At 59.8% G+C, this 57671-nt stretch carries 42 protein-coding genes and 1 pseudogene (1 of these 43 running past the window's edge); 16 read left to right on the top strand and 27 right to left on the bottom strand.

The window, feature by feature from the left end:
- The 3 genes from CJU81_RS03950 to CJU81_RS03960 all read right to left on the bottom strand — a co-directional run.
- A partial coding sequence (locus CJU81_RS03950; protein WP_217902749.1) for a hypothetical protein occupies positions 1 to 527 on the bottom strand: 527 nt, incomplete at its 3' end.
- A 268-nt stretch (positions 528 to 795) separates the two neighbouring features.
- On the bottom strand, positions 796 to 1344 hold the full coding sequence (locus CJU81_RS03955; protein ID WP_095035574.1) for a cytochrome b: 549 nt from the start codon (positions 1342 to 1344) through the stop codon (positions 796 to 798).
- A gap of 95 nt (positions 1345 to 1439) precedes the next feature.
- Entirely contained in the window at positions 1440 to 2396 is a 957-nt protein-coding gene (locus tag CJU81_RS03960; protein WP_095035575.1) for a DUF1853 family protein, read from the bottom strand.
- Between the two features lie 101 nt (positions 2397 to 2497).
- Here CJU81_RS03960 and CJU81_RS03965 point away from each other — a divergent pair, with 101 nt between their 5' ends.
- The 6 genes from CJU81_RS03965 to pepN all read left to right on the top strand — a co-directional run bounded on the left by CJU81_RS03965 (position 2498) and on the right by pepN (position 9118).
- Positions 2498 to 3388 (top strand): NAD(+) kinase, encoded by an 891-nt coding sequence (locus tag CJU81_RS03965; RefSeq protein ID WP_095000386.1) that lies wholly within the window; start codon positions 2498 to 2500, stop codon positions 3386 to 3388.
- Positions 3388 to 4359, top strand: coding sequence for a metallophosphoesterase (locus tag CJU81_RS03970; protein WP_095035576.1), 972 nt, complete (start codon positions 3388 to 3390; stop codon positions 4357 to 4359). Before CJU81_RS03965 ends, CJU81_RS03970 begins: the two co-directional genes overlap by 1 nt.
- The gene (locus CJU81_RS03975) at positions 4356 to 5228 is read left to right on the top strand and encodes a rhomboid family intramembrane serine protease (protein ID WP_095035577.1); all 873 of its coding nucleotides are present in this window, start codon (positions 4356 to 4358) and stop codon (positions 5226 to 5228) included. Before CJU81_RS03970 ends, CJU81_RS03975 begins: the two co-directional genes overlap by 4 nt.
- Positions 5229 to 5360: 132 nt before the next feature.
- A complete protein-coding gene (locus CJU81_RS03980; RefSeq protein ID WP_095035578.1) occupies positions 5361 to 5621 on the top strand; it encodes a YeaC family protein in 261 nt (86 codons plus the stop codon).
- On the top strand, positions 5618 to 6448 hold the full coding sequence (locus tag CJU81_RS03985; RefSeq protein WP_095035579.1) for a DUF2797 domain-containing protein: 831 nt from the start codon (positions 5618 to 5620) through the stop codon (positions 6446 to 6448). The genes CJU81_RS03980 and CJU81_RS03985 overlap by 4 nt, the downstream gene beginning before the upstream one ends.
- 12 nt (positions 6449 to 6460) lie before the next feature.
- Positions 6461 to 9118 (top strand): aminopeptidase N, encoded by a 2658-nt coding sequence (gene pepN / locus CJU81_RS03990; RefSeq protein WP_095035580.1) that lies wholly within the window; start codon positions 6461 to 6463, stop codon positions 9116 to 9118.
- A gap of 48 nt (positions 9119 to 9166) precedes the next feature.
- On the opposite strand, the gene CJU81_RS03995 is transcribed toward pepN, so the two are convergent.
- A complete protein-coding gene (locus CJU81_RS03995; protein ID WP_095035581.1) occupies positions 9167 to 10384 on the bottom strand; it encodes an alkaline phosphatase family protein in 1218 nt (405 codons plus the stop codon).
- Between the two features lie 105 nt (positions 10385 to 10489).
- Positions 10490 to 12604: a TonB-dependent siderophore receptor gene (locus tag CJU81_RS04000; RefSeq protein WP_095035582.1), complete on the bottom strand. Its 2115-nt coding sequence runs from the start codon at positions 12602 to 12604 to the stop codon at positions 10490 to 10492.
- Positions 12605 to 12894: 290 nt separating this feature from the next.
- On the opposite strand from CJU81_RS04000, the gene CJU81_RS04005 reads away from it, so the two are divergent.
- Positions 12895 to 14079 carry a sugar transporter gene (locus tag CJU81_RS04005; protein WP_095035583.1) on the top strand — a complete coding sequence of 395 codons (1185 nt, stop codon included), beginning with the start codon at positions 12895 to 12897 and terminating at the stop codon, positions 14077 to 14079.
- A gap of 41 nt (positions 14080 to 14120) precedes the next feature.
- On the opposite strand, the gene mntP is transcribed toward CJU81_RS04005, so the two are convergent.
- A complete protein-coding gene (gene mntP / locus CJU81_RS04010) occupies positions 14121 to 14690 on the bottom strand; it encodes a manganese efflux pump MntP (RefSeq protein ID WP_095035584.1) in 570 nt (189 codons plus the stop codon).
- Between the two features lie 474 nt (positions 14691 to 15164).
- On the bottom strand, positions 15165 to 15602 hold the full coding sequence (locus tag CJU81_RS04015) for a hypothetical protein (RefSeq protein WP_095035585.1): 438 nt from the start codon (positions 15600 to 15602) through the stop codon (positions 15165 to 15167).
- Positions 15603 to 15868: 266 nt separating this feature from the next.
- Here CJU81_RS04015 and CJU81_RS04020 point away from each other — a divergent pair, with 266 nt between their 5' ends.
- From CJU81_RS04020 to CJU81_RS04035, 4 genes are read left to right on the top strand one after another with little or no spacing between them, the layout of a single operon-like run.
- Entirely contained in the window at positions 15869 to 16765 is an 897-nt protein-coding gene (locus CJU81_RS04020) for a TauD/TfdA dioxygenase family protein (protein WP_095035586.1), read from the top strand.
- 25 nt (positions 16766 to 16790) lie between these two features.
- Positions 16791 to 17810, top strand: a complete 1020-nt coding sequence (locus CJU81_RS04025; protein ID WP_095035587.1) for an ABC transporter substrate-binding protein — start codon at positions 16791 to 16793, stop codon at positions 17808 to 17810.
- Between the two features lie 5 nt (positions 17811 to 17815).
- Entirely contained in the window at positions 17816 to 18676 is an 861-nt protein-coding gene (locus CJU81_RS04030; protein ID WP_095035588.1) for an ABC transporter ATP-binding protein, read from the top strand.
- Between the two features lie 18 nt (positions 18677 to 18694).
- Complete coding sequence (locus tag CJU81_RS04035; protein ID WP_095035589.1) at positions 18695 to 19561, top strand: ABC transporter permease; 867 nt, start codon at positions 18695 to 18697, stop codon at positions 19559 to 19561.
- Between the two features lie 168 nt (positions 19562 to 19729).
- On the opposite strand, the gene CJU81_RS04040 is transcribed toward CJU81_RS04035, so the two are convergent.
- The 9 genes from CJU81_RS04040 to CJU81_RS04080 all read right to left on the bottom strand — a co-directional run bounded on the left by CJU81_RS04040 (position 19730) and on the right by CJU81_RS04080 (position 29199).
- On the bottom strand, positions 19730 to 20350 hold the full coding sequence (locus tag CJU81_RS04040) for a TetR/AcrR family transcriptional regulator (protein WP_095035590.1): 621 nt from the start codon (positions 20348 to 20350) through the stop codon (positions 19730 to 19732).
- A gap of 55 nt (positions 20351 to 20405) precedes the next feature.
- A complete protein-coding gene (locus CJU81_RS04045; protein WP_095035591.1) occupies positions 20406 to 21503 on the bottom strand; it encodes an endonuclease/exonuclease/phosphatase family protein in 1098 nt (365 codons plus the stop codon).
- 69 nt (positions 21504 to 21572) lie between these two features.
- Positions 21573 to 22826, bottom strand: a complete 1254-nt coding sequence (locus CJU81_RS04050; protein ID WP_095035592.1) for a NupC/NupG family nucleoside CNT transporter — start codon at positions 22824 to 22826, stop codon at positions 21573 to 21575.
- Positions 22827 to 22867: 41 nt separating this feature from the next.
- The gene (locus CJU81_RS04055) at positions 22868 to 23284 is read right to left on the bottom strand and encodes a cytidine deaminase (RefSeq protein WP_095035593.1); all 417 of its coding nucleotides are present in this window, start codon (positions 23282 to 23284) and stop codon (positions 22868 to 22870) included.
- Positions 23281 to 25014, bottom strand: a complete 1734-nt coding sequence (locus CJU81_RS04060) for a bifunctional metallophosphatase/5'-nucleotidase (RefSeq protein WP_095035594.1) — start codon at positions 25012 to 25014, stop codon at positions 23281 to 23283. Before CJU81_RS04060 ends, CJU81_RS04055 begins: the two co-directional genes overlap by 4 nt.
- A 19-nt stretch (positions 25015 to 25033) precedes the next feature.
- Positions 25034 to 25681, bottom strand: a complete 648-nt coding sequence (locus CJU81_RS04065) for a MotA/TolQ/ExbB proton channel family protein (protein WP_095035595.1) — start codon at positions 25679 to 25681, stop codon at positions 25034 to 25036.
- Between the two features lie 65 nt (positions 25682 to 25746).
- On the bottom strand, positions 25747 to 27987 hold the full coding sequence (locus CJU81_RS04070) for a TonB-dependent receptor family protein (protein WP_095035596.1): 2241 nt from the start codon (positions 27985 to 27987) through the stop codon (positions 25747 to 25749).
- 45 nt (positions 27988 to 28032) lie between these two features.
- Positions 28033 to 28788 carry an energy transducer TonB family protein gene (locus CJU81_RS04075; RefSeq protein ID WP_095035597.1) on the bottom strand — a complete coding sequence of 252 codons (756 nt, stop codon included), beginning with the start codon at positions 28786 to 28788 and terminating at the stop codon, positions 28033 to 28035.
- Between the two features lie 3 nt (positions 28789 to 28791).
- Positions 28792 to 29199, bottom strand: a complete 408-nt coding sequence (locus tag CJU81_RS04080) for an ExbD/TolR family protein (protein WP_095029440.1) — start codon at positions 29197 to 29199, stop codon at positions 28792 to 28794.
- Positions 29200 to 29677: 478 nt separating this feature from the next.
- On the opposite strand from CJU81_RS04080, the gene CJU81_RS04085 reads away from it, so the two are divergent.
- Entirely contained in the window at positions 29678 to 30664 is a 987-nt protein-coding gene (locus CJU81_RS04085) for a hypothetical protein (RefSeq protein ID WP_095029439.1), read from the top strand.
- Between the two features lie 19 nt (positions 30665 to 30683).
- On the opposite strand, the gene CJU81_RS04090 is transcribed toward CJU81_RS04085, so the two are convergent.
- The 5 genes and pseudogenes from CJU81_RS04090 to CJU81_RS04110 all read right to left on the bottom strand — a co-directional run bounded on the left by CJU81_RS04090 (position 30684) and on the right by CJU81_RS04110 (position 36649).
- Positions 30684 to 31121: a YqaA family protein gene (locus CJU81_RS04090; RefSeq protein WP_095035598.1), complete on the bottom strand. Its 438-nt coding sequence runs from the start codon at positions 31119 to 31121 to the stop codon at positions 30684 to 30686.
- 158 nt (positions 31122 to 31279) lie between these two features.
- Positions 31280 to 32170, bottom strand: coding sequence for an alpha/beta hydrolase (locus tag CJU81_RS04095; RefSeq protein ID WP_095035599.1), 891 nt, complete (start codon positions 32168 to 32170; stop codon positions 31280 to 31282).
- An 18-nt stretch (positions 32171 to 32188) separates the two neighbouring features.
- Positions 32189 to 34411, bottom strand: a complete 2223-nt coding sequence (locus CJU81_RS04100) for a TonB-dependent siderophore receptor (RefSeq protein WP_095035600.1) — start codon at positions 34409 to 34411, stop codon at positions 32189 to 32191.
- Between the two features lie 193 nt (positions 34412 to 34604).
- Positions 34605 to 35951, bottom strand: a pseudogene (locus CJU81_RS04105) (HAMP domain-containing sensor histidine kinase).
- Complete coding sequence (locus CJU81_RS04110) at positions 35951 to 36649, bottom strand: response regulator transcription factor (RefSeq protein ID WP_095035601.1); 699 nt, start codon at positions 36647 to 36649, stop codon at positions 35951 to 35953. The pseudogene CJU81_RS04105 and the gene CJU81_RS04110 overlap by 1 nt, the downstream one beginning before the upstream one ends.
- A 218-nt stretch (positions 36650 to 36867) precedes the next feature.
- Here CJU81_RS04110 and CJU81_RS04115 point away from each other — a divergent pair, with 218 nt between their 5' ends.
- Together CJU81_RS04115 and CJU81_RS04120 are read left to right on the top strand one after the other, a co-directional pair.
- On the top strand, positions 36868 to 38079 hold the full coding sequence (locus CJU81_RS04115; RefSeq protein WP_095035602.1) for a M24 family metallopeptidase: 1212 nt from the start codon (positions 36868 to 36870) through the stop codon (positions 38077 to 38079).
- Positions 38080 to 38380: 301 nt separating this feature from the next.
- On the top strand, positions 38381 to 39622 hold the full coding sequence (locus tag CJU81_RS04120) for an MFS transporter (protein ID WP_441007400.1): 1242 nt from the start codon (positions 38381 to 38383) through the stop codon (positions 39620 to 39622).
- Positions 39623 to 40132: 510 nt separating this feature from the next.
- Here CJU81_RS04120 and CJU81_RS04125 read toward each other — a convergent pair.
- Together CJU81_RS04125 and tauA are read right to left on the bottom strand one after the other, a co-directional pair.
- The gene (locus CJU81_RS04125; protein ID WP_095029430.1) at positions 40133 to 41128 is read right to left on the bottom strand and encodes a GlxA family transcriptional regulator; all 996 of its coding nucleotides are present in this window, start codon (positions 41126 to 41128) and stop codon (positions 40133 to 40135) included.
- A gap of 144 nt (positions 41129 to 41272) precedes the next feature.
- Entirely contained in the window at positions 41273 to 42247 is a 975-nt protein-coding gene (gene tauA, locus CJU81_RS04130) for a taurine ABC transporter substrate-binding protein (protein ID WP_095035604.1), read from the bottom strand.
- Positions 42248 to 42516: 269 nt separating this feature from the next.
- On the opposite strand from tauA, the gene CJU81_RS04135 reads away from it, so the two are divergent.
- Positions 42517 to 44559 (top strand): c-type cytochrome, encoded by a 2043-nt coding sequence (locus tag CJU81_RS04135; protein WP_095035605.1) that lies wholly within the window; start codon positions 42517 to 42519, stop codon positions 44557 to 44559.
- A gap of 133 nt (positions 44560 to 44692) precedes the next feature.
- On the opposite strand, the gene CJU81_RS04140 is transcribed toward CJU81_RS04135, so the two are convergent.
- Genes CJU81_RS04140 through mexE form a run of 3 tightly spaced genes read right to left on the bottom strand, consistent with a single transcriptional unit; the run spans position 44693 to position 50538 of the window.
- Positions 44693 to 46102, bottom strand: coding sequence for an efflux transporter outer membrane subunit (locus CJU81_RS04140; RefSeq protein ID WP_088377498.1), 1410 nt, complete (start codon positions 46100 to 46102; stop codon positions 44693 to 44695).
- Entirely contained in the window at positions 46099 to 49278 is a 3180-nt protein-coding gene (locus CJU81_RS04145; RefSeq protein ID WP_095035606.1) for an efflux RND transporter permease subunit, read from the bottom strand. Before CJU81_RS04145 ends, CJU81_RS04140 begins: the two co-directional genes overlap by 4 nt.
- Before the next feature lie 15 nt (positions 49279 to 49293).
- Positions 49294 to 50538: a multidrug efflux RND transporter periplasmic adaptor subunit MexE gene (gene mexE, locus CJU81_RS04150; RefSeq protein WP_095035607.1), complete on the bottom strand. Its 1245-nt coding sequence runs from the start codon at positions 50536 to 50538 to the stop codon at positions 49294 to 49296.
- Positions 50539 to 50818: 280 nt separating this feature from the next.
- On the opposite strand from mexE, the gene CJU81_RS04155 reads away from it, so the two are divergent.
- Positions 50819 to 53704 carry an RHS repeat domain-containing protein gene (locus tag CJU81_RS04155; RefSeq protein ID WP_176464794.1) on the top strand — a complete coding sequence of 962 codons (2886 nt, stop codon included), beginning with the start codon at positions 50819 to 50821 and terminating at the stop codon, positions 53702 to 53704.
- A 73-nt stretch (positions 53705 to 53777) separates the two neighbouring features.
- Here CJU81_RS04155 and CJU81_RS04160 read toward each other — a convergent pair whose 3' ends face one another.
- On the bottom strand, positions 53778 to 57671 hold the 3' portion of the coding sequence (locus tag CJU81_RS04160; protein WP_095035609.1) for a SpvB/TcaC N-terminal domain-containing protein. It continues 564 nt past the right edge of the window; only the last 3894 of its 4458 coding nucleotides appear in the window; its start codon lies off the right edge, out of view; it ends in the stop codon at positions 53778 to 53780.

Raw genomic sequence — 57671 nt, forward strand, 5'->3', positions numbered from 1 at the left:
GCACCCAGAAGCGCCCCCGCCAAGCCCAGACCCGCCAAGCCCAGCAGTGCAGGCCAGAACCAGCCTATACCGGAACCTGCGATCAAACCGTCGAAACCGCTCAGTTTGTCGGCACCCAGAACCTGAGGCGAAGATTCACCGTCCATCAAAAACGCGGCGGAGTGATCCTGATCAGCGTCTGAACAGATGTACTCGTGATAGGTGCCGTCTTCGGCAACGCCTACCAGTTGGCCTTGATTATCGAAGAAATCTTCGATAATCACTTGCGGCTGGTCGGGGTCTGTCCCTTCAAGGGCAATGTGCAGGTTTTTGCCAACACGTTTGATGGTGATGTTTTCCGGAGCAACACCGTTCTCACCCTCAGCCAGAATATATTTGCCGTTGGGTATGGCTTTGATAACTGCCGGTTTGCCTTGCGGGTTAGATCGGAGCTCAGTTGTTGAAGTGATGGTTTTACCTTCTACAACAGCTATATTCACGGCTTGTGTGTTCACAGTTACTACTCTTTCACGGGTGGGGAAGGCCAAAACAGCACCGCACTGCAGGGCATTCTGGATTTCTACTAGTGTCAGAGAACCGGGAAAGGCGGATAAATAGGACGTGTCCCAAAAATGAGTGTGCAGAACGAGGGTGAGCAGGGGGGAGAGGCTATAGGGGAGGCGAGACAAGGCAGTCAAAGGTTGTGTCGACAAGCCTCAAGATTTTGCGCGGTAGTGATTGGCATATTACTGTCAGTGGTAAAGCGGCGGCACGCTCTGCCGCCGGTGTGTTGAGGCTGGGTAATGGCCGGATGTGTCAGTTATGCCGGGGCAACATGCGCAGCAGGGTGTTGTCCTTGATCAAATAGTGGTGCCCCAGCCCTGCAACGGCATGCAGGCCGATCAGCCAGTAGCCGATGGTACCGCCCAGTTCATGCCAGCTCTTGATCTGCTTGGCGAAGTCCGGGTCTTTGGCGGTCAGCGGCAAAATGTCGAAGCCATAGAAGTACACCGGCTTGTCGTTGTAACTGAGCACCAGATAACCCAGCACCGGCATGGCGATCATGAACACGTACAGCGCCCAGTGCATCAAGGTGGCCAGGGCGGTTTGCCAGGCCGGCGGGGGCGGAGTGATTTTCGGTGCTGCACCCAGGGTGCGGGCCAGCAGCCGCAGCCAGACCAGCGCAAACACGGTCAAGCCAAGCATGAAGTGCGCATCCTTCATCAAGTTTCGACCGTCGCTGTCCTTGGGGAAGATGCCGCGAAATTCGATTGCTGCATAAATCAGTACAAACAGCAGAACCATTAGCCAGTGCAGGGCAATGGACATTCGGCTGTAGTGCAGGGCGGTACTTTTCCAGGTCATGGTGGTTCCTCAGAGTTCAGGTCTTTAGCCCCCGTTCTTGTATGACGGAGTACGTTTACTTTAAGCGTGTCGGCCAATTTTGCACTTGAGATGTGTCAGTTTTCAGGGTTGCCCGGCACATTTGGCCAAAGATCGGAGACCAGAAACAAGCGTTCGGCTTCGACCCAGTCGCCGTCAGCGCTTTCGGTCAGGCGCACCAGTAATTGCGCAGGGGCCTGCGGGTGCAGTTCAGTAAGCCAGATACCTAGCTGCTGCCTGGTCCACAGACCTTGCGGGGCATAGCGCGCCGGAGCCAGCCAGGCGTGCCGGGGCAGGGGTTGCCAGCACCCTGCGGCGCTCTGGCGGATAAACGCCGGCCAGTCGCGCTGATGCAGCCAGCGCCCGCGCAGGTGCTGCGGGTTGGCCCCGGTCGGTGGCAGGGCTTGCCCCGGCCACGGATACAACAGGTAGCCACCCAGCCACAGATGGGCGCTGAACGTTTGCACATCCAGGCTGGTCAGCACCTCGCGGCTTTCCGGGCGGCTGGACATGGGCAGTTGGTGCTGGCTGAAGTGCTTGAGCTTGCGGTCGAGGCGATCGTTGCTGCCCGGGCCGAGCCATTGCGCCGGGTCGCTGCCATCGCCGTCCTGAGGCCCGAGGTAGAGCTTGATTGCCAGCTCAAGGTGATGCACGCCGTCGCGGTCGCGCAGCAGCAAGTCCAGCTCTCCCAGGGTATGCCCGCCCAGGCGGATCGGCAGGTTGGCGGCAACCAGCTCGACGCCTGGCGCATGCTGTACGGCAAATTGCCAGAGCCGCTCGTAGTAACGCCCCAGGCGCCGGGTGGTGGCCTGCTCGAGCCAGTGCTGGAGGGGTTGGCTGTTGCGGTCCAGTTCGCGCAACCACCGCTCCAGCAGCTCCGGTGCCTGGACCCAGTCGCTGCCTGCCAGAGGGTGACGCTGTGGCCAGGGTGTGTGGGTCAGCATCGGCGGAGCGAGAATCACCCACGCCAGATCGCGCACCTCAGGGAGGTGCAATTGGTGGGGCAGGTTGAGCAAGTCGGGGAAGAGGGTCATTGTGCGAGCATAGCCGCTCACGGGGCTGAAAGGGTTTTGTCTATCGTCGTCTTTCACCCATAATCGTAGTTTTCGCACGCATAGAATCCCGCAGGAGCCCCATGGAGCAATTTCGTAATATCGGCATCATAGGTCGTCTGGGCAGCTCGCAAGTGCTCGATACGGTTCGCCGACTGAAAAAATTCCTGCTCGAGCGGCATATGCACGTGATCCTGGAAGACACGATTGCCGAGGTATTGCCCGGTCATGGCCTGCAAACTTCGTCACGCAAAATGCTCGGCGAAGTCTGTGACATGGTGATTGTGGTCGGCGGCGATGGCAGTTTGCTGGGCGCCGCCCGCGCCCTGGCCCGACACAATGTCCCGGTACTGGGTATCAACCGTGGCAGCCTGGGCTTTTTGACCGATATCCGCCCCGATGAGCTGGAAGTCAAAGTGGCCGAAGTGCTTGATGGCCATTACCTGGTTGAAAACCGTTTTCTGCTGCAGGCCGAAGTGCGCCGTCACGGTGAAGCCATCGGCCAGGGCGACGCCCTCAACGACGTGGTGCTGCACCCCGGCAAGTCCACGCGAATGATCGAGTTTGAACTGCATATCGACGGCCAATTCGTCTGCAGCCAGAAAGCCGACGGCCTGATCGTGGCCACGCCCACCGGTTCTACGGCCTACGCCATGTCAGCGGGTGGCCCGATCATGCATCCCAAGCTCGACGCTATCGTGATTGTGCCGATGTACCCGCATACCCTGAGCAGCCGCCCGATTGTGGTGGATGGCAACAGCGAACTTAAAATCGTGGTAGCCAAGGACATGCAGATCTACCCGCAAGTGTCGTGTGATGGTCAGAACCATTTCACCTGTGCGCCGGGCGATACCATTAATGTCAGCAAAAAAGCGCAAAAACTGCGCCTGATCCATCCTTTGGACCACAACTACTATGAAGTGTGTCGGACCAAGCTTGGCTGGGGTAGCCGACTGGGCGGCAGGGCTGACTGATGCTCGATCCTGCGCGCAGTTACGATCTGATCGGTGACGTGCATGGCTGTGCTCATACCCTTGAGCACCTGCTGGAGCGTCTGGGCTATCGCAAACTCGCCGGTATCTGGCGACACCCGCAACGGATAGCGGTGTTTCTGGGTGACATCATTGATCGCGGTCCGCGCATTCGTGAGTCGCTGCATATTGTTTACGACATGGTGCGCAGCGGTCAGGCCCTGTGCCTGATGGGCAACCATGAATTCAACGCGCTGGGCTGGTGTACACCCGCGCCTGCCGGCAGTGGCAAGCAGTTTGTGCGCGAGCACACGCCGCGCCATGCCCGGCTGATTCACGAAACTCTCGAGCAGTTCGACAACTATCCCGCCGAATGGCGCGAGTTCGTGCAGTGGTTTTACGATATGCCGCTGTTTGTCGATGCCGGGCGCTTTCGCGTGGTGCATGCCTGCTGGGACAGCGAGGTTATTGCAACCTTGCGCGCGCAATACCCCGACGGCTGTATCGACGAGGCTTTTTTGCAGGCTGCGGCGGTGCCCGACAGCTTTGCCAACCTGAGCTTCAATCGCCTGTTGCGCGGCACCGACATGCGCCTGCCCGGCGGCATGACCCTGACCGGCGGCGACGGCCTGACGCGGGCGTTCTTTCGCACCAAGTTCTGGGAAGACGACCCCAAGACCTACGGCGATATCGTTTTCCAGCCGGACGCACTGCCTGAACGGGTGGCACAGCAGCCACTGTCCTCCACCGAAAAAAGTGCCCTGTTACGCTACGGCATTGATGAACCGCTGTTGTTTGTCGGGCACTACTGGCGCAGCGGCCGGCCCGCGCCGATCCGTGCGAACCTGGCGTGCCTGGATTACAGCGCGGTGTTGTACGGCAAACTGGTGGCTTATCGTCTGGACCAGGAAACCCGGCTCGATCCGAACAAATTTGTATGGGTGAATGTAGATCGCCCTGAGGCCATTCAATGAGTGCTGTAGCTGTATTGCGTTTGCCGTTGTCCGTGGACCTGAGCGGTTTTGTTGCTTTGCTGCGGCGCATGCAGGTGCCCCATCGGGTCAGCGAAGAGGCGGGCGAGCAAGTATTGTGGGCACCCGAGTCGATTGCCGAGGATGTTCGCAGCCTCTACCAGCGCTTTCCGTTGGGCGACCCGGACCACGCGATACCCATTGTTGAGCGCCCGCCGGCCATGGCCCGCCCGGGTTTTGCGCAGCAGCTGCGCGATAGCCCGGCCACGGCCATCGTGTTGCTGCTGTGCGTGATCGTGGCCGCGGTGACGCAACTGGGTGACAATTTGTCGACCCTGCGGTTTTTCACGTTCCTGGACTTCAGCATTCACGGGCAATACATAGAATTCACACCTTTGTCCGACAGCCTGGCGTCGGGCCAATGGTGGCGACTGTTTACCCCGATGCTGATTCACTTCGGCTTCCTGCATATCGCCATGAACGGCATGTGGTACTGGGAGCTGGGGCGACGCATTGAAATGCGTCAGGGCAGCATCAACCTGATCGGCCTGAGCCTGTTGTTCAGTGTGGTGTCCAACTTTGCCCAGTACCTGTTTGGCGGTCCGAGTCTGTTTGGCGGCTTGTCGGGGGTGTTGTACGGCTTGCTGGGGCATGTCTGGATCTATCAGCTGATGGCCCCCAACCCCCTGTTTAACCTGCCGCGCGGGGTACTGGTGATGATGCTGGTGTGGCTGGCATTGTGCATGTCGGGGCTGGTGTCGATGATCGGCTTTGGCCAGATCGCCAATGCTGCCCACGTCGGCGGGCTGGCCATCGGTTGTCTGACCGGGTTGCTGGGCGGGCTTTGGGCGCGGCGCAAACAGGCAATATGAGATATGTGTAGTCGCTGCCGGAGGCTGCGATATGGGCGCAGGGGTTTCGAAAAAACGGGTTACTCCGCAACCCTTCGCAGCCTGCGGCAGCGACTACAGGGTTAATTACATTTTCAGAGCGGAAACAGAACCATGTCCTCTTTCAACGAAATGATTCAAAACATCACCCCCGAGATCTACCAGAGCCTGAAACTGGCCGTGGAAATCGGCAAATGGGCTGACGGCAACAAACTAACCGCCGAACAGCGCGAGCTGTCGTTGCAGGCGATGATTGCCTGGGAAGTGAAGAATCTGCCCGAAGACCAGCGCACCGGTTATATGGGCCCGCAGGAATGCAGCTCCAAATCGGCGCCGGTGCCCAACATCCTGTTCAAGTCGGATGCTATCCATTGATTGAGATTGGTCGCGGTGCAATCAGCAAGATGTCGGCAAGCCTGCAAACGCCGACCGTTCAGTATGCGTTTCGTCTGGGCGATACCGAGGTGCCGGTCAACCCCCTGATCGGCACCCGGTTGCGTCTGGAATACCTGGGAGAGATCAACTGCTCCCACTGCGGGCGTAAAACCAAAAAGAGCTTCAGCCAGGGCTACTGCTACCCGTGCATGACCAAACTGGCGCAATGCGATGTCTGCATCATGAGCCCGGAGCGCTGCCACTACGAGGCGGGCACCTGCCGTGATCCGTCGTGGGGCGAGCAGTTCTGCATGACGGATCACGTGGTCTACCTGGCCAACTCATCCGGGGTCAAGGTCGGTATCACCCGCGCCACCCAATTGCCGACCCGCTGGCTCGATCAGGGCGCCAGCCAGGCGCTGCCGATCGTGCGGGTTGCCACCCGTCAGCAATCGGGCTTTGTCGAAGACCTGTTCCGTTCGCAAGTGGCCGACCGTACCAACTGGCGCGCACTGCTCAAGGGCAATGCCGAGCCGGTAGACCTCAGCGCGGTGCGCGATCAACTGTTCGAGAGCTGTGGCGAGGGCATGCAAGCCCTGCAGGAGCGTTTTGGCCTGCAAGCGGTACAGCCTTTGCATAGCGTCGAGCCCATCGAGATTTGCTACCCGGTCGAGCAGTACCCGACCAAGATTGTCAGCTTCAATCTGGATAAAGATCCGATCGTCGAAGGCACGCTGATGGGGATCAAGGGTCAATACCTGATATTCGACACCGGCGTTATCAATATTCGCAAGTACACGGCCTACCAGCTGGCCGTGCATCAGTAAAAGGACTCCAGCATGCGCACCGAACAACCGCAAATGATCTACCTGAAGGACTACCAGGCGCCCGATTACCTGATCGACGAGACGCACCTGACCTTCGAGTTGTTCGAGGACCACACGCTGGTCCATGCGCAACTGGTGATGCGCCGCAACCCGGCCCGTGGCGCAGGCTTGCCGGCCCTGGCGCTGGACGGCCAGCAGCTTGAGCTGCTGTCGGTCAGCCTGGACGACATCGAACTGGCCGCCGAGGACTATCAGCTCAGCGACAGCCACTTGATCCTGCACCCGACCAGCGAACAGTTCGTGGTCGATACCAGCGTGCGCATCCACCCCGAATCCAATACCGCGCTGGAAGGGCTGTACAAGTCCGGGGGGATGTTCTGCACCCAGTGCGAGGCCGAAGGCTTTCGCAAGATCACCTATTACCTCGACCGCCCGGACGTGATGAGCAAGTTCACCACCACCGTTGTGGCCGAGCAGCACAGCTACCCGATTCTGCTGTCCAACGGCAACCCGATCGCCAGCGGCCCCGACGAAGACGGCCGGCACTGGGCAACCTGGGAAGACCCGTTCATGAAACCGGCGTACCTGTTTGCGCTGGTGGCCGGTGACCTGTGGTGCGTCGAAGACACCTTCACCACCATGAGCGAGCGCAGCGTGGCGCTGCGTATTTATGTCGAGCCGGAAAACATCGACAAATGCCAGCACGCCATGACCAGCCTGAAAAAATCCATGCGCTGGGACGAAGAAACCTACGGTCGTGAATATGACCTGGACATCTTTATGATCGTGGCCGTCAACGACTTCAACATGGGCGCGATGGAGAACAAGGGCCTCAATATCTTCAACTCCAGCGCCGTACTGGCCCGCGCCGAAACCGCTACCGATGCCGCGCACCAACGGGTCGAAGCGATCGTCGCCCACGAATACTTCCACAACTGGTCGGGCAACCGCGTGACCTGCCGCGACTGGTTCCAGCTGTCGCTCAAGGAAGGCTTCACAGTGTTCCGTGATTCCGAGTTCTCGGCCGACATGAACTCACGCACCGTCAAGCGCATCCAGGACGTGGCCTATCTGCGCACCCATCAGTTCGCCGAAGACGCCGGCCCCATGGCTCATGCCGTGCGCCCGGAGAGCTTTATCGAAATCTCCAACTTCTACACCCTGACCGTGTACGAGAAGGGTTCGGAAGTAGTGCGTATGATCCATACCTTGCTGGGTGCCGAGGGGTTTCGCAAAGGCAGTGACCTGTACTTCGAGCGTCATGATGGGCAGGCCGTGACCTGCGATGATTTTATCAAAGCCATGGAAGATGCCAACGGCGCCGACCTGAGCCAGTTCAAGCGCTGGTACAGCCAGGCAGGCACGCCGCGCCTGGCCGTTAGCGAGCACTACGACGCGCAACATCACACCTACAGCCTGAGCTTTGCGCAAAGCTGCCCGGAAACTCCGGACAAGGTCGAAAAACTGCCGTTCGTGATTCCGGTCGAACTGGGCCTGCTGGACGCCTCTGGCGGTGAAATTGCCCTGCAACTGGCAGGCGAAGCTGCTGCCTCGGGCACCAGCCGCGTGCTTTCGGTAACTGAAGCCGAACAGACCTTTATCTTTGTCGGCGTCAACGAAAAACCGCTGCCTTCGTTGCTGCGCGGTTTTTCGGCACCAGTAAAACTGAGTTTCGCCTACAGCCGTGACCAGTTGATGTTTCTTATGCAGCACGACAGTGACGGCTTCAACCGTTGGGATGCCGGCCAGCAACTGTCGGTGCAGGTGCTCCAGGAGTTGATCGGCCAGCATCAGCGTGGTGAAGCGCTGGTCATGGATCAGCGTCTGGTCGAGGCGTTGCGCACCGTGCTGGGCAATGACCAGCTGGATCAGGCAATGGTCGCTGAAATGCTGTCGTTGCCGGGTGAAGCCTACCTGACTGAAATCAGTGACGTGGCCGATGTCGAGGCGATCCATGCCGCCCGCGAATTTGCCCGTAAACAGTTGGCCGACAGCCTGTTTGATGCCCTGTGGGCGCGTTACCAGGCCAACCGCGAAGTGTCCAAAGCCACGCCTTATGTGGCTGAAGCCGAGCACTTTGCCCGTCGCGCACTGCAAAATATCGCACTGTCGTACCTGATCCTTAGTGGCAAGCCACAAGTGCTGGCAGCGGCGCTGGAGCAGTTCGAGCACAGCGACAACATGACCGAACGCCTGACGGCGCTGGCAGTGCTGGTCAACTCGCCCTACGAGACGGAAAAAGCAGCGGCGCTGGCCAGTTTCGCCGAGCAGTTCAAGGACAATCCGCTGGTCATGGACCAATGGTTCAGCGTGCAGGCGGGCAGCCCTTTGCCCGGCGGTTTGCAGCGCGTACGCGAGTTGATGGAGCACCCGGCGTTCACAATCAAGAACCCGAACAAGGTGCGGGCACTGGTGGGAGCGTTTGCCGGGCAAAACCTGATCAACTTCCATGCGGCGGACGGTTCGGGTTATCGCTTCCTGGCGGACCTGGTGATCGAACTGAATGGCTTCAACCCGCAGATTGCCTCGCGGCAACTGGCACCGTTGACCCGCTGGCGCAAATACGATGCCGCGCGACAAGCGCTGATGAAGGCAGAGCTTGAGCGCATCCGCAGCTCGGGCGAATTGTCCAGCGATGTGTTTGAAGTGGTCAGCAAAAGTCTGGCGTAACGCGGGAACAAAAGTCCCTCTCCCGCAGGGTGAGGGGCTTCGCCTTTTTTATGGTGTTTTGCCGCCCAGGGTGATCAAACGAGACACCGGTACTTGCTGCAGGACCACGGTGTAATTGACGACACCGTTCTGCCCCTGAACATCCTTGTCGATATAGCTGTGGTCATGGTCGGTTAGGCTGGCAATGAGCTGGCCGTCGCGATAAATCTGCACGGGCTTGCCGGACGGCTTTTCTGTGCGCCAACTCAGGCTGATCTGGCCGCCCTCGGGTTGTGGCTGCACAGTAAGCTGCCTGACACCCACGGGCCCGATCAGGGGCAGGCCATCCATCGCGTAACGGGTCAGGTCCGGTTTTACCCCGAGCCAGGCCAGTACGGTCGGGCTTATGTCTGCTTGGCTGGCAAAACCGTACAGGCCTTTGAAGTCGTGATTTGGCGGGTTGCCGACGGGGGCGCTCAATTGTGCGTTGCCGGTCTTGTTCATGGCGATAAAAGTGGTTTTTTCGCTCAGGGTTTGCTCGCCGTGGTCCTTGCCTTCGGGCAAGTGCCTGCCGTGGTCGGGTAACACGATAACCAGCCAGTCTTCTTCGGGATGCGCCTTTTCACGCTGTTGCAGGGCCTGGAGTATCTGCCCGACCTGGGCATCCACGGTATGGATCGCCTGCTGATACTGGGGGGTAAAGCCGAGCCGGTGGCCGGTGATGTCGGGTTCGTCGAAGTGGGCGAACAGCAGATCGGGCTGGCCGGACTCCAGTTCATGGCTGACCTTGTCTACCACGCACGGATCGACCCCCGAGCACTTGATGGCCAGGTCGATATAGCCCTGGGTAATGTCCTCGGCGAAGTTTTCGTTGATCACGTTCCAGCTGACGATGCTGGCAGTCTTGCGTTCAGGGAATGCCAGCTTGAGCTGTTTGAACAGGCTGGGCGCCTGGTTGCGCAGCGCCTCGTCATTGGCATTGACCTGATGGCGGTCAACCCAGCTGCCGGTGAGGATGGTTGTCCAGCCCGGGCCACTGACCGTGGGCTGCTGTGTAGAGGAGCCGAGCACGCCGCCGGTGTAGCTTTTATACAGGTGCAAACGGGCAATGTTGGGGGCCTTGCCCTGTTGAATAGCCTTTTGCAGCTTCTGGTACTGCATGCCGTCTACGCCAATCAGCAAGGCCTTGTGGGTTTTTAGACTGGAGGTGTCGGCAGGAGGGGATGCCAGTGCCGTGAATGAGAGGTTCAGGCAGGCCGTAATCAGGGCATATTTTAGTAAATTCATACTCACCTCCGTGACGTGGATGCTTGTCGTTCACATCAGCGTAGTCCTTCAGGTGAAGCGGGTTGCCTGCATCGCAGGCAAGCCAGCTGCCACAAAAGCACAGGGTTAGAACTTCCAGCTCACCGACGCCGTGACGTTACGCGGTGCGCCATAGTTGCTCTGGCCATAGCGCACGCTTTGCAGGTATTTCTCGTTGGTCAGGTTGTCGAGGTTGAGCTGGGTGCTCCAGTGCGGGTCGATATCGTAACTGGCCATCAGGCCCACCAACGCATAAGCCGCCTGGTTCGCCGCCGGGGTGTCGTCGTTCTCGACCTTGCTCTGCCACTTCAGGCTGCCACCCACCTTGATCTGCGGTGCCATCGGCAGTTTGTAGGTCATGGACGTGGACAGGGCATTGCGCGGTATAAACTTGCGTCCGCGGTTGTTGTCGGCATCGGTGATATAGACGTAAGTGTAGCCGCCGCTGATTTGCAGACCCGGCGCCAGTTCGCCCGAAGCTTCCAGTTCTACACCGCTGCTCTTGTACGACATGCCGTCATACAGGTAACCGCCCAGGGAAGGGTTGAAACCTGAGTAGGTGGCGACGTTGTCCTGCTGGGTATGAAACACCGCTGCCGAAACGTCGAGCTTCTTGTCCAGCAGATGCCCCTTGATCCCGGCCTCGTAACTTTTGCCCTCCAGCGGGTCAAGTACTTGCCCCTGGGTATTGAGGTAGTACTGCGGGTTGAAGATCTTGGTGTAGCTGGCATACAGCGAGTACTGCGGCGTCAGGTCGTAGACCACGCCTGCGTACGGCGTAACCTTGCCATGAATGCTCACGTCCCGGCCTGAACCGTAGTTTTCACCGTCGCTGTCGGCACTGAGCATGCGTGCACCCACGATCAGGTGCAGGTCGTCGGTGAGGCTCAAGCGTGTACCGGCGTACAGGCTCTTCTGGCGGTCGGTGTAATTGGACGTCGCGTCGGCATTGGCCATGTTGTAAGTGGGTTTGGCAATTACACCGTTGAGGGCATCTTCCAGTGACACTGGGGTGTAATAAGAGGAAGTACCGTACAGCGAAGTCTCTTGCGTGCGTGAGCGCGCCACGTTGGCGCCGAAGGTCAACTGGTGCTCACGCCCGCCCAGGCTGAAAGGGCCACTGAACGAAAGATCGCCATCCAGTTCGCGGGTCTTGCCCTTGTAGTTGGAGGCCAGCCCCGTGTAGCCGGTGCTTGAGGTGCTGTCGCCATAGATGTAGAACATGTCGGTGTCTTCACGGTGCTCCATGGCGGTCACGGTCAGCGTGGACTTCCAGTCATTGGCGAAGTTGTGCTGCCACTCGGCGAATGCGCGGCGGGTGCGTACGTCCCAGTACACCCACGGTTGGGCAATGTTGGCACTGGTACTGCTGTAATGCAGAGCGTTGCCGCTGCTGTCGGTCAACGGCAGGGCGCCCCAACTGGCGCCGTTGGCATCGCTTTTTTGCTCTTCATAGCCCACGGTCAGGGTGTCGTCGTCAGTCAGGTCGAAGGCCAGCATGCCACTGAAGATGTTCTTTTCGCGGGAGTAGCGATCCAGGTAAGAGTTGCCCACTTCATTGGCGTAGATGACTCGCCCGCGGACATTGCCCGAGTCGGTCAACGGCCCGGAAACATCCAGATCGACCCGGCGCTTGTCCCAGGAACCGGCGCTGACGCTGACCTTGGCTTCTGGTTCATAGGTGGGGCGCTTGCGGATAAAGTTGACCGTGGCTGACGGGTTGCCGGTGCCCGTCATCAGGCCGTTGGCGCCATGCAACACGTCAACCTGCTCGTAGGGGGCGGTGTCGATATCACCCACCAGCACGCCGCCGGTGAGCCCCATGCCCATGCCGTCATATTGAAAATTAGTGATGTCAAAACCGCGCGCAGTGAAGTACGTGCGGTCGGTTTCGACCTTCTGCACATTGACCCCCGGGGTACTGTCCAGCACATCGCGGATGCTGTTGAGCTTGAAGTCGTCCAGTTGCTCGCGCTTGATGCTGGTAATGCCCTGGGGGGTTTGCCCGGCAGTGAGGTTCAGTCGCGTGGTAGTGGCGCTGGGTCTGGCTTGATAGCCCGGCGGAGCATCTTCACTGTCGGCGCTGCCGGTGACACTGGTGGCGGGCAGGCTCAGGGTGTTTTCATCGGCTGATGCCGTATTGAACATACTCAGTGCGACAAGTGTAAGAGCAGACGTGGGGAGGGTGAACAGTGAGCGCATGATCTGCGAATACTCCGGGCAGGAACTTCGTAAACGAGAATTAGTTACAAATCATTGCATTCTTGTAAGTGATAATCAATGCTGTTTACGTGTCTTTACTTTTCGTCGCGAAATCGTAGTGGTGCGCTTTTGATCAGACGCCTCCACGCCGCGGAAAAATGCCGCCAGCCGAGTATCTGTAAAATCTCGGCAACGGTTCTGCGTGAAGGCTATAAACTGTCAGCCTGTGTGGTTCTGGCTTGAAGCGTCGGAGCCGGTTCATCATCGATAGCGAGTAGTGCATTCATTAAATGAGCAACCCCACCTCTACCTCCCAAGCCAACTGGCAGCCGGTCATCGCGCTGGCGCTGGCCGCTTTTGTGTTCAATACCACCGAGTTTGTGCCGGTGGGGCTGCTGAGCGCGATTGGTGCAAGTTTTGACATGGCCACGGCCAGCGTCGGGCTGATGCTCACCATCTATGCCTGGGTGGTGTCGCTGGCTTCCTTGCCGATCATGCTGGTGACACGCAACGTTGAGCGGCGCAAGTTGCTGCTGGTGTTGTTCGGGCTGTTTGTCGTCAGTCATGTGCTGTCGAGCCTGGCAACCAATTTCGGCATTCTGCTGCTTAGCCGGATCGGGGTGGCGCTGTCCCATGCGCTGTTCTGGTCGATAACGGCCTCACTGGCGGTGCGCCTGGCGCCCGAGGGCAAACAGGTGCAGGCGCTGGGGCTGCTGGCCACCGGTACCACGCTGGCCATGGTGATGGGGGTTCCCCTGGGGCGTTTGCTGGGCGAGGCCATGGGCTGGCGCACCACTTTCCTGGTGATCGCTGCGCTGGCAGTGTTACTGGTGCTGTGGCTGGCGCGCACTTTGCCGTTGCTGCCCAGCCAGAATTCCGGCTCGCTCAGAAGCCTGCCGGTGCTGTTCAAGCGACCTGCGCTGGTGGCGGTGTATCTGTTGACGGCAGTGGTGATCACTGCGCAGTTCACCGCCTACAGCTATATCGAACCCTTTGTACAAAACGTGGCGGGCATGAGCGGCGGTACTGTGACCTTGATCCTGTTGCTGTTCGGCGGTGCGGGGATTTTCGGTTCGCTGTGCTTCAGCTGGTTCCACAAATACAGCCCGCAAGGCTTCCTGTTGACGGCGGTGGGCTTGCTTGCGCTGTGCCTGTTGCTGCTGTTGCCGGCAAGCCACTGGATTGAGTCCCTGGGCGTGCTGAGTATTGTCTGGGGGATGGCGATCATGGGCTTTGGTCTGGCGTTGCAGTCCAAGGTGCTGACCCTGGCGCCGGATGCCACCGATGTGGCGATGGCGATGTTTTCCGGTATCTACAATATTGGCATTGGCGGCGGAGCATTGCTGGGCAGTTCGGTGGGCAGCCATTTCGGCTTTGCCTGGATCGGGCTGGCAGGTGGTACGCTGGCGGGGCTGGCCCTGGCGTTTTATGCCTTGAGCATGTACCGGCTCAGTCGCAGCCCGGCAGAGGGCTGATCGTCCGGGGCTCTGGCGCAAGGCCAGGGCCCCGGCAGGTTTTACACGGCGCTCAGGTGCTCGTACAAAATCGTGGCGCCCACGATGATCAGCACCACACCCCCTACAATTTCGGCGCGCTTGCCGACCAGGCTGCCCAGCGCCCGGCCCAGCATGGTGCCGATAATCACCATGGTCATGGTTGCCAGGCCGATGGCTGCTGCTGCCAGCCAGATATTGACGTCGACAAATGCCAGGCCTACGCCTACTGCCAGTGCATCGATGCTGGTCGCGAGGGCGGTGACCACCAGAATCCAGAAAGAGTGTTGCGAGGGTTTGTCTTCGGGTTCGTCTTCATCGGGTTTTACGCCGTTGTAGATCATGTACAGGCCCAGGCCCAGCAGCAGGGTGAAGGCGATCCAGTGGTCCCACTGGGTGACGTAGCTGCTGGCCGCCTGGCCGATGGCCCAGCCGATCACCGGGGTAATGGCTTCAATCACACCAAAGATCAGGCCGGTGCGCAGGGCTTCGCTGAAACGGGGTTTGTGCAGGCTTGAGCCTTTACCGATGGCAGCGGCAAAAGCGTCGGTGGACATGGCGAATGCCAGGAGAATCAGGGCAATTGGGTTCAATTCAGTCATCCAGCCGGGCTTGAGACAACGACATAGCACTGCGCGCCCGACTTCAGCACAGGTATGACGTTGGTCTCGCAAATCCGTATGGATGCCATGGCCACGGCAGGTTGCCGAGAATGTTGACCAGAGCGCCGCCACTTGCATGACAGCCAGCTACTCCCCAAAGAGGGGGCCGAGGTTAACAGAAAAAAGGGGGAATGGGGAAAAGGCTAAATTTTGTGTAGGGTTATTCGTATGTGAGATTGCGTAAAAACTGTCGCCGCTGACTCGCGGAGCGAGACTGCGATCGGCGACGCAGCGGCCAGCCTGTTTGAATGCAAGATTTGCGACCGACATATGTTCTCTGTGGGAGCCGGGCTTGCCCGCTCCCACAAGAGATTGGCGTTGCTTCAAATTGTTGCTTTTGCTGTAGCCGCTCGAGAGTCCAGGCGCCGCAAATGTCGGCTATGTACCGGGATTACCTGCCACCCTTCATGCCGACGTGCTGACCATCGACCCTGAACTGCCACTGCCCTGGGCCGTCAGTGCTTGCAGCAAGGCGGCCGTCGCCGCCTGCAACGCTGCAGCAGTCGCAGTCACCTGGGCCTGGGCACCGGCCACGGCGGCGGCTTTGCTGGCTTCGTTCTGGTCACTGGCCTGGATGCTCTGCAGCGCCTGCATCTGCTGCTGAAGCTGCTTTTGCAACTGCGCGATCTGCTTTTTAATCTGCTTGACCGTATCCGAGCTGTCGTCATCAGTGTCAGCCGGCGGTGCCGCATTGGCGTCTCGCGCCGCCCGTGGCTTGACCTGTTCGGTGGCCGTTGCGCCGGCATCACTCACGGTAGTGCTGTCCGTCGCCTTGCTGGCCGTGGTGGCGGACGAGCTCTGAATGTTCAGGCTCGATGCCAGGGGATTGATGCTGCCAACCATGTCGATGCGTCCTTTAGACTTGTTGTCTTACAGGCCATCGGCAGGTTGCGCTGGCTCTTTAACGGCGCGGCTGAAAAAAAGCCGGGCAAGCGCTCATATGCTTATGCAATTAAAGTATTTAAATTTAATTTCTTATATCTATAAAGTCATACCCCTGCGTACAGGTCGACCAATCGACGCGCCGCACGAAATGAACCAGCACGGAGCGTCCGTGAGTTTCTGATCGATCAGCGCGCCATTGGGCGTGCTCTGCGTGGGAGTGATTTATGTCTGCACCGTCTGCCTCTGCGATTGCCGTGGGCATCGCCCCTCAAGCCTTCGACATCCGTCCGTTCAACGGCGCCGTGGGAGCCGAGATCATCGGTCTGGATCTGGCCCTGCCGGTCAGTGACCAGGACTTTGCGCGTATCCATCGCGCGCATCTGGAACATCACGTGGTGGTGTTTCGTGATCAGCGCATTACCCCGCAGCAGCAGATCGACTTCAGCCGTCGCTTCGGCATCTTGCAGATCCATGTGCTCAAGCAGTTTCTGCTGACCGGTCACCCGGAAATTCTTATCGTCTCCAACATCATTGAGAACGGTCAGTCCATCGGCCTGGGCGATGCGGGTAAATTCTGGCACTCGGACCTGTCCTATAAAGAACTGCCAAGCCTGGGCTCGATGCTGCATGCCCAGGAGTTGCCCGCAGAGGGCGGCGATACCTTGTTTGCCGATATGCACAAGGCCTGGGACGGCCTGCCGCACGCCTTGCGCAAGGCGGTCGAAGGGCGTTCGGCTGCACATTCGTATACGGCGCGTTACAGCGAAACAAAATTCGAAGGCAACTGGCGCCCGACCCTGACCCCCGAGCAATTGGCGCAGGTGAACGAAGTGGTGCACCCGGTGGTGCGCACCCACCCGGAAAACGGCCGCAAGGCGCTGTTTGTCAGTGAAGGCTTTACCACGCGTATCGTCGGCCTGCCCGAGGACGAGAGCCGCCAGTTATTGGCCGAGCTTTACGCCCACAGCGTGCTGGAGCAGAACATCTACCGCCATCAGTGGCAGCCCCATGACCTGGTGTTCTGGGACAACCGCTCGCTGATCCATCTCGCCGCCGGATGCCCAAGCCATCTGCGCCGCAAGCTCTATCGCACCACCATCCAGGGCAACGCGCCTTACTGATTGACTCATTTCAAGGAGCATTGCCATGCCCGCATCGATCAAAACCGTGGCCGCAAGTCTGGGCCTGAGTATTAGCCTGCTTGCCAGCAGCCTGGTGGCGCCGAATGTCGCCCATGCCGAAGGTGAAATCCGTATCGCCGAGCAGTTCGGCATTGTTTATCTGTTGCTCAATGTGGTGCGCGATCAGAACCTGATTGAAAAGCACGGCAAGGAGGAGGGCATCGATATCAAGGTCGATTGGACTCAGTTGTCCGGCGGGGCGGCGGTCAACGATGCCTTGTTGTCCGGTTCCATCGACATTGCCGGGGCCGGGGTTGGCCCGCTGCTGACCATCTGGGACCGCACCCACGGCAAGCAGAACGTCAAGGCCGTGGCGTCGCTGGGCAACTTTCCGTACTACCTGCTGAGCAATAACCCGAACGTCAAAACCATCGCCGACTTCACCGAAAAAGACCGTATCGCGGTACCGGCCGTGGGCGTTTCAGTGCAGTCGCGCTTTCTGCAATACGCGGCGGCCAAGCAGTGGGGCGACAAAGACTTTAACCGCCTGGACAAATACACCATCGCCGTCCCGCATCCGGATGCGACTGCTGCGCTGATCGCCGGTGGCACAGAGCTGAGCGGGCATTTTTCCAATCCGCCGTTCCAGGATCAGGCGCTGAAAAATCCAAACGTGCATGTGGTGCTCAACACCTACGACTTGCTCGGCCCCAACTCGCCAACGGTATTGTTTGCCACCGAGAAATTCCGTAACGACAACCCGAAAACCTACAAGGCCTTTGTCGAGGCGTTGACCGAGGCGGCCGAATTTGCCCAGAGCGACAAGGCTGCTGCCGCGGATACGTACATTCGCGTGACAAAGTCCAAAGTCGACCGCGACGAGTTGCTGAAGATCATCGACACCCCGGAGTACGAGTTCAGCGTGACGCCGAAAAACACCTACCCACTGGCTGAGTTTCTGTACCGCGTTGGCGCGATCAAAAACAAACCTGATTCCTGGAAAGATTACTTCTTCCAGGACGCAAAACCGCTGCAGGGGAGCTGACAATAATGAATGCCAGCGTGCAAGGCCACACGGCCAGCCACTTGAACGCAACAGGGCCCGCCCTGTTGTCGGTCGATCAGGTCAGTCTTGAGTACCGCACGCCGCAACGTGTGGTGCGGGCGACTCATCAGGTCAGCTTTGAGATCGATCCGGCCGACCGCTTTATCCTGCTTGGCCCTTCGGGATGCGGCAAATCGACGTTGCTTAAGGCCGTGGCCGGATTTCATGCCCCCTGCGAAGGGCAGATCCGTCTGCAAGGCCAGCCTGTGACTGCGCCGGGGCCGGACCGCATGGTGGTGTTTCAGGAGTTCGACCAGTTGCCGCCCTGGAAAACCGTGAAGCAAAACGTGATGTTCCCGTTGCTGGCGTCGAAAACCCTGCCACGGCGTGAAGCCGAAGAACGGGCGCTGCACTATCTGGACAAAGTCGGCCTGGCAGCGTTTGCCGATGCTTACCCGCACACCTTGTCCGGTGGCATGAAGGCCCGGGTGGCGATTGCCCGTGCCCTGGCCATGCAGCCGAAAATCCTGTTGATGGACGAGCCCTTTGCCGCCCTCGATGCCCTGACCCGGCGCAAGATGCAGGAAGAACTGCTGCTGCTCTGGGAGGAAGTGCGCTTTACCTTGCTGTTTGTTACTCACTCCATCGAAGAGGCGCTGGTGGTTGGTAACCGTATCCTGCTGCTGTCGCCGCATCCGGGACGAGTGCGGGCCGAGATCAACAGCCATCAATACAACCTGCACAGCCTTGGCGGTGCGCAATTTCAGCACACGGCGCAGCGCATCCATCGCTTGCTGTTCGATGAGGCTGACGCCGGTACCGGCGAACAACCGCTGAACTTCGCCGATATCCGTATCGCTTATTGAGCTGTGGAGGATTGCCCGATGAGCCAATCATCATCTGTACGTCAGGAATATGAAGTGGTCCTGGAACCTTTGCTGAGCGTCCCGCTTGAGCGCGAACTGCCCTTGGGCCAGCGCCTGTGGCAGCAGGGCTGGTTGCGCAAGAGTCTGATCCTGATCGTACTGGCAGTGCTTTGGGAACTGGTGGCGCGCTACCAGAACAATGACTTGCTGCTGCCGACGTTTTTACAGACGGCCAGTGCGTTGTATGACGGCCTGATCAGCGGCGAATTGCTGAGCAAGGTGGGTATATCCCTGGTGGTGCTGCTCAAGGGCTACCTGATCGGCATCGTGCTTGCGTTTGCCCTGACGACACTGGCGGTTTCCACCCAATTGGGCCGTGATTTGCTTAGCACCCTGACCTCGATGTTCAACCCGCTGCCGGCCATTGCCTTGTTGCCGTTGGCACTGTTGTGGTTCGGCCTGGGGCAGAACAGCCTGATATTCGTGCTGGTGCATTCGGTGCTCTGGGCCCTGGCGCTGAACACCTACGCGGGATTTCTCGGGGTATCGGAGACCCTGCGCATGGCCGGGCGCAATTACGGTTTGAAGGGGATTCGCTTTGTGCTGTTTATCCTTATTCCGGCGGCGCTGCCCTCGATTCTCGCTGGCCTGAAAATCGGCTGGGCCTTTGCCTGGCGCACGCTGATCGCCGCCGAACTGGTATTTGGCGCCACCAGCGGCAAGGGTGGCCTGGGCTGGTACATCTTCCAGAACCGTAACGAGCTATACACCGACAAGGTATTTGCCGGCCTGGCGGTGGTCATCCTGATTGGCTTGCTGGTAGAGAACCTGGTGTTCGATACCCTGGAGCGGATCACGGTCAAACGCTGGGGCATGCAGCGCTGACCAGCAAAACCGGACCTTTGTAGAATGTAGTCGTTGACGAGCTGTGCGAGGCTGCGATCGGCTGCGAAGCAGTCGTATAACAGCCGACCCGGAGTTTCTGAAGCATTGCGCTAACCGGGTTTACGGCGATTGCATCGCCGATCGCAGCCTCGCACGGCTCGTCAGCGACTACAGGCTCAGCCCCACCCCGCGCAATATTACCGAGGTGATGGTCTGTACCGCCTGATGGTATTGCTGGTCGGACAGCGGCTGATGGCCGTTGAGTGCGCAGACCTGATAGTCGAAGTCGGCATAGTGCTGGGTCGAGGCCCAGATCATGTACAGCAGCGCCGAGGGCTCGACCGGGTTGATGCGTTTCTCGTCCACCCACTGGCGTATCTTCAGCTCCATACGTTTGGCGCCCTTGGCCATGTGCTCGTCGAGCATGTCCTGGAACAGCGGTGCACCGCGCATGATTTCGTTGGCCCACAATTTGGAGCCGTGGGGGCGGGTGCGTGAATGGTTCATCTTTTCCATGATGTAGCTGGTGAGCACCACCCGCGGGTCGTCGAAATTCTCGAAACACGCGCCTTCCAGCCCCCAAGTGTCCAGCAGGTTGACCAGAACTTCGCGGTACAGCTCGTCCTTGGTGGAAAAATAGTAGTGCAGGTTGGAGCGCGGCAGTGCGGCTTGCAGGGCGATATCGGCCATCTTGGTCCCGGCATAACCTTGTTCGGCGAAAACTTTCTCTGCGGCCAAAAGGATTTTTTCGACGTTTTTGCGGCGGATCTTAACTTTCGGGTTGCTCATCGAGTACCTGATTCATTACGCCAGATGTGGCCTGGGGGTAGGTTCACAGCATAGGTCAATTGCCAGTGGGCGCAGTGCGGAAAATCTCCGCGTACAGTGGCCAGTGATCCGATACGCCCTGGGCATGCCGGGCGCTGTCGAAGCGTGCCGGGGTGCCCCAGCGGTTGACCTGGTAAGGGCTCTGGTGCACCAGGCGAATGCTCTGCGGGTCAACCTGCCAGCCATTGAAACCGTTGGCGCCGGTCATCTGTGGCGGGAACAGAAGCATGTCGAAGAACGACCACTCGCGCTTGGTGTGGTAGTAGTAACTGCCTTTGCAGCCCTCGCAGCCGATGAACTGGGACACCGCCCAGGTGCTGGCCAGGTCTTTGGCGATATAGCCGTGCTGTTGTTCTTCGCTGGCATTGATATTGAAGTCACCGCCGACAATGGGCAGTACATCGTCCGGCAGCTCACTTTTGAGCCGTGCCAGGTAGGCCACGGCCTGTTGGCGCAAGTAGCCCGGCGCGCCGCCCGAGGGCAGATGCAGAGAGAAAATCGCCGCTTTCTGGCCATCGGGCAACAACAGGCGCACTTCGAGAATGCCCCGGGTTTTACTCACCCGTACCGGGTCGTCATTGCCCAGCGCCTGGTAGGGCACCGGGTGCAGGCGGGCCGTGTCCCATTGCGGCAAGCGGCTGAGCACGGCGGTGTCAATGCCGCGCTCGTCCCGGCCTTCGATCAGTACGCGGGTCTGGTAGGCGGATGCGTTCAGGCGGGCATTGAGTTGCTCGACAACCTTGATGTTCTCCACTTCGTTGAGCATCAGGATATCCGGGCCGCGGCCTTGATTGATCTGTTTGATCACCGCGCTCAGGCGCTTGAGCTTTTCATCGAGCAACGCCTGGGTCCAGTCGTTTTCTTCACACTCCTTGCGCCACGCCGGGACTTCGATTTTTGTGCAGCTGGCCAGATACTCCGGGTGCGCGCGTTTGACGCTAAGGGGCAAGTAGGCGAAGTCGTCCTTGCCGGCATCGTGCTCGGTGTCGAAGAGGTTTTCGACGTTCCAGGTCATCAGCGAGACCCGCGTTGTCTGAGGTTCGGTGTGGGTGGTACAGGCGCTGAGCAACAGGGTGGCGAGTGCAAGCAGCAGGGGTGGACGTAAAAAAATCATCGAGGGCTATCCAGGCAGGGCAAAGAGGAAATAGTCGGCATACAGGTTTGTGTGGGAGCACAGTCGGGCTCAAAGGGCAATAAACACCCCCGCCAGCGCAGCGCTCATCAGGTTGGACAGAGTCCCGGCGATCACGGCACGCAGACCCAGGCGGGCGATATCCTGACGTCGTGAGGGGGCCATGACGCCCAGGCTGCCCAGCAGGATGCCGATCGACGACAGGTTGGCAAAACCGCACAGGGCAAAGGTGACGATCACCTGGGTGGGCCCCGACAGCACCTGGATGCCTTTGGCAGCGGCTTGTACCGGGTCAAGATAGGCCGCGAAATCGACATAGGCGACGAACTCGTTGAGCACCAGTTTTTCGCCGATAAAGCTGCCTGCCGTCATGGCCTCGCTCCACGGCACGCCGAGGACAAAAGCCAGCGGCGCAAACACATGCCCCAGGATCAGTTGCAGGCTCAAGTGGGCAAAGCCGAACCAGTTGCCCACCCAGGCAAGGATGCCGTTGAGCAGGGCAATCAGGGCAATAAAGGCCAGCAGCATCGCGCCAACATTAAGGGCCAGTTGCAGGCCGTTACTGACCCCCAGTGCGGCGGCGTCGATGACATTGGCCGGTTTGTCGTCGGATTCGATATCGCTGAAGCTGTCGCGCGGTTCAGCGGTTTGCGGCTCCATCAGCTTGGCCATCAGCAAACCGCCGGGGGCGGCCATAAAGCTGGCGGCAATCAGGTATTTAAGCTCCACCCCAAGGCTGGCGTAGCCGATCAGCACCGAGCCTGCGACCGAGGCCATGCCACCGACCATGACTGCAAACAGTTCAGAGCGGGTCATGCCGTCCAGAAACGGGCGCACCACAATGGGCGCTTCGGACTGGCTGACAAAAATATTCGCCGTGGCTGACATCGACTCGGTACGGCTGGTGCCCAGCACCCGCTGCAACCCGCCGCCGATCACGCGGATCACCACGCTCATGATGCCCAGGTAGTAGAGGATGGCGATAAAGCTGCTGAAAAACACAATCAACGGCAGCACCTTGATTGCAAAAACAAAGCCCTGGCTGCCAAACACCTCGCTCATCTGGCTACCTGCCAATGGCCCGAACACAAAGCTGATGCCTTCATTGCCATAGTCTTGCAAGCGGGCTACCGATTCGCTGATTGCAGCCAGAGTTGCCTGGCCCCATGGCACGTAAAGGGCGAAGGCCCCCAGGCCTGCCTGCAACACAAATGCGCCGACGACGGTCTGCAACTTGATCGCCCGGCGATTGCTGGACAGCAGCACCGCCAGGAGAATCAATACCACCACTCCAATGAAACTCATTGACCAGATTCCCGTATGTCACGCATCAAGATCGCACCGGTTCAGAAACCGAAGGCACCGGGCAGCAATTGCTCGACCGTCCAGTCGCGGGCGGCCATCGCGTCATGACCGATGCAATACACCGGGCAGCCAGCACTCATCAGTTCATGCATGACCTGGCGGCAGGCGCCGCATGGGGCGATCAGCGCTACTTTGGGGGCATACACCAGCATGGCCTTGAAGTTGCCGGGTGCATGGCCCTGGGCGATGGCGCTGAACAGGGCGCTGCGTTCGGCGCAGTTGGTCAGGCCATAGGAGGCGTTTTCCACATTGCAGCCACGGATGATGTGCTCATCGACGGTCAGCAATGCCGCGCCCACCGGGAAGTCCGAGTGCGGGCACCAGGCCGCTTTCGCCGCGGCCATCGCTTCAGGCAACAGGCGTTCGTACTGCGCCTGAGCTTCAAGGCTGCGGTTCATGGGCCGTTGCTCGCGGTGGCGTCAGCCAGGGGTTGACCAACTTTTTCAATACGTTGGTGTGGCGTGCTTGCTCCCGCTGGCTGACCGCTGCGGTCCTGGGCTTGCAGATAGTCGACCAGCGCCTGGAGATCGTTGAGGCCGGTATCCACCCGCTGGCTGGCCTGATTGAGTACGCTGAAGTTGTCACCGCCCCCGGCCATAAACGAGTTGACCGTGATCCGGTAGGTCTGTTCTGGCAGTACCGGTTTGCCATCGATTTTCAGGCTGTCGGCGATGATCCGCTGGCCCTGGGGCTTGCTGGCATCCCAGCGATAGGTGAGGGAGGCCGATGGTTGCAAGGGGTAAAAGCCGAAACCGTTGTTCTGCCATTGCTGCTCCAGCAGTTGCTTGAGCTGGACGCCGCTGAGGGCAAGGATATTCAGGGTGTTGTTGAACGGTTGCACGGAGGCTACCTGGCCATAGGTCAGGTGCTGCTGACCGGGTTCGAGGATCAGATCGGTGCGGATGCCCCCCAGGTTGGTCAGTGCCACCTGTGCACCCAGCGCGCGGGTGGCGTGCAATTGCGCATCGGCAATCAGGTCGCCCATGGCCGACTCGCCGGCGTCGTTGAGGGTACGGTTGATTTCGCCGGTGGCGATTCGGGCCACGGGTTGGTTCAGGTGTTCGTTGCTGCGCGCTTCAATATCGGCCTGCAATGCGGCAATTTCTGGCAGCGGCGGATAACGGGCGGGGTCGACCACAATATTCTGTGCTCGGGCATCGAGCAGTTGGTGGTTGACCGGGTCCAGGGTGAGGGTGATATGAGTCAGCAGGCGCCCGAACGAGCTGCCCTGGGTGATCAGCTTGTCGCCCAGACGGCACAGGTAGCCCTGGTGGGTATGGGCGGTAATCACCACTTTGATTTGCGGGTCCAGACGCTTGGCCACGTCGACGATATCGCCCTTGAGCTGGCTGCAATCCTGCTGGTCGAAGCGCTCTGCGGTTTCACCGCCCTGGTGAATCACCGCAACCACCGCATCCACCCCGAGCTTGCGCAGTTCGGGCAGTTGCGCGTTGATCGCCTGGGCCTCGTCAATGGTATACAGGCCGTCCATGCTCTGCTTGCTGACATAGGCCGGGAGGTCGCGCAACACCGCGCCGACAAAGGCGATTTTGGCGCCGTTGGCCTGCTCGATACGGTAGGCGGGCAGCAGTGGTTTGCCGGTTTGCGCATCGATCAGGTTGGCCGCCATATAGGGGAAGCGCGTGCCGCTGTAGTTGTTGTCAAACTGGCAGGCTTTGTCCGGGCGCGGCGACACGCAGCCGCCATTGATCTGGCGTTGCAACTCCAGTTTGCCCAGATCCAGTTCATGGTTGCCGACCACACTGAACTTGAGCCCCAGTTCCCCGAGGGCTTCGAGCGTTGGCTCATCGGCCCACATCGAAGACATCGGCGGGCTGCCGCCGATCATGTCTCCCGCGCCAATCAACAGCAGTTGCGGGTCCTGTTTGCGCAGTTCACCAACCACCCCGCTCAGGGCGTTGATACCCCCCGCCTTGAGCGACACTTTGCCAGTCGGCGCCGTGGCATCGGCATAGGTGAACGGGGTGGCGGCCAGATTGCCGTGAAAGTCGTTGATCGCGGCAATATTCACATCGACCGGTTTGGCCGGCTGCTGGCAGGCGCCCAGCACCAGCGCCAGTGGAATGACCAGGCCGGCACTGTGCAGGCGCGAAAGTACATTGGACATGGGGGCTCCTCGATGTGGCTCAGGCAGTACGCGGCTGGCCGACGTGTACGGGGGCGGACGCAGCCGTGGCGACGTATTGCGTACCCAGGCCCGCGCGCAGCAGGAGCATCTTGAGGTTGTCGTTGATCAGTTCAAGGCGATCCTGCAGGTGGCTGTTGAAGACCATGCCCACCAGTGCGATGGCGATACCCAGTGCGGTCGCATACAGCGCCGTGCCTATGCCGCGGGACACTTCACCCGGGTCGGACACCCCGGCTTCGGCCAGTGCCTTGAAGGTGTCGATAATGCCCATGATGGTGCCGAGCAAACCCAGTAATGGCGCGCCGGCCACCACCGCTTCGAGGATCCACAGGCTGTGCGACAGACGCCCGCGCATCGAGATATAGATTGCCTGGGCAAGGTCTTCCAGTTCCTGATGCGAGTGCAGGTGACGGCGCCCGTCGTAGATCTGCGAGACCAGCTGCAGGGGCAGGCTGTCGCGTTCAGTCAGGGCCTTTGGCAGGTCATCGACACTGCGCACCCGGGCGTTGATTGCCGGGAGTAACTGGCGTGCCTTGCGCAGCGAGTAACTGAAAAAGATGCAGCGTTCGACGACCACAAAGGCGGCCAAGGCCGCAGCGCCGTACATGACGTAGAAGGTGATGTCGTGGAGCAGATTCATGTTCATTCGGGGTGTCCTCTCAATACGTTCATGACCCGGGCCTGCCGTGCTGGCAGGCCCGGGTGCGGGGGTCAGAAGCTGGCTTCGAAAGAGACCATGGCCGTGCGTTCTTCACCGACGTTGTAGTACGGCGTGGCGGCGCTGACGCCGTTGACCGGTGCGGCGTTGAGCACCACGGTGCGCGCCGATGACAGGTATTCCTTGTCAAACACGTTGAGCATCGAGACGCGAATGGCCGCCGACTTGAGGATCTTCTTGTCCACCGGCAGGCGTACCCCGGCGTTGATATCGAAGGTGGTACGCCCGGAGATTTCCTGGTCGTTGGTCAGGTCGCCGTAGTAGCTGCCCACATACTTGGCGGCCACGTTGCCGTAATAGCGCTTGTTGTCGTAACCCAGGCTGGCGTTGAGCATGTTCTTGGGCACGTTGGCCAGTTGCTTGCCGGAGGTTGGCAGCTCCTTGTTGCGTGTGGTCACGTCGTCCTGCTGCTCGGCGCTGGTGTAGGTATACGAGGTGTAGTAGTTGAAGTTGTAGGGCAGCAGGCCGCTCCACTCCAGCTCCAGGCCCTTGTTGACCACGCTGCCGACGTTGAGCATTTCGTAGTCACCGTCCGCATTGGTGGTCGACAGCTGGCGATCCTTGTACGAGATATGGAACAGGGTGGCGCTCAGCAGCATGTCGTCCTGGCTGAAACGCCAACCCAGTTCCTGGTTCCAGCTCAGTTCCGGGGCCAGGCTGATGGAGTCGCCGGCGTTGTAGAGCACATAGTTGGGCGGCGTGCGCATATTGCGCGTGACGTTGTAGAACGCCTGGTTCTGCTCGTTGATCTGGTAACGCGCACTGAAGTTGGGCAAAAACTCGTGGTACCTGGCATCACGCTTTTCGGGTGCGCTGTACAGGCTGCCGAGGTTGTTGCCGTCGCGTTCGACGTACTGGTACGCGATGCCGCCGGTGAGGGTCAGGTCAGGGGTGACCGTCCACATGTCCTGCACCCAGACTTTCTGTGCCGGGGTGACGGTGTACTGATGACGGCCCTGTACCGTGGCGCCATTGTTGTCCTTGAGCTGGTTACCACTGTTGTAGTCGCCCCAGATATCGTCCGGCGTGCCATTCTCGGTGATGCTGATAAACGGCTGGGTCTGGCGCTGGCGTGCGCGTTCGTACCAGTAGCCGACATCGATGCTGTGAGCTTCGTTGAAGTCCCACTTGAGTTTGGTGTTCACGCCAGGGCGCCAGCTTTCCGTCCACGATGGCCGGTAGTAGGTGTCATAGGCCAGACCCTTGAGGTCGTAGTTGCCGGCCTTGTCGCTGGTCGATGACAGTCCGGTCGCCGATTGGCCGCTGAAACTGCCGCCATTGGACCAGAAGTAGTAGGGCGCAATGGTCAGCGCCAGATCGTCACGCAACTGAAAGCGCTGGGTCAGGGTGGCCGAGGCGTTTTCAAACGGGTTGCGGTTGATCTTGTAATACTGGGTCAACTTGCCACTGCTGTTGTAGATCGGTACTTCGGCATAATCGAGACCGCGCCCCGACTTCTGGAACTGTGCCTTGCTCAGGGTGTTGTAGTTGTAGTTTTCCTGGGTACTGTATTTAAAAATGGCATTGGTCGAGTTGCCATTGCCATCTTCGAACAACGTATTCCATTCAACCCTGTCGGCGCGAACAGTGCCTTTGCCGCGCCACTTTTCGCCTTCGGTATGGGAGGCCGAGACAAAGGTTTTAAAACCATTCAGATCGCCAGTGTTAATCCGTGCGAATGATTTGTTCAAACTGTTGGAACCGACCGATTGTTTGACAAAGACGCCGAAGTCCTTGGTCGGGCGCAGGGTCACCAGGCCGATATTGCCGCCGCTGGAACCGATATGCGGGCCGTCGATTTCCGAAGAGCCTTGGGTAACGAAGACTTCACCGAGGTTTTCCGGGTCGCCGAGCAGGTTGGCATACACCGCATAGTCGCCGGAATCGTTGATCGGGATACCGTCCGAGGATACGCCGACCTGGTCGGAGTTCATCCCGCGCATGGTGAAGCTGGTGCCGCTTACTCCTGATGCGTCGGTGCTGGAAACGTTGATGCCCGGGGTGTACTTGAGTTTGTCGATGGCGTTGGCAGTGGGTGCCATTTCGTCCATCGCCTCTTTGGTTACAGTGGAACGGCCCTTGGCACTTTCTTCCTGAACCATAAGGCCATTGCCCAGGCTTTGCCCGGTAACTTTAACGTTGCCTATATCAACCGAATCTTGCGCGAGCGTTGACAGCGTCCAGCCGCCAACCCCAACGGCCAGTAGCGTTGCGAATAAAGTATTGAGTTTCAAAACAGTTTCCCCTAAGCGTAAGTGTCAGAGCTGAAATGCTTTTAGTTATGGTTCTATGTTGTATACAAGCGTGGCGCTGAAACGGTATTTATCCTTGCCCGAGAAACTTTCCTCGGGGAAGGGCACAACTTTGTCGAGGCGTTGCAAGCTGGTTTGTGCGGCGCGATTGAGCAGCATGTTGCTCGCCTTCTTTTCAATGCCCGAGTCGAGCACCTTGCCGCTGCGGTCAACCAGCAGCCACACCACCACATTGCCTTGGGGGCGTTGCAGTGAAGCCTCGCGACCTCGCGGGTATTGCTTGTATTTTTCCAGCTCCGCCAGCAGGCGGGCGATATAGCGGCTCTCCAGGTCTGGCGAATTCGTGCGCGGTGCCGGGGCGGCCGGTGGAGCTGGCGCCGCGAGGGCTGGCGCGGCAGCTACCGGGGAAGGCGCAGGTGCCTGAGCCACGGTTTGCGGCCTGGGTACTGGCGGCACGGCTTTGGCTACCAGCGGTTTTGGCTTGGGCGGCGGCGGTTTGGGCGCAAGTGGCTTGGGTTTGGGCGGTGGTGGCGGCTCGACGACGATGGCCTCAACCACTTCCTCGATCGGTGCTGGCAGTTCGGCGACCTGTTCCGGCTCGGGTTCCGGCGGCGGTGGCGGTAGCAGTTCATCGAGGTCGACCAGGGCCACTTCGACTGCGCTGTCGTCGTACTTGGGCGTGATTTTCAGGTCCGGGTCCATGGCGCTGTGCACGGCGACGGCCAGCAGGCAGATGGCCGGCAAGCACGCGATGGCTTTGCGTGATTTGAAAAAAACCGACATGGCCTAGAGCTTCCGGGTCGCGATGGAAACGGAAGAAAAACCGCTGCCCTTGAGGACGTCCATCACACTCACCAGGCGGGCCACTTCAACGCCGGCATCACTGTTGAGGATGATCACCATCTTCTCGTCGGGTTTTTCCAGGCCCTTGAGGCGGGCAATCAGGTCGGCCTGGTTGAGGTCCTGGCCGTCCAGTTGCAGGCGGTCTTGCAGGCCCAGGGTGATCACGGCCTTGTTTTGCGGCTTGAGTTGCTGGGCGTGGGCGGCGCCCGGCAACTGAGTCTTGATGCCGAGTGCCGGGATCACGTTGAGACTGATCAATACGAAAAACACCAGCAAGAACATCATGACGTCGATCATCGGAATGATCTCGATATGCAGGCGTTTTTTCTTAGGTTCTTCCCAGCTTCGCATCACATGCACTCCAGTCCACAGAGGGGGTCAAAAAAAGCTGACCATCCGTTCAGTTTTTCACTTGTGGTTTGCCAGAGCGTAAAACGTGCAAAACCTGTCTCAAGTGACAGGTTGCAAAGGTAGAGGGGTGCTGTTTCATTTTGATTTCAGATTTTGTGTATTTTTTTGTTTTTTTTAATATCGAAACTAAACTGATTTTTGCGCTTAAAAGCGCCGTATTTTCAATATTTTGCAGGCATTTACCTGAAAGAGCCTTACGTGGCTGGGTGGCCAGGATAATTTTTTAAAAACTTGACAGGTCTGTCAGCTTATAGATTCGGCGTCAGGAATCATTCGCCATAACGCTTTTTTTCCAGGGTTTTGGCTGTGAAGATATCAAAGTGCTACTAATCTGTTGTTGTTATGCAAAGGCATTGGCATGATGATATTCATCTAAAGTGTCGGCTATTGAGATCAAGGGTTTAGCGGAGCGAACGCCATGCAGTTATTCAAAAAGTTGTTGAATATTTTGGGGCAGGCTGACTGCAAGCGTGAACGCGCAGCAGAGCTATTGCTCAAAGCGCCCGAGTTCGAAAGCCTCAAGCGTGATCTCAATATCGTTGAGCAAGCCCGGCGCCACGGTGAGCAGGGCTATCCGCCTGTGGAAGCCACCCGGTTGACGGCCGTCGAGGAAAAGATCCGCGTCACGCTTGAATCGGAACGTGACAAGGCCCTGGCCTGGGCCGAGTCATGGATCGCCCTGATCGAAAAGCGTCTCGACACACTGGATATCACCCGTACGGTGAATAACTGCGTGCAGGTAGATCAAGACTTCGAGCGTGCTGCCAACAGCCTGGTGAGTGATTACGCCGTCCGTTTGCAGCGCCTGGAATACAGCGCGCGTGAACGTGAGGCTGAATTGTGCGCGTTCAAGGCACAAAACCACGGCGGTTCTGGCAAACAGCGCAAACGTCGCAATGAAGCCTTGAGTGTTTATCAGGATGAAATAGCCGATGTGCGCAACGAGCTGCTGGCCCTCAAGGGCGAGTATCTTGAGAAGCTTGAAGCGGATGTACTGGCGTGCAATGAGCAACTGGTCAGTTACCAGTCGACACTGGATGAAAAACGCAATGTGAAACCGCGTCTGGCCAGTGGTTTGAACAAGGCCGAGATGATTCTGGCGGGGCTTGTGCAGTGTTATCGCGCCGAGAACCAGCTGTATCGCAATGGCCGGCGGGTGCCTGCTTATTTCAGTGAAAGGATTGCCCTGCAGGCGATCCAGTTACCCGACAGCGATACCGCCGAGGATGAAATTCGCCTGGCTTCGCAACAGTTGGCGCTGACAGATTTGATCGAACAGCTTGAGCAGATTCGCGGGCGCATTCAGGCGTGTTTCTATCAGAAATACAGCCAGTTGATGCCGCTGTCCTGGCTGCCTGAGTACCCGCCGGTGATGGAAAACCGCATCGCCGCAGAACCGGTTTAACGCCCCGCGGGCTGGTTGTCTAGGACCCGCCCAGGGTGGCCGCTGTCAGCAGCAGATAGCGGGCGCCCTTGGCCAGGGTCACGATCAGCACGAAACTCCACAGCGGTTCGCGCATGACCCCGGCGATCATGGTCAGCGGGTCGCCGATAATCGGCACCCAGCTCAGCAGCAGTGACCAGCGGCCATAGCGCAGATAAAAGCGTTGGGCCTTGTCGAGCTTTTGTTCGCTGACCGGGAACCAGCGTTTGTGCCGAAAGCGCTCGACAGAACGGCCCAATAGCCAATTCAATACTGACCCCAGCACATTGCCCAGGGTGGCGACTGCCAGCAGCGTCAGGGCGACGTATTTGCCGGACAGCAGCATGCCGACCAGCACGGCTTCCGATTGCATGGGCAGCAGCGATGCAGCGCCGAAGGCGGCGAGAAACAGGCCCAGATAGCTGGTTAATTCAAACACTCAGGTGTCGCCTTGCGGGCTGTTTTTGCAGGGGCGGGTACTCTAATGCTTTATTGGGCTTGTGTGGACCCTGTAGTCGCTGCCGAAGGCTGCGAAGAGGGCGTAAGCCCCCGTTATCTGGAATACCCTGAAGAACAGCTCGCAGCCTTCGGCAGCGACTACAGGTGTGGCGACGGCTTCAGCACTTCGCGCAATGACGCCGGCAGGGTTTCGCCGTGGCTCATGCCATCGAATGTTTGATATTCAACCGCCAGTCCCGGGATATCACTCAGCTCACCCGCCAGCTGGCGGATCAGTCTGTCTGGCTCGCCGTTGCTCGGGCCGCGCGGGTTGCCGGGTTCGGCCGAGCCGCGCATCAACAGCACATCGGCCTTGTGCCCGTTCATGCGTTGCTTGAAGTCCGCGCCGGGGTGGATGTCGGTCCACCACAGCGACGGGCTGGCCGCTGCGTAACGGGCAAATTCGCCGGGACGGGTGAGCAGGGCGTGCAGTACCAGCAAACCGCCATAGGAATGGCCCCACAAGGTTTGCTCCTGCAGGTTGATCGGTGCCTTGGCCGCCACCGCAGGTCGCATGCGCTCGCGCAACAGGTCAAGAAATACATCCGCACCGCCACTGGGCAACCCGGTCAACGGATCGGTTTGCTCCATGAGTCCAGGTCGGTCCGGGGTGTAGTCGTAAGTGCGGGCATTGCGCTCAATGCGCAGCGGTGTCTGGTAGCCGATCGCGACCAGCAACGGCGCCTTGCCTCGGGCGAGGGCGTGCAGCAAGTCGGCATCCAGTGCGCCGATGGCCGCATTGCCGTCGAGCATCCACACCACCGGGTAGCCGCTTTTCGGTGGTGCGCTGTCGGGCCGGCCGATCCATAGCTGGTAATGGCGCTGGCCATCGGCCGAGTCGATCAGCAAGCGGCTGAAGCGGTAATCCAGATCCGTGCGTTGCAACAGGCGAGTGTCCATCGGCTGGTCAGGCGCGGGTCTTGCCTGTGCTGCCAGCCCTGGCAGGGCCAGGGCAAGCAGTAGCGCCAGAGGGCGGGTGAGGTTTCTCATCAGGCGGTCTCGTCAGGGTCAGAACGAAGCGGTCAGGCTGGTGTAAAGCGTGCGTCCGGGTTCGTTGTACGTCGCGGCCCCGGCCCCGGCAATATTGGCCACGCCCTGGGCGTTGCCTTCACGGAACAGGCGCTTGTCGAACAGGTTGTCGATACCCGTGGTCAGGCTCAGGTTGGCGGTAATGGCGTAGGTACCGCTGATGCCGGCTACGGCATAAGGCGACAACTGGTTATTGGCCGTACCGGTCACGCGGTCGCCGTGGTAGTCGTATTTTTTCGGCGTCTGTTTGCCGTACCAGGCCACGCTGGCCTGCAGCGACAGGTCGTTGGTGGCCTGCCAGTCCAGCATGGAGTTGAGGGTATAGCGCGGCGTGACAGACAGGGCGTCACCGGTCTGCTTGTTTTTCGATTGCAGCATGTAGGTGAAATTGTTGGTCCAGGTCACTTGCGCTGCCAGGGGCAGGGTCAAGGTGCCTTCGAGGCCTTCAACCAGTGCCTTGGGCACGTTTTCCCATTGATAGATCGCTGCATTGGCGTAGCTGCCGGTACCACCGATGGCATTGCCGATGGGGCTCAGGCCGGACTCGATCTTGTTTTTGTAATCGTTGCGAAAGTAAGTCAGGCCAGCGACCACGCCGTTGTCCTTGTACTCGATGCCCAGTTCCTTGTTGACGCTGGTTTCGGCTTTCAGGTCGGCGTTGCCTTGCAGGTAGCAACTGGTGCTCTGCCCGTAGCAACCCTGGCCGCGGCTGTAGAGCAGGTAATCGGGGTTGAGCTGGTACAGGTTCGGCGCTTTGTAGGCGCGGGCGATACCGGCCTTGAGGGTGACGGTGTCGGTCAGGACATGGGACAGGTTGAGCGACGGGCTCCAGTTATTGCCGACCACGCTGTGATGGTCCAGGCGCAGGCCCGGCGTGAGCATGGTGCCCGGCAGCAGCTCGATATTGTCGGCGGCAAACAGCGAGAAAATCTGCGCCGAGGATGCCGTGCTGCGGTTGCTGCTGCTCAGGCCCGCGACCGTACCGCCTTCGCTGGTGGATTGGGTGTTGGCGCTGGGGTCGTCGAGTTTTTGCTGGGTCCATTCGCTGCCCAGGGTCAGGGTCTGGTCGAAGCCTGCGTGCAGCGGCAGGTTGAGCTCGCCGTGGGCGGTCAGGTCGCGCAATACCGCAGTATAGAAATCACCACTGCTGAAGATCCCTTCGGTACCACCCGCCAGGCCTTCATTGATCCGCGTGTTGCGGGTTTTTTCGTATTGCAGGTAGGCCATGCTGTTACCAAAGTCCCATTCGCCACGGTGGGTCAGAGCGTAGGTTTCGCGGTAGGTACGGTTGGTCTCGTGGCCCAGCAGGCTTTTGACGTAGGCGTTGCTGTTGGTGTTTTGCGTATCGCCGGTATAGAGGTTGCCCTGGCGGCTGTAACCGGCCTCGAAGTCGAGGGTCTGCTGCGGGGTCATGTGCCAGCTGAGAAGGCCGTTGACATCCTTGTTGCGCACGCCTTCGCGGCCAGCGGGCAGGGTGCCCGCCTGGTTACCGGTACGGGCCGATTCATGGCCAGCGTTGATGTCCCAGTCATCGGGGTCGGTCTTGGCGATATTGCCGTACACGCGATAGCTCAGGTTGTCGGTGAGCGGGCCGTTGAGGCCGAAACTCACGCGTTTGCTGGCGCCTTCATCCTTGTGGGTGGGGAAGTTGGAGTACACCGTCACGTCGCCATGGGTTTGGGCCCCGGCCTGTTTGGTGATGATATTCACCACGCCGCCAGCCGCGCCGTTGCCGTAGAGGGCTGCTGCCGGACCGCGCAGTACTTCGATGCTTTCTACCTGATCGGCCGGTACCCAGTTGGTATCGCCACGGCTGTCACGCTCGCCGCGCCAGCCGTAGCGCACCGAGTTGCGGCTGTTGACCGGCTTGCCATCGACAAGGATCAGGGTGTTTTCCGGGCCCATGCCTCGGATGTCGATCTGGCGGTTGTTGCCGCGCTGGCCGCTGGTGGAGTTGCCGGTGAGGTTGACGCCGGGCATGGTGCGGATGATCTGCGACAGGTCATTGGCCGGCGGGCGTTTCTTGATATCTTCGGCGGTAATTACCGATACGCCCGGGGCTTGTTTGGTTTCTTCCAGGGCCGTGGCGACCACGTTGGTGTTTTCCAGCTCCAGCGCAGCAGCGGCATGCACGGAGCTGGCCAGCAAGCAGCAGCCGGACAGAACGAAGGGAGCGATAGGGCGCAGCGCATGTTGCAACATCGAGTGATCTCCGGGACAGCCTGATACAGGAAGATCACGAATGATAATGACTGCTAATTGAGAGTAAAGCGCATTAACTTTCTAAACACTTCACTGTGGGAGCGGGCTTGCTCGCGATGGGATCGCCGCTGTTTGTCTGCTACACCGCGCTGGCGGCATCGCGGGCAAGCCCGCTCCCACAGGGTTTTCTGTTTCAGTCAGGGGGGCGCGCAGCTGGCAAAAGCATATGCATGCACAACCCCGGTTCGCCGTTGCTCGCCCATAGCCGGCCCTGTTGCAGTTCAATGGCTCGCTGGGCAATCGCCAGGCCCAGGCCGAAGCCTTCGCCGATCGAGCCCTTGAGGCGCTGGTAGGGCACGAACAGGCCGGCCAGGTCTGACGGGTCAACACCGGGGCCTTCGTCGCTCAGAAACAGGTGCCAGGCATCACCTTCACGCCAGCCGCTCAGGGTCACTTTGGCGCCGGGCGGCGAGTAGCGAATGGCATTGCGCAGCAGGTTTTCCAGGGCCTGGGCCAGGCTGTCGAGGTGTACCTGCACACAGCAGTCAAGGCCCAGCAGGCAGGGCAGGCGCTCTTTTGGCCAGCCGCTTTCAAAGCAGGCGTCCTCACACAGGGCTTCCCACACTGACAGCACCAGCACCGGTTCGCTGGCCAGCTGTGGACGCTCGGTATCCATCCAGGCCAGGTTGAGGGTGTCTTCGAGCAGTCGCTGCATATCGTCGATTTCACGGTCCAGACGCTGGCGCATTTGCTTCACGGGCAGGTGACTGTCGTGGGCGATGCGCAAGCGCGCCAGCGGGGTGCGCAGTTCGTGGGACAGGGTGCGCAGCAGCAGGCGCTGCTGGTTGAGGCTCTGGCGCAAGCGGGCGGCCATGTGCTCGAAGGCCTGGGCCAGTTCGCCCAGTTCGTCCCGGCGTTCGATCAGCGGCGAGGGTGCGGCGCTGTCCAGGTCATCGGCACGCAGGGCATCGGCGCGGTCACGCAAACGGTTGAGCGGCAGCACCAGATGGCGATAGATCAGCAGCCCCAGCAGGGCGGCCAGCAGGGTTGGCATCACGCCGTGGCTGAGGACGTGGGTCCAGGGTGTCAGGCCGCCGGGCAGCAGCCGCTCGGGGAGCTGGAGCACCAGTTGACCCTGCTCCGGTTGCCCGGGAAAGGGGATGCTGACATAGGGCAACTAGTCCTGCAGACGTCGGCTCATGGGCCAGTTCAGTTGGCGCATAAAGGTCAGTTGGCGATAGTTTTCGGCGTTGAGCGGGGTATTGCTCAGGCTTTGCAGGGTTGGCCCCAGCACGGTTACCCAGGTGCCTTCGCTGGCCGCCAGCTGTTCGGTAAAACGGGCCAGCCCGGGCGTGCCCTGACTGTGCCAGATGCCCTCAGCCTGCCGGGCGTAATCGGCAAGGTATTGCTGGTCGGCGGCCGAGAGAAAGTAGGTGCGGCGCTCGGCCGACACCCCCCAGATCCAGATGATCCACGTCAGCAGCAGGCAGAAGGCGATTTGCAGCAGGGCCAGTTTCCATAACAAGGGATGGCGACGCATCAGGGTTTTTCCATGCCGACCAGAATATAGCCCTGGCCACGCACGGCCTGGATCTGCAAATGCCAGGCGCCGATGGCTGCCAGCTTGCGGCGCACATTGCACACATGCACATCCAGGCCGCGATCCAGCCGGGTGTAGATGCGGTGCAACACATGCCGATAGAGAAACGCCTTGCTCAGCGGCTCGCCACCATGTTCGTGGAGGGTGATCAGCAGGCGGAATTCGGAGTGGGTCAGGCCTGCACTCTGGCCATTGTGCAGCACGTCCTGGGCCTGCTCATCGAAGGTCAGCAGCGGGTTGGGCGGCGGCAGCGGCGGGCGCTGCAACATCGCCATGCGCCGCAGCAGGGCATCGGTGCGGGCGTCCAGCTCGGCCAGACTGAAGGGCTTGGGCAGGTAGTCGTCGGCGCCGCGGGTGAACCCGGTGATGCGGTCCTGCTCGTTGCCCAGTGCCGACATCAGCATCACCGGTACGTCCTGCTGCTGGCGCAAGGCTTCAAGCAGGGCCAGCCCGTCCATGCCGGGCAGCATGATATCGAGCAGCACCAGATCGAAACACTGGGCCTGCAAGGCATTCAGGCCTTGAATGCCGTCGCTGCAAGACGTCACGGCAAAGCCGCGTTGCAGCAGGTGTCGCTCCAGGTCGTGGCGCAGCCTGAAGTCGTCTTCGACGAGGAGTAAACAGGGGGAAGTGGGCATGGTGCTCTAATGAGAATATTTCACATTTGCGAATATCCCAGAATGGGCCGCACAGCGCAATTGCTATGAAGCCAGGCGGGGGTCGCCAGGCACAGCGGATCTGATCAACTACAGGTCGGATTCGCACAAAAAAGCCAGGCCTGTATCTGTTCGAATGATCCCCAACGACCCGCCTGACGGCGGCTTCTGATGCTCGATCACCGACAAGGATACAGGCCATGCAAATGCCCAAAACCATCCAGATCAAAAATGGCGAAAAGGTCACGCCGACATTCTCGGCCCAGGAGTACGCCAGCCGCCAGAGCAAGTTGCGGGCGTATATGGCGCAGAACAATATTGATGCCGCTGTGTTTACCTCGTACCACAACCTTAACTACTACAGCGACTTTCTGTACTGCTCGTTTGGCCGCAACTACGCGCTGGTGGTGACCCAGGACAGCGCCGTGACCATCAGCGCCAATATCGACGGTGGCCAGCCGTGGCGCCGGACCATGGGCACAGACAACATCGTGTACACCGACTGGCAGCGCGACAACTACTTTGTAGCGATCCAGCAGGCGCTGCCCAAGGCGGGGCGCATCGGTATCGAGTTCGACCACATGAACCTGCTCAATCGCGACAAGCTCGCCAGCCGCTACCCCCAGGCCGAGTTTGTGGATATTGCCGCGCCGTGCATGCGCATGCGCATGATCAAGTCGGCGCAAGAACACGCGATCATCCGTCACGGCGCACGGATTGCCGATATCGGTGGTGCGGCCATCGTCGAAGCCTTGCGTGATCAGGTGCCGGAATATGAAGTGGCGCTGCATGCCACCCAGGCGATGGTGCGTGAAATCGCCCGCACCTTTCCCGATTCGGAATTGATGGACACCTGGACCTGGTTCCAGTCGGGGATCAACACCGACGGTGCGCACAACCCGGTCACCAGCCGCAAGGTGAACAAGGGCGATATCCTCAGCCTCAACTGCTTCCCGATGATTGCCGGTTACTACACGGCGCTGGAGCGCACCCTGTTTCTCGACCATTGCTCGGACGAGCACCTGCGCCTGTGGGAGGTCAACGTCAAGGTTCACGAGGCCGGTTTGAAGCTGATCAAGCCCGGCATGAAGTGCTCGGACATTGCCCTGCAGCTCAATGAAATTTTCATGGAGCACGATCTGCTGCAATACCGCACCTTCGGTTATGGTCACTCCTTTGGCACACTGAGCCATTACTATGGCCGCGAAGCCGGGCTGGAGCTGCGCGAAGATATCGACACGGTGCTGGAGCCGGGCATGGTGGTGTCGATCGAGCCGATGATCATGATCCCTGAGGGCCGACCGGGAGCGGGCGGGTATCGCGAGCACGACATTCTGATCGTCAACGAACAGGGCGGCGAGAACATCACCCATTTCCCGTATGGCCCGCAGCACAACATCATTAAAAAATAGTCATTGCGCGGCATTGTGGGAGCAGGCTCGCTCCCACTTCGAGCTCGATACCAACGTATGCGCACACAGATTGCGCAGCGTTTTCTGACCTGTTTACCCCTGCCAAAAAGAACACAATGAGGGTATCTGTCATGTCCCATGTCCCGACGTTGCTTGGCGTTTTTCCATCACGCATCTCTTTCTCAGGAGGTGCTCAATGAGTATCCCGAGCGCAAGTATCGCTTTGCCCCTGACCCCCGAACAGCAAGTCGAGCGCCTCAGTGAGCGCAAGGCGTTGCGCCGTGCAGCCACGGCCAGTTTTATGGGCAACTTTGTCGAGTGGTTTGATTACGCGGCTTATGGTTACCTTGCGACGGTTATCGCCCTGACGTTCTTCCCGCAAACCGACACCACCACCGGGCTGCTGGCCACCTTCGCAGTGTTTGCCCTGTCGTTTATCGTGCGCCCGTTCGGTGGGTTGGTGTGGGGCCATTTTGGCGACAAGTACGGGCGACGCAGCGCCTTGTCCTGGTCGATCCTGATCATGACTGTCGCGACTTTTTGCATTGGCCTGTTGCCCACCTATAACCAGATCGGCCTGTGGGCACCGGTGTTGCTGTTATTGATTCGTCTGGTGCAGGGCTTTTCGGCGTCAGGGGAATATGCCGGGGCTTCGGCATTTCTGGCCGAGTATGCCCCTGAGGGCAAGCGCGGTTTTTATACCAGCATCGTACCGGCGAGCACGGCAGCCGGCCTGCTGTTTGGCGCGATGTTTGTCGCGGGCATGCATGCCTTGATGACGGTTGAAAACCTGCACGATTGGGGCTGGCGTCTGCCGTTTCTGCTGGCGGCACCCTTTGGCCTGGTAGGGCGCTATATTCGCGTGCATTTGCAGGACTCGCCCAAGTTCCTGGAGATGGAAAAACGTCTGGAGGCCAAGGAGTGCGCGACCCATGCCCCGGTTCGCGAGTTGCTTACGGTGCATCGTCGGCCGGTGTTGATCGGCATTGGCGTGACCTGTCTGAACGCGGTGGCCTTCTACCTGTTGCTCAGTTACATGCCGACCTACCTGTCGACGGAAATGGGCATGAGCGAGAGTGATTCATTTATCGCGTCTACGGTGTCGCTGGCGACCTACATCGGCCTGATCTTTTTGATGGGCAAGCTGTCGGACCGTTATGGACGCAAGACCATGCTGGTCAGCGCGTCAGTGATGTTTTTGCTGCTGACCTTTCCGCTGTTCGGGATGCTGGGCAACCCGTCGCTGGTGGTGATCCTGATGATCCAGATTGCCTTTGGCGCCATCCTGGCGATGAACGACGGCACCTTGCCGTGCTTTCTGGCCGAGATCTTCCCGACGCGGGTACGTTTCAGCGGGTTTGCCTTCAGCTTTAACGTGGCCAATGCGGTGTTTGGCGGGACTGCGCCGTTTATTGCCACCTGGCTGATCCAAATGACCGGCAACAAAATGGCCCCGGCCTGGTACTTGCTGGCCGCCGCGGCTGTGGCACTGGTGGCGATGCTGGCAAGCCGGGAGACTGCGCACAAGGCGTTGCAAGATTAACCTGCCGCCTCCTACCTCCTCAGCAGCTACAGGAAAACAGTTAAACCGAGTACATATCCGGCATCTGCATCTAACTGCAATATTGGTTTCGCCCTTACGGCGAGTCCCTTTTGTCAAACAGCCACAAAAGGAACCAAAAAGGCCTTGCCCCTGGCGTACGGCCTTCGCTGCGCTCAGGTTCCCTCCTTGCGGTCCCGCTCCGTGGGCCCACTGCGCAGAACCTCCTCTCGGCCTCCCGATGGGGCGGGTAGATCAAGATCAAAAGCCTGCGAGGCGGCCGACCGGCCGGCCTGTTAGCGTCAGTGTGTGCTGCGCAATCTTTGTAGTCGCTGAGGAGCGAAGCGAGGCTGCGATCGGCTGCGAAGCGGCCGTAAAACCTGAGGCCCGCGTGTAACTGTCACACCACCGGTGTCTGATTTTGCGAACGCTTCGTCGCAATGGCGTACCCTCTCGATCGCAGCCTCGCTGCGCTCCTCAGCGACTACAGGAGGCCGCTGGTGTTGTGTTTCTTCAGTGCAACGCCACCTGCTTGCGCTCGCCAATGGGCGATACACCAAACAAGCGGCTGTAGCACTTGGAAAAATGCGCCGCCGAGACAAAGCCGCAGGCCAGGGCGATATCCCGCACTTGCGATTCGCTGCGCAGCAACAGGCTCCGGGCCCGGGCCAGGCGCAACTCAAGGTAGTACTGGCTGGGTGTGCGTTGCAGGTGCTTGTGGAACAGGCGCTCAAGTTGACGCACCGACACTTCGTTCAAGCGGGCCAGGTCTTCCAGGCTGACCGGCTCTTCCAGATTGGCCTCCATGATTGCCACCACCTGACTGAGTTTGGGCTGCGAAGTCCCGAGCTTCTGGCGCAGCGGCACGCGCTGCTGCTCTTGCGGGCCGCGGGCGCGATCGCATAGCAGCAGCTCGGCAGCGTGGGCGGCAATTTCGCGACCCCCCGGTTCACGGGCAATCAGTTGCAAGGTCATGTCCATCGAGGCCACGCCGCCCGAGCAGGTATAGCGGTCACGGTCCAGTTCGAACAACTGGTTGGAAATGATGATCCCCGGGAAATGGTCCTTGAGGGTTTCGATATCTTCCCAGTGGATGGTGCAGCGATAGCCCTTGAGCAGCCCGGCGCGGGCCAGCCAGTAGCTGCCGGTGCAGATGCCGCCCAGGGCAACGTGTTCGTGGGCCAGCTTGCGCAACCAGTTGAGCACCGGACGGCTGCTGAGGTGGGAAACGATCGGGTTTGAACCCACCACCAGCAATATGTCCAGTTTTGGTGCGTCACCCACCACATAGTCGGGCAGGATGCGCATGCCGTTGCTGGCGGTGACCGGGTCGAGGGTGGGGGCGATGATGACGGTGCGAAACATCTCGCAGCGCGCCGCCATATTGGCCATGCGCAGGGTTTCGATGGCCGAGGCAAAACCGATAGTGGTGAAGTTTGGTATCACCAGAAAGCCCACGGTCTTAACTGCAGGCATGTTTATCGGTGACGCTGTAACAGGCGTTGCCATCCTTACGCTCCTTTTTATGATCCGGGACGCCTCTGGCGTCGGGGTTCACCCAGGTTATTGCATCGCCAGAGCGAAACTGGCGGTGCAAGGCACTGTGCTGTAGGGCGTAAGGAAGCATTTGTTGTGCCAGTGGCTAACAGCTTGTTATTGCGGCAAAAACTTATCGCTGACATAGGCCGAATAGTCGGGCAGAACCGTTTCGATCTTGCCCTGATCCTTGAGGAACAGGGCGGTTGCGGCGATATCTTTGGCCGTGCCACCCCCCAGCAACTGCGCTGACTTTTGTTCGGCCGTCGAAGGGAAGTGCGCCCCGTGCAACAACTCGGGGATATCTTCGGGGCTGGCGCCGGTTAGCCTGGCGATTTTCTGGACCTGCGGCGAATCAGTCGTCCAGGCTGCCTGGTGGGCGTTGTAGTCGGCGATGGCGTTGAGACTGACTTCGGCGAATTTAGCGACAATCTCCGGGTGTTTGTCGGCGAAATCCTTGCGTGCGACCCACACTTCAAAGGTCGGCGCGCCCCATTCGCTGACCTGGCCTGCATCAGTGAGGATTTTCCCGGTCTTGCGGATTTCCCCCAGCGCAGGGGACCAGGTGAACGCGCCGTCGATGTCGCCACGTTTCCAGGCTGCAGTGATTTGTGCCGGGCTGAGGTTGACCACCTTGACCTGCTGCGGGGTGAGGTTCCAGTGCTTCAGCGCGCCCAGCAGGCTGTAGTGTGAAGTCGAGACAAAGGGCGTGGCGATGGTTTTGCCGATCAGGTCTTGCGGCCCGTTGATCCCGCTGCCGTCCCTTACTACCAGGGCTTCGGAACCCTTGATCTGCGCGGTGACGATAAAGGTCACCAGCGGCACATTGCGCGAGACCGCGGCAGCCAGCGGGCTGGACCCCAGATTGCCGATCTGCAGGTCACCGGATGCCAGGGCCGACACCACCGCAGGGCCCGAGTCAAAACGGCGCCAGTCGATCTTTTTACCGATGGCTTTCTCGTAACTGCCCTCGGCCTGGGCCAGCTTGGTGGGGTCGATACCGGTGATATAGCCGATGGTCAAATCAGCCGCCTGCGCGCCGAAGCTGAGGCCTGCGATGGAAAGAGCAATCAGGAGTGTGCGCACGGACATGGGCTGGACCTTGTTGTAAAAGGGTAAAAAAAGGAATGTCCGGCGGTCCGGTAGAGTGAATCTAAGTGCTTTAAATCAAAGGGGAAAATACCGTTTTGGAACTAGCTTAGAGCACCCGGCCGCGGCGCCTGGTTGCGGGGTGCATGATCCGCGTCAAACGGGGTGGCGGTAAAAGCCGGTACAAACGTCCTGTGAGGAGTCCATAACAAAACCAGCACGGCCCGTTTCGAGGGGACCACCCCAGATCGACGCCTTAAAGGAATAACGCGATGCTTTTTACTTTTCCACGTCTGGCGCTCGCCGGCCTGACGTTGCTGTGTACCCTTGAGGTGCACGCCAGTGAGCCGATCACGGCAGCCAACTCCGAAAAAAACCTGATTGAGCGCGGCCAGTATGTAGCCCGGCTCGGTGACTGCATTGCCTGCCATACCGCCAAGGGCGGAGCCGTGATGGCGGGCGGGCTGGAGCTGAAAACACCGATGGGCACGATTTATTCGAGCAACATCACCCCGGATGCCGCAACGGGTATCGGCCAGTACAGTTTTGAACAGTTCGACAAGGTCATGCGCCAAGGCGTGACGCCTGCGGGCCAGAACCTGTACCCGGCGATGCCGTATCCGTCTTACGCGAAGATGAGCGAAGATGATATGCGCGCCCTGTACGCCTACCTGATGCAGGACGTAGCGCCGGTAAAAATGGCCAATCTTGAGGCCGATATGGGCTTCCCGTTCAACCAGCGCTGGGGGTTGGCCCTGTGGAATTGGGCGTTTGTCGACACTCAGCCGTTCGTGCCCGATCCGGCGAAAAGCCCCGAGCTGAACCGTGGTGCTTATCTGGTGCAGGGTTTGGGGCATTGCGGTTCATGCCACACGCCGCGCGGCATTGCCTTTCAGGAAAAGGCCATGAGCGACACGGGCAGCGCTGGCAAGCATTATCTGGCGGGGGAAACCGTTGAAGACTGGCGGGCCTTGAGCCTGCGTAACCTGTGGACGGTGGAAGACACCGTGCAATTGCTCAAGACCGGTCAAAACCGTTTTGCCACGGTCTCGGGCAATATGGCCGACGTGATTCACCACAGTACCCAGCACTTTACCGACGAAGATTTGACTGCCATCGCCAGCTATTTGAAATCGCTTCCCGCAGGCAAGGATGATTTGCCGATGCCGGCTGTGGCGATCACACCTGCCAAGGCGCCGGATACCTTGTACAGCAGCCGTGGCGGCCTGGGTTACACGCAGTTCTGCGCCGATTGCCATCGCCCGGACGGCGGCGGGGTCAAAGGCATGTTCCCGCCGCTGAACGGCAACCCGGGCATCGTTGCGGCCAATCCGACTACACTGCTGCATATCACCCTGACCGGCTGGAAAACCCCGCAAACAGCGGCGCACCCACGGGTCTACACGATGCCCGGGTTTGCCCGGCTGCAGGATGATGAGATCGCCGAGATCCTCAGTTTTGTACGCAGCAGTTGGGGCAATGCCGCCCCGGCGATCAAACCCGCGCAAGTGGCCAAGATGCGCAAGCAGCTCAACCCTTCGACTGACGACGAAACAGCCTTCGTCACCCCGCGACTGGCCAACTTGCTTGGCGCCGCCAATGCCGACCAGGTTGTGCGCGGCATGCGCCTGCACCTGCAAACCAAGGCGCTGCTGCCGGATAACGTCGGCAATGCACTGAACTGCACCAGTTGCCACTTGAACGCAGGCACCGTAGCCGATGGCTCGCCTTTTGTCGGGGTCTCGGCGTTCTTCCCCAGCTATGCGCCACGGGCGGGCAAGGAAGTGACACTGGAGGAGCGGATCAATGGATGTTTCCGTCGCTCGATGGATGGCAAACCGTTGCCGGTGGCCTCGGCCGACATGCAGGCGATGGTGGCGTATTTTGACTGGATGAAAATGAACACCGTGGCGGGTGACAAGGTCGCCGGTCGGGGCGTGGGCAAGGTTGACCCGGCGATCGTCCCCGACCCGGCAAACGGCAAGGTGATTTATGCGCAGCAATGTGCGGTGTGCCACGGTGATAACGGTCAGGGCTTGAAGCATGCCGACGGCAGCTTTGTATACCCGCCGCTGTGGGGTGATGAGTCGTTCAATATCGGGGCGGGCATGGCGCGCACCTACACGGCGGCGGCGTTCGTCAAACGCAATATGCCGATCGGCTTTCACGAGAAATTCCCGTTGGGGCAGGGTGGTCTGTCGGATCAGGAGGCAGTGGATGTGGCTGAGTACTTCTCCCATCAGCCGCGGCCTGATTTTGTCGACAAGGCCAAGGACTGGCCCAAGGGCGGCAAACCTGTGGATGCGCGGTACTGACAGCAAGAGCCTCACAGGCCAAATCGGCGGTTTGCCGGGATTGAGTGAAAAAATCCCAAAAAAAAGCCCCGCGACCGAATGTGCGCGGGGCCAAAAAATGGTTGGTTGCGGCCAACCAAAGGAGCTCGTTGAATCAGTGCGCGCTGGCGACGGTCTCGGCTTGCCAGCCACCGCCCAGTGCTTTGTAAATAGCCACTACGCCGCGATACAGCTCAACCTCGGCCTGGGCCTGGCTGTCTTCGGCCGCCAGTCGCTCGCGTTGGGCGTCGAGCAGCACCAGAAAGTCCACTGTCCCTTCGCGATAGCGAATGGCCGCGAGGTCCGCTGCCGTTCGGCTGGACTCGCTTTGGCGGATCAGCGACACGAGTCGCTGTTGGCGTTTGCCGTAATCACTGAATGCGTTTTCCGACTCTTCCAGAGCCAGCAGCACCTGCTGCTCGTAGCTGGCCAGAGCGCCATCGGCTTCTGCGTCAGCACCGCGCAATCGTGCCCGCACGCTGCCAAGGTCAAAGGCCGGCCAGGTGATGCGCGGACCCAGTGCCCAGGCATTGGCCGCCGCCGAGCCGATTTGCGAGCCACGCCCGGCGGTAAAGCCAAGGAAACCGCTAAGGCTGACCCGCGGGAACAGGTCGGCCTTGGCCACGCCGATTCGGGCCGTCGCCGCTGCCAGCTTGCGCTCGGCACTCATGATGTCCGGGCGACGTTGCAGCAGGTCGCCGGGGTTGCCAATATTCAGCGCCTTGGCAATGGCCGGCAGCTGTTTAGGGCTCAGGTCGACGCTTAATTGCTCAGGCCGCTGGCCGAGCAAGGTGGCAATACGATTGCGCTCGCGCACCTGCTCGGCCTGCAATTGCGGCACGCTGGCTTCAACCGAGGCGAGGCGGGCGTCAGCGCGCACCACGTCCAGTTGGTCGCCAACCCCGGCATCACGCAGGCTTTCGGTGATGGCCTTGGAGTCCTGCTGGTTTTTCAGGTTGTCCAGGGCGATGCGCTCACGCAGTTGGGCGCCGCGCAATTCACCATAGGCATCCACCAATTCTGCAATCATCGTGACTTGCAACTGATACAGGTCGGCTGCAGCGGCCTGCTCGTCAGCGTCGCTGGCTTCCAGCTCGCGCTGGATACGGCCAAACAGGTCGACTTCCCAGGCCATGTCCAGGCCCAGGTCGTAACGCTCGCTGTTGACGCGTTTTTCGGTCTGGCCCGGGATCTGGCCCTTGCCCAGATCGCTGCTGGCACGGCTGGTAATGGTCGGCATGGCGTCGTTACTGACGTCATCGCGAATCGCCCGGGCCGCGCGAAGGCGGGCAAATGCCACGCGCAGCTCGCGGTTGCCGGCCAGTGACTGGGTCACCAGCTGGTTGAGGGTAGGGTCATCAAATTGCTGCCACCAGATCCCTTCAAAGTGCGCCCGGTCAAAGCCCTTGAGGTTATCCGCACTGATCTGTGCAGGCTCGGTGGCCGGGGTCTTATAGTCCGGGCCTACGGCGCAGGCACTCAAGGCCAGCACCAACAGGCTCGGCAGAAAAACTTTCACGCTCATTGTTGCGACTCCAACTTGAGGTGCTTGGCCGCTTTGCGCGCTTCACTGCGCTCCACATAGCGGCGAATCAATACATAGAACACCGGCGTCAGCAGCAGGCCGAAGAAGGTCACCCCGAGCATCCCGGAGAACACCGCAACACCCATGGCATGCCGCATTTCTGCACCGGCGCCGCTGGACAGCACCAATGGCACCACACCCATGATGAAAGCGAACGAGGTCATCAGGATCGGACGCAGACGCAGACGGCAGGCTTCCAGCACCGCTGCCAGCGGGTCGAGGCCTTCTTCCTGTTTGTCCTTGGCAAATTCGACGATCAGAATCGCGTTCTTGCACGCCAGCCCCACCAGTACGATCAAACCGATCTGGGTGAAGATGTTGTTGTCACCGCCGGACAGAATCACCCCGGTAATCGCGGACAACAGTGTCATCGGCACGATCAGGATCACTGCCAATGGCAGGCTCCAGCTTTCGTACTGGGCCGCCAGTACCAGGAATGCCAGCAGTACACAGAGCGGGAACACAAACAGCGCAGTATTGCCCGACAGGATTTGCTGATAAGTCAGCTCGGTCCATTCGTAGGTCATGCCGTTGGGCAGTTCTTCCTTGAGCAGTTTTTCCATCGCAGCTTCAGCTTGGCCGGAGCTGTAGCCCGGTGCTGCGCCGCCGTTGATTTCAGCGGTGACAAAGCCGTTGTAGTGCATCACGCGGTCAGGGCCTGCGGTGTCGCTGACCTTGATAAAGGTCGCCAGCGGGATCATTTCGCCTTTGTTGTTACGCACTTTCAGCTGGCCAATTTGCTCAGGCTCGAGGCGGAATTGCTGCTCGGCCTGCACATTCACCTGATAAGTCCGACCGAAGCGGTTGAAATCGTTGGCATACAGCGAACCCAGATAGATCTGCAGGGTATCGAAGATGTCGCTGATGGCAACGCCGTGGGTCTTGGCCTTTTCGCGGTCGATGGCAGCATCGACTTGCGGCACGTTGACCTGATAGCTGGTGAACAACCCGGCCAGTTCCGGCACGTTATGGCTCTTGGCGATCACGTTCTGCACTTCTTTGTACAGTTCGTCATAGCCCAGACCACTACGGTCTTCGACTTGCAGGCGGAAACCGCCAATGGTGCCCAAGCCCTGTACCGGCGGCGGCGGGAAGATGGCGATATAGGCTTCCTGGATATCGGCAAATTCGGCGTTCAGCGTGGCGGCAATGGCTGCGGCTGACTGACTCGGGTCTTTGCGCTCATCGAAGTCCTTGAGGGCGACAAACACGATGCCGCTGTTCGGGCTGTTGGTGAAACCATTGATCGACAGGCCGGGGAAAGCGATCGAGTTGGCCACGCCGGGCTGCTTGAGAGCCAGCTCGGACATGCGCTTGATCACTTCTTCACTGCGGTCCAGGCTTGCTGCGTCCGGCAGTTGAGCAAATGCCACCAGATATTGCTTGTCTTGCGGCGGGACAAAACCGGTCGGGGTGTGGGCAAAACCGGCCCAGGTCAGCACCATCAGGCCTGCGTACACCAGCATGGCGATGCCGCTGCCACGAATGATCCGTCGCACCGTACCGACATAACCGTTACTGGCCTTGACGAAGAAGCGGTTGAACGGGCCGAACAACCAGCCACCGAACATACGGTCCAGCAGACGAGTGAAGCGGTCTTTTGGAGCGTGATGGCCTTTGAGCAATACCGCAGCCAGCGCCGGGGACAGGGTCAGCGAGTTGAAGGCCGAGATCACCGTCGAAATGGCAATGGTCAGGGCGAATTGCTTATAGAACTGCCCGGTCAGGCCCGAGATAAATGCTGCCGGGACAAATACCGCGCAAAGTACCAAAGCGGTAGCGATGATCGGCCCGGTCACTTCGCGCATGGCGCGCTTGGTGGCGTCCACCGGGTTGAGCCCCAGCTCGATATTTCGCTCGACGTTCTCCACCACCACAATCGCATCGTCCACCACGATACCGATGGCCAGCACCAGTCCGAACAGCGACAAAGCGTTAAGCGAGAAGCCGAACATGTGCATCACTGCAAACGTACCGATCAGCGATACGGGCACAGCGACCAGCGGGATAATCGAAGCGCGCCAGGTTTGCAGAAACAGGATAACGACCAGCACCACCAGAATCAGCGCTTCAAACAGGGTATGGACTACTGCCTCGATCGAACCACGGACGAAGATTGTCGGGTCGTAAACGATGTCGAAATCCATGCCTTCAGGGAAGCTCTTCTTCAGTTCAGCCATCTTGGCGCGAACGTCATTGGAGATCTGGATGGCGTTGGAACCCGGACGCTGGAAGATCGGAATCGCCACCGCCGGCTGGTTGTTCAGTAAGGAACGCAAGGCGTACTGGCTGGAACCCAGCTCAACCCGGGCAATGTCCTTGAGACGGGTGATCTGACCGTCATCGCCGGAGCGGATGATGATGTTCTCGAACTCTTCCTCAGTGACCAGACGGCCCTGGGTGTTGACCGACAGCTGGAAGCTGGTGGCATTCGGCGCAGGTGGAGCGCCCAGGGCACCGGCGGCCACCTGGCGGTTTTGCTCGCGAATGGCGGTCACTACATCAGTGGCGGTCAGGTTGCGCGAGGCGGTTTTGTTTGGATCGAGCCATACCCGCAGCGAGTAATCGCCCATGCCGAACATCTGCACATCACCGATACCGTTGAGCCGCGCCAGTTCATCCTTGATATTGAGGATGGCGTAGTTTGACAGGTACAGCATGTCGTAGCGCTTGTCCGGCGAGGTCAAGTGCACAACCATGGTCAGGTCGGGCGAAGCCTTGTCCACGGTGATACCGATGCGCGTCACTTCTTCCGGCAGCTTGGGCTGGGTGCGTGTCACGCGGTTTTGCACCTGCACCTGCGCATTGTCCAGGTCAGTGCCCAGGGCGAAGGTGATGGTCAGGGTGATCTTGCCGTCAGCGGTGGACTGCGAAGACATGTACAGCATGTTTTCAACACCGGTGATGGCTTGTTCCAACGGTGCGGCGACGGTTTCGCCGATTACCTTGGGGTTGGCGCCGGGGAAGTTGGCGCGCACGACAACAGTCGGCGGGACGACTTCCGGGTATTCGCTGATCGGTAACTGGAACAGCGAAATGCCGCCCGCAATCAGGATAAGCAAGGAAAGCACAGCGGCGAAAATCGGCCGCTGAATGAAAAACTGGGAAAAATTCATCGGAGTTATCGTCCCTTAACCGCGAGGAGTCGCGACGCTGGCCAATTTCGGCGCGCCAGTGGCGGGCTTGATTTGTGGCAGGTTGCTGGCTTCCAGGGCTTGTCGTTGTTGTGCCAGGGCGGCGAGGGTCTGTTCGTTGGCCATCGGGATCACTTCAGGCGTTACCGGCGAGCCGGGGCGCACTTTCTGCAGGCCCTTGACGATGATGGTGTCGCCCTTGTCCAGGCCGCTGCGAACAATGCGCAGACCTTCGATTTTCGGGCCCAGATCCACGGCGCGATAGGTCGACTTGTTGTCGGCATCCATGACCAGCACGAATTTTTTGCCCAGATCGGTGCCCACGGCTTCTTCATTGATCAATACGGCGGAGTAGGTGGCGCTGCCGACCAGTTTCAGACGCGCATACAGGCCGGGGGTAAAACGGCCGTCGGCGTTGTCGAACACAGCGCGGCCACGGATGGTGCCGGTTTGCGGGTTGACCCGGTTGTCGACGAAGTTCATCTGGCCCAGATGCGGGTTGCCGTCTTCGTTGGACAGGCCCAGATACACCGGTGTGCTCTGGCCGCGCTGACCCTGACGGGCAAGCTGGCTGTACTTGAGGAATACGCGTTCATCGGCATCGAAGTAGGCATATACCTTGTCGGTGGACACGACGCTGGTCAGCGGCGTGACATCTGCGGTCACGATATTGCCCGCAGTGATTTCGGCCCGGCTGACGCGGCCACTGATCGGTGCGGTAACACGGGTAAAGCTCAGGTTGAGCTTGGCCAGGTCCAGTTGTGCCTGAATGGCTGCGACACCGGCGCGGGCTTCTTGGGCGGCGGTGGTGCGCGAGTCGGCCAGCTCCGCCGAGATGGCATTGCTCTGGCGCAGACGCTCGCCGCGCTGGGCTTCGTTGTCGGTACGGCTGGCATTGGCACGGGCTTGCTGCACCTGGGCTTCAAGCTGGCGCACGGTGGCCTGGAACGGGCGCGGATCGATCTGGAACAGCAGGTCGCCCTTTTTCACCAGGGCGCCCTCGGTAAAGGCGACCTGATCAATCTGGCCCGACACGCGTGGACGAATTTCTACGGTCTCTGGCGCTTCCAGGCGACCGGTGAATTCATCCCATTCATTGACCGGCTGTTCAAGCACCTTGGCCACGCTGACTTTTGCAGCTGGAGCCGGAGCAGTCGCTTGGGGAGTTTTGCCGCATGCGCTCATCACCACGATGGCCAGGGCCGCGAGTGGGAAGCGCAAATGTTTAAGTGACTGTTCCATGAGGGGAGTCCGCCAATCTATTGAGATGGGCGGATAATGCTGGCGCGCGTGCCGGGGCACGAATCGAACCCAGCGAAGATCAATATCATCCGGAATGATACAAAGCGTTACCAAGCCCTCTAGCCTGCGCTTTTTGTTAGGACACTATCAATTAAATTCTGTGTCATGGCGGGCGGAAGGTGTATTGAACGGCGGGTAAAAATAACCAATAAGTACCACCTGCCGCGATGACCGCTTGCCCAGGCTGCGTGTATCTTTGTGCCAGTCAGGTCATGCATGTATGTCTTCACTTCATCGATTTACACCTTCACTCGCGGCCTTCGATTCCCGGGGTGCAACTGTGCGTGCGGTGGCCTACCACCGCCAGCGCACAGAAGACGAACCCGTGGCGCGGATCAGCCGCAATACGTTCGGTGCCACGGGGTTTTTACAGCAACAGTGGGATCCGCGGTTGTATGCCCTGCAAGCAGTCAATGCGGGTGTACGTGCCAATTTCAGTCACCGTCACAGCCTGTCCGGGCGTGAATTGCGCACCGACAGCGTAGATGCCGGCTGGCGCATAGCGTTGACGGGCAGTGCCGGACAACCGGTCAGGCTCTGGGACAGTCGTGGTTCCCACCGTCACGAATACGATGCCATGCTCAGGCCGGTCGCCGTGTTCGAACAGGCCACCGATGAGCCGCTGGAGCGCTGCGTCGAGCGTCTGAGCCATGGCCTGAAGACTGCCGAACATGCCGCGCACAACCGCTGCGGTCGCTTGATCCGCCACGACGACCCGGCGGGCAGCCTGAGCGTTGATGGCTATGGGCTTTGGGGGGCTGTGACAGGGCAGACGCGTAGCTTGATGGAAATTGATGCTCAGGCCGACTGGCCAGTACCTGGCCACTTACCCGGGCCGGAATTGGCTCCGGAGCACTTTGTCAGCACCTGGCAATACGACGCGCTGGGTGGCATGCGGGCAATGACTGACGCCAGAGGTAATCGTCGGCTGTGGCAGTACGATGTAGATGGCGAGCTGGCCCGGGTCGATCTGGTATTCAGCAGTGGTCGGCGCAAGGTGGTACTGGACCGCAGGGTTTACAACGCTATGGGGCAGGTAACGTCCGAGCGCGGTGGTAACGGCATGGTCACCGTTGCCAGTTACGATGATGCTGTGGGCAATTTGCTGCGTTTGGCCACCAGACGTTCGCAGCTTCAGGGCAGCCCGCTTCAGGACCTGAACTATGACTATGATCGGGTCGGCAATGTGCGCAGCATCCAGGACGCTGCGCAGCCGACCGCATGGTCTGGCAATGCCCGGATCGACGCCACCCGCGCATTTGAGTACGACAGCCTGTATCAACTGATCAAGGCCACAGGCCGCGAAAATGCCCGGCACAGCAGTGGCGCCGGATTACCGGGCATGGTCCTGTTCGGCGCAACCCAGGACGATCTGTGGCGCAATTACACGCGCCATTACCAGTACGACGCAGGCGGCAATCTGTTGCTAATGCAGCATGTGCCGTCATCGGGCCAGGGTTATACCCGGCGCATGACCGTGGCTGCCCACAGCAACCACGGGGTGCTGGAGGGGCATGGCGGTGGTTTTGACCATGCTGGCAATCAGCAAGCCCTCGCGCCGGGGCAGGTGATGAGCTGGAACCTGCGTAACCAACTGACGCAAGTGACCCGGGTGGTACGTGAGGACGGCGATCCTGATGATGAAACCTATCTCTATGATGCTGGAGGCCAGCGTGTACTCAAGCGCAGTACCAGCCGGACCCGGACCCGGACCCTTCTGCGCGAAGTCCTGTATTTACCGGGCCTGGAACTGCGTCGCGATGACGCTACAGGCCGGTGGCTCAACGTACTCTCGGTACAGACCGGGCTGATGACGGTCAATGCGCTGCAATGGGAGCAGGGCAGACCTGCGGGAGTCGATAATGAACAACTGCGTTTCAGCCTGGCGGATCAGTCAGGCAGTTGCACGCTGGAGCTGGATGAACAGGCCGCTTTGCTGGGGCAGGAAAGTTATTACCCTTATGGCGCCACCGCCTGGTGGGCCGCGAAAAGTGCCATCGAGGCCAGTTTCAGGACGATTCGCCATTCGGGCAAGGAGCGTGATGCCACAGGTTTGTATTACTACGGTTACCGGTATTACGCGCCCTGGCTGCAGCGCTGGATCAGCCCGGATCCGGCGGGCGCTGTGGACGGGTTGAATCTGTATGCGATGGTGAACAACAACCCGATGACCCGGGTTGATCATGACGGCCAGGCTTCAAGCACCATGGCCCAGCGTGTGAGTATGGGGCTCCAGGCTGTGGCCTTTTTTACTCTGGTGGGTCTGGGCCTGGGGTTTTTGCTGGACGCTCCGGCAATAGGCGCGACGGGCGGCGCGTTGCTAGGACTGGTAGCGCTGGCTGCGGTGGTGCTTGAGGGGTATGGCAATGCGAGAAGACGTGCTTTGCACACCCCTCCCGAAATCTCTGCCGAAGACGTTGCCCAATGGTTGTCCCGGCAGGCCATTGAAATCGCAGAGACCCGCGGGTTGAGTCACGAGGAAACCAACAGGCTGGTTAATTTTTTCTACGAGCATCAGGAAAACCAGTTGCTGTCCGTGGCTGCGCACACGACGAAAGAAGGCAAAATCTACGGGTTTGTCGGGCCGCAACAGTCCACGCATATGGCCAATAAACTGATGACAACCGGATTGCCGCTGGGCAAGGAGATGCGCCAACTGGGCTACAAAAATACTTTGCTGCGTGACCCTGTTCGGGCGCAGATTGGTGAGCCCTCGACAGATGCGGGCGCGAGCCGGTTTGACGCTCAGGCCATCACCGGGCTGGCCAAGCGTAAAGTGGGCAAAGCCGTAGTGCCTGCGGCCAGACAAGAACGCCATGTCGGAGCGGTGCAGGAGACTTCTGAGCCGTTCAACGCCGATATTGGCGCAGTTGATCATCTGATGGCGGGACGCGAAGGTCGAATTATCGCCCTGACTCTGGCTCACCTGAGCGAAGGTCGAATGGCGGCCGTGCATTGGCATCGATACCGGGAAGAAGGCGGATTATGGTCTGCCGACCTGCACGGCTATCCCGGTGGCGGAACAGGCCGCGGCGCCATGCGGTTGATGCTGCGCCACCTTGGCGGCTCTCATTACCGGGTGGTCGGGGTACGCAACCCGCATTGATGATGCCCTCGCGAGCAAGCCCCCAGGATGTCTATTGTTCTCCAGGCTCGGGCTTGCATCGCGATGCAGTTTGTCAGGTTGAACCAGACTCCCAGGTGTCGTTTTCATCTTCGCTGATGGTGTACCAGGTGTGATAAGTCTGGCGGCTCAGGTGCTCCCTGGCGTTGATCTTGCTCGTCATGCGGCCCAGCGGGTCATAGAACAGCTGGTCGCAGTAACCATCGGCGCGCCGCGCTTCGTCATCGATATAGCGATAGTGGTCGGCGAAGTAAGGGCGATAGTTTCGAATAGGCAGCCCTTTGTTGTTGTATTCGACCCTGCCACTGACCCGCCAGCGATGTTCACTGATCGCGCTCAGGGGTTTGCCGTCACTGCCCAGGCTCAACCGCCCCGAGAACTCAACCACATATGCTTCCCCCGCCGAGGTTTTCTGCTTGGTTTGCAGCTCCCGCCCGAAGCCATCGGTGAACGTCAGGCTGATACGGATTTGCCGGATAACGCTTTCATCGCCAGACGGGTAGTTATCGGCCTGCAGCATCGCGCTAAACACCGGTTCGCGACGTGCCTGGCTGATCTGTTCAGCCAGTTGGCGATTCGCCTCAATACTCATGTCCAGATGTGCCAGCCGGCCACTGGCGCGTATATAGCCGTCCGGGGTCAGAAAACCCTGCGCTACCCATTGCGCGCGATGGGGCGTTGCCGGGATTTGTCCCATCCAGTTGAAAGGGGCGTGAAAGCAGGCACTGGCAGCATTGAGCAGTGCTGCTTGAGGGTTGTCGATGGCAAAAGCGGGGCTGTCGTTGGCAGGGCGCTTGTAGTCCGTCAGCGGAGCGAACCCTGCTGGTTTGCCGTTTTCCTGACCGTAAACACTGGTCGCCTGTAACTGGCCGAATGCGTCGTAGCATGCTTGCCGAACAGTCCCTTGGGGGTCGGTAATTTCGATGGGCAGCAGCAATCGGTAGTCATAGACGGCCTGGGTGCTGCAACCGTCCACGGCAGTTACTGAGGCAATATGGCAAGCGTAACGGTCATGGGTGAGCGTGGTGACGGAGTGGCTTTCAGACGCACGCAACTGTTCGGCGCGGTAGAAACCCTGCTCGCCTGAGTAGCGGGCAAAGCCCTGCTTGAGTGACCACAGGGCTGATGGAGTGCCGGTGCCTGCGGGACCAGGCAGGAACAGGGCCATGGGGTGGTAGTGCTCCCGGGTAAGGGTGCTGGCCAGGTCAAAGGGGCTTTCGCCGGGCATGGTGGGCACATCGGCGTATGCAGCCAGTGCCTGGTCGTCAAGTTCGGCAGACTCCTTGAAGGCCGGCAACGCCTGAAAGCTGGCCTGACCTGCCGGTAACGGGGCGTCGCTCTGCGCCAGGCAGTAATACTGCACGGATAACCCGCCCAGCGTGCGCTGTGCTTGCGTGCGCACGGGGTTGGCCGCCGTGTCGCCGATCAACAGTTCATAGCTGGCCTGCGAGCGGTTGAAAGGCTCTTTTTCAAGCACCAGTGCATTGCTGCGTTGCCGGTAAGGCAATTGCAGGCGCCAGCGTTGAGGGTTGTCCAGATGAATGAACTGCGCCCGGACTTCACTGATGTAGTGCATCTGTTGAGCCGGATCGTGGGTATCGCGCCACCAGGTCTGTTGATGGGGCTCATCGAATGGCGGCAGGTCGGATTCGCGCTTGCGCCGGGCGTAATCAATGGTCACTCCGTGAGTCAGAGTGCCATATTGATCCCGGCGCAGATTGATGGTGTGCCGGCAGGCCGGGTCGCCCGCTTCGCGCTCGTAGCGGTAAACCCATGACTCCAGGGCAAGTACCAGCAGGGATTCAGGCGACTGCAATTGACGCAGCATATAGCGGTACTGGCTGACGGTGTAAGGCACTCGTGACGATTCCGGGTCATCGGCCGCAAACACTTCCTCACGCAGCACCAGCCCGCTCAATGCCAGGGCTATTCTGCGCGAGGAGAGCGGGGCTGGCAGCAGGCTGTCTTGCTGGTTACCGGCTTCCAGGCGGGTCAGCAGCGTATTACCCAGCGGGTGGGCCAAGCTGTCGCCCGCCCAGTATTGGCCGTGCGGCATATCGAGGGCTCTGCCGGTGTGAAACCAGGTCTTGCGCAGCAGTGGCGCAGTGGCTGCCTTGTCGGGCTTCTGGCCGGCAGGGCTCTCGGTGTCGGTTGCCATCAGCAATCCGAAACCCTGGAACTTGCGCTCCAGACTGTCGTAGAAGCCTTCCCTGTAGGTAAAGCGCTGGGTCAACTGATTGCCACTGATCTGATCCTTCTGTTGCTGTTCACTGACCAGATGCAGCGCAAAGGGCAGGCCACCGGTGCGGGGTGTTCGTTGCTGCTTTTCGTCCAGCCACTCCTGGGCACTGCTGCGGTAGGCAAGCCGACCGAGTGCCCCCATGTTGTTATCGGTGCCGATCAACAAATAGGGTTTTTGCTTGACAAAGTCGTATCGCCAGTGGCGGGCTGAAGGGTGGAGGACGGAGAGGATCAGGCTGGTGCAGCCCACCCCTTGCAGGTCGGCCACACTGACCTGGCAAAAGCGGTCATGCCTGACCCCTTCAGGCCAGGGCAGCGGCGTGGGCACGGCTTGCAGGCCGTTGCCGCAGAGGTTCATGAAAATCAGCGCCTGATCGGGCTGAAGGTAGATCAGGTCGCTGGCGCCGGCGCCATCCAGATCGGCCAGCAGCACCCGCGAAGCTTCGAATTCGGCGTAGGTGAAGGGCAGGCTGGCGAACACAAACCCTTTGCCAAACCGGCCCCGGCCCAGATTCGGCCAGCATTTGATTTCATTGTGGCGAATACGCACAAGGTGCTGTTGCCCGCTGCCCAACAGATCGCTGAAAGCCACCAGTTCAGTTTCGCTATTGCCTGGCAGTGGCAGGTCGTCATTGGGGTGAGGCATGTCTGCGGCGGGGTCAAAGCCTTGCAGGCCCTTGTTGCGATAGAGCCGCACGCTGTTGCGGCCAATCAGCGCCAGATCGTCAATACCGTTGCCCATCAGATCGGCGAGCTGGGCTGCAGGCTGGAAAAACTCCAGGGGCAACGCCGCAAAGGGCGTGAAGTTTGACCAGCTCCGGTCACTTTCCAGGGTGAAAAAACCGCTCATGCCCGGCTGGGCGATGATCCACTCCAACTGGCCGTCGCCATTGAGGTCCGCCAGGGACTGCTGCAGCGCACCGGCCTGCTGCGCTACGGGAATGCGATCCAGTGCTTGCAGCGGTCCATAGGACACGCCATCAGGCTCTACCGCGTTGGCAGCCCTGACGGGTTCCCGGTAGTGCCAGCTTTTATCGTTGCGACAGAGCACCCCAGGCAAGCCATCGCTGAAGAGGTCAACCAGTTGATAGCGCTGGCTGTCGTTTATGCCGTCCAGGGCGTCGCAGGATCGATAACTTGAAGGATCGATGGTCAACCGGAAATCGCTGTAAACCAGCTCCAGGGGCGGCCAGTGGAAAATTTGTGCGTTGGCATCGCAGGCCTGGTTGTGTGCGGCCTGCAACAAGCTGCCCCCGGTGTCGGTGATGGTGTACTCCAGCAGGAGCCGGCGGGTCAGCACCGGTTCGCGCCCCAGGGCTGCCTCTTCAGGAAAGTAGTGAAACATCAGTACTTGTCGGCAAAGACGCCGACTCGCCAGTTCAAAGCCATAAGCATAGTTGCAGAACGGATCGCTGCGCTGCGGCCACGGTTGCTGTTCTTGATAAGAGGGCGGTTGGCTCAGGGCGGTGGTGCGTTCACCGTAGTCAAAAAGCAACTCGAAATGCCATTGTTTTTGCACCGGGGTCTCAACCGTCCACAGCTCCAGATGCGCTCTGGCCGCGGTATTGGCGTAGCAGATACGGCCAAGATAACGCTGGGCGCTGTAGTCTCTAGGGCCATTGCCCCGGGTGTCAGCCTTGTACTGGTAGTAGATCTGCTCCCCGTGGGGGCTCAGGCTTTCCTCGAGCAGCCATTGCGCAACATGGGC

Source organism: Pseudomonas fragi, assembly GCF_002269505.1.
Taxonomy (GTDB): Bacteria; Pseudomonadota; Gammaproteobacteria; order Pseudomonadales; family Pseudomonadaceae; genus Aquipseudomonas; species Aquipseudomonas fragi_D.

What these genes read in the sequence shown, in the direction of transcription:
- CJU81_RS03955 (WP_095035574.1), bottom strand. Translation starts at nt 1,344, where the DNA reads ATGACCTGGAAAAGTACCGCCCTGCACTACAGCCGAATGTCCATTGCC.
- CJU81_RS03960 (WP_095035575.1), bottom strand. Translation starts at nt 2,396, where the DNA reads ATGACCCTCTTCCCCGACTTGCTCAACCTGCCCCACCAATTGCACCTC.
- CJU81_RS03965 (WP_095000386.1), top strand. Translation starts at nt 2,498, where the DNA reads ATGGAGCAATTTCGTAATATCGGCATCATAGGTCGTCTGGGCAGCTCG.
- CJU81_RS03970 (WP_095035576.1), top strand. Translation starts at nt 3,388, where the DNA reads ATGCTCGATCCTGCGCGCAGTTACGATCTGATCGGTGACGTGCATGGC.
- CJU81_RS03975 (WP_095035577.1), top strand. Translation starts at nt 4,356, where the DNA reads ATGAGTGCTGTAGCTGTATTGCGTTTGCCGTTGTCCGTGGACCTGAGC.
- CJU81_RS03980 (WP_095035578.1), top strand. Translation starts at nt 5,361, where the DNA reads ATGTCCTCTTTCAACGAAATGATTCAAAACATCACCCCCGAGATCTAC.
- pepN (WP_095035580.1), top strand. Translation starts at nt 6,461, where the DNA reads ATGCGCACCGAACAACCGCAAATGATCTACCTGAAGGACTACCAGGCG.
- CJU81_RS03995 (WP_095035581.1), bottom strand. Translation starts at nt 10,384, where the DNA reads ATGAATTTACTAAAATATGCCCTGATTACGGCCTGCCTGAACCTCTCA.
- CJU81_RS04000 (WP_095035582.1), bottom strand. Translation starts at nt 12,604, where the DNA reads ATGCGCTCACTGTTCACCCTCCCCACGTCTGCTCTTACACTTGTCGCA.
- CJU81_RS04005 (WP_095035583.1), top strand. Translation starts at nt 12,895, where the DNA reads ATGAGCAACCCCACCTCTACCTCCCAAGCCAACTGGCAGCCGGTCATC.
- CJU81_RS04015 (WP_095035585.1), bottom strand. Translation starts at nt 15,602, where the DNA reads ATGGTTGGCAGCATCAATCCCCTGGCATCGAGCCTGAACATTCAGAGC.
- CJU81_RS04020 (WP_095035586.1), top strand. Translation starts at nt 15,869, where the DNA reads ATGTCTGCACCGTCTGCCTCTGCGATTGCCGTGGGCATCGCCCCTCAA.
- CJU81_RS04025 (WP_095035587.1), top strand. Translation starts at nt 16,791, where the DNA reads ATGCCCGCATCGATCAAAACCGTGGCCGCAAGTCTGGGCCTGAGTATT.
- CJU81_RS04030 (WP_095035588.1), top strand. Translation starts at nt 17,816, where the DNA reads ATGAATGCCAGCGTGCAAGGCCACACGGCCAGCCACTTGAACGCAACA.
- CJU81_RS04035 (WP_095035589.1), top strand. Translation starts at nt 18,695, where the DNA reads ATGAGCCAATCATCATCTGTACGTCAGGAATATGAAGTGGTCCTGGAA.
- CJU81_RS04040 (WP_095035590.1), bottom strand. Translation starts at nt 20,350, where the DNA reads ATGAGCAACCCGAAAGTTAAGATCCGCCGCAAAAACGTCGAAAAAATC.
- CJU81_RS04045 (WP_095035591.1), bottom strand. Translation starts at nt 21,503, where the DNA reads ATGATTTTTTTACGTCCACCCCTGCTGCTTGCACTCGCCACCCTGTTG.
- CJU81_RS04050 (WP_095035592.1), bottom strand. Translation starts at nt 22,826, where the DNA reads ATGAGTTTCATTGGAGTGGTGGTATTGATTCTCCTGGCGGTGCTGCTG.
- CJU81_RS04055 (WP_095035593.1), bottom strand. Translation starts at nt 23,284, where the DNA reads ATGAACCGCAGCCTTGAAGCTCAGGCGCAGTACGAACGCCTGTTGCCT.
- CJU81_RS04060 (WP_095035594.1), bottom strand. Translation starts at nt 25,014, where the DNA reads ATGTCCAATGTACTTTCGCGCCTGCACAGTGCCGGCCTGGTCATTCCA.
- CJU81_RS04065 (WP_095035595.1), bottom strand. Translation starts at nt 25,681, where the DNA reads ATGAACATGAATCTGCTCCACGACATCACCTTCTACGTCATGTACGGC.
- CJU81_RS04075 (WP_095035597.1), bottom strand. Translation starts at nt 28,788, where the DNA reads ATGTCGGTTTTTTTCAAATCACGCAAAGCCATCGCGTGCTTGCCGGCC.
- CJU81_RS04080 (WP_095029440.1), bottom strand. Translation starts at nt 29,199, where the DNA reads ATGCGAAGCTGGGAAGAACCTAAGAAAAAACGCCTGCATATCGAGATC.
- CJU81_RS04085 (WP_095029439.1), top strand. Translation starts at nt 29,678, where the DNA reads ATGCAGTTATTCAAAAAGTTGTTGAATATTTTGGGGCAGGCTGACTGC.
- CJU81_RS04095 (WP_095035599.1), bottom strand. Translation starts at nt 32,170, where the DNA reads ATGAGAAACCTCACCCGCCCTCTGGCGCTACTGCTTGCCCTGGCCCTG.
- CJU81_RS04100 (WP_095035600.1), bottom strand. Translation starts at nt 34,411, where the DNA reads ATGTTGCAACATGCGCTGCGCCCTATCGCTCCCTTCGTTCTGTCCGGC.
- CJU81_RS04110 (WP_095035601.1), bottom strand. Translation starts at nt 36,649, where the DNA reads ATGCCCACTTCCCCCTGTTTACTCCTCGTCGAAGACGACTTCAGGCTG.
- CJU81_RS04115 (WP_095035602.1), top strand. Translation starts at nt 36,868, where the DNA reads ATGCAAATGCCCAAAACCATCCAGATCAAAAATGGCGAAAAGGTCACG.
- CJU81_RS04120 (WP_441007400.1), top strand. Translation starts at nt 38,381, where the DNA reads ATGGGCAACTTTGTCGAGTGGTTTGATTACGCGGCTTATGGTTACCTT.
- CJU81_RS04125 (WP_095029430.1), bottom strand. Translation starts at nt 41,128, where the DNA reads ATGGCAACGCCTGTTACAGCGTCACCGATAAACATGCCTGCAGTTAAG.
- tauA (WP_095035604.1), bottom strand. Translation starts at nt 42,247, where the DNA reads ATGTCCGTGCGCACACTCCTGATTGCTCTTTCCATCGCAGGCCTCAGC.
- CJU81_RS04135 (WP_095035605.1), top strand. Translation starts at nt 42,517, where the DNA reads ATGCTTTTTACTTTTCCACGTCTGGCGCTCGCCGGCCTGACGTTGCTG.
- CJU81_RS04140 (WP_088377498.1), bottom strand. Translation starts at nt 46,102, where the DNA reads ATGAGCGTGAAAGTTTTTCTGCCGAGCCTGTTGGTGCTGGCCTTGAGT.
- CJU81_RS04145 (WP_095035606.1), bottom strand. Translation starts at nt 49,278, where the DNA reads ATGAATTTTTCCCAGTTTTTCATTCAGCGGCCGATTTTCGCCGCTGTG.
- mexE (WP_095035607.1), bottom strand. Translation starts at nt 50,538, where the DNA reads ATGGAACAGTCACTTAAACATTTGCGCTTCCCACTCGCGGCCCTGGCC.
- CJU81_RS04155 (WP_176464794.1), top strand. Translation starts at nt 50,819, where the DNA reads ATGTCTTCACTTCATCGATTTACACCTTCACTCGCGGCCTTCGATTCC.